58 protein-coding genes and 1 tRNA gene (2 of these 59 running past the window's edge) are annotated in these 55,252 nt (G+C 67.2%); 37 read left to right on the forward strand and 22 right to left on the reverse strand.

The features are described from left to right. The 5 genes from ACZLIF_RS08225 to ACZLIF_RS08245 all read right to left on the reverse strand — a co-directional run. Positions 1-634 carry the 5' portion of a YoaK family protein gene (locus ACZLIF_RS08225; protein ID WP_053517265.1) on the reverse strand. The gene continues 35 nt to the left of window position 1, outside the view, so the window shows 634 of its 669 coding nt (coding positions 1-634); it begins with the start codon at positions 632-634; its stop codon lies off the left edge, out of view. Positions 635-645: 11 nt separating this feature from the next. Further along, positions 646-1,152, reverse strand: coding sequence for a hypothetical protein (locus ACZLIF_RS08230; protein ID WP_128989051.1), 507 nt, complete (start codon positions 1,150-1,152; stop codon positions 646-648). Then, positions 1,149-2,549, reverse strand: a complete 1,401-nt coding sequence (locus ACZLIF_RS08235) for a PhoH family protein (protein ID WP_053517267.1) — start codon at positions 2,547-2,549, stop codon at positions 1,149-1,151. The genes ACZLIF_RS08230 and ACZLIF_RS08235 overlap by 4 nt, the downstream gene beginning before the upstream one ends. A gap of 81 nt (positions 2,550-2,630) precedes the next feature. Further along, the gene (locus ACZLIF_RS08240) at positions 2,631-3,110 is read right to left on the reverse strand and encodes a peroxiredoxin (protein ID WP_128989053.1); all 480 of its coding nucleotides are present in this window, start codon (positions 3,108-3,110) and stop codon (positions 2,631-2,633) included. Between the two features lie 81 nt (positions 3,111-3,191). Further along, positions 3,192-3,752 (reverse strand): glycine cleavage system transcriptional repressor, encoded by a 561-nt coding sequence (locus ACZLIF_RS08245; protein ID WP_025879444.1) that lies wholly within the window; start codon positions 3,750-3,752, stop codon positions 3,192-3,194. Positions 3,753-3,916: 164 nt separating this feature from the next. Here ACZLIF_RS08245 and dapA point away from each other — a divergent pair, with 164 nt between their 5' ends. Next, the gene (gene dapA, locus ACZLIF_RS08250; protein WP_053517270.1) at positions 3,917-4,810 is read left to right on the forward strand and encodes a 4-hydroxy-tetrahydrodipicolinate synthase; all 894 of its coding nucleotides are present in this window, start codon (positions 3,917-3,919) and stop codon (positions 4,808-4,810) included. 32 nt (positions 4,811-4,842) lie between these two features. Next, positions 4,843-5,361: a hypothetical protein gene (locus ACZLIF_RS08255; protein ID WP_065174942.1), complete on the forward strand. Its 519-nt coding sequence runs from the start codon at positions 4,843-4,845 to the stop codon at positions 5,359-5,361. Positions 5,362-5,483: 122 nt separating this feature from the next. Here the strand turns inward: ACZLIF_RS08255 and fdxA are convergent, their stop codons facing one another. Beyond that, on the reverse strand, positions 5,484-5,807 hold the full coding sequence (gene fdxA, locus ACZLIF_RS08260; protein WP_049411316.1) for a ferredoxin FdxA: 324 nt from the start codon (positions 5,805-5,807) through the stop codon (positions 5,484-5,486). 192 nt (positions 5,808-5,999) lie between these two features. On the opposite strand from fdxA, the gene ACZLIF_RS08265 reads away from it, so the two are divergent. Next, complete coding sequence (locus ACZLIF_RS08265) at positions 6,000-7,421, forward strand: sugar porter family MFS transporter (RefSeq protein WP_128989055.1); 1,422 nt, start codon at positions 6,000-6,002, stop codon at positions 7,419-7,421. Positions 7,422-7,594: 173 nt separating this feature from the next. Here the strand turns inward: ACZLIF_RS08265 and ACZLIF_RS08270 are convergent. Further along, a tRNA-Glu gene (locus tag ACZLIF_RS08270) sits at positions 7,595-7,669 on the reverse strand. Positions 7,670-7,721: 52 nt separating this feature from the next. On the opposite strand from ACZLIF_RS08270, the gene pcnB reads away from it, so the two are divergent. From pcnB to pgi, 6 genes are all read left to right on the forward strand, one after another. Continuing rightward, positions 7,722-9,101: a polynucleotide adenylyltransferase PcnB gene (gene pcnB, locus ACZLIF_RS08275; protein ID WP_065181273.1), complete on the forward strand. Its 1,380-nt coding sequence runs from the start codon at positions 7,722-7,724 to the stop codon at positions 9,099-9,101. 3 nt (positions 9,102-9,104) lie between these two features. After that, complete coding sequence (folK, locus tag ACZLIF_RS08280; RefSeq protein ID WP_128989056.1) at positions 9,105-9,590, forward strand: 2-amino-4-hydroxy-6-hydroxymethyldihydropteridine diphosphokinase; 486 nt, start codon at positions 9,105-9,107, stop codon at positions 9,588-9,590. Between the two features lie 34 nt (positions 9,591-9,624). After that, on the forward strand, positions 9,625-10,440 hold the full coding sequence (gene panB / locus ACZLIF_RS08285; RefSeq protein ID WP_053517276.1) for a 3-methyl-2-oxobutanoate hydroxymethyltransferase: 816 nt from the start codon (positions 9,625-9,627) through the stop codon (positions 10,438-10,440). Beyond that, positions 10,437-11,276, forward strand: a complete 840-nt coding sequence (gene panC, locus ACZLIF_RS08290) for a pantoate--beta-alanine ligase (RefSeq protein ID WP_128989058.1) — start codon at positions 10,437-10,439, stop codon at positions 11,274-11,276. Before panB ends, panC begins: the two co-directional genes overlap by 4 nt. 163 nt (positions 11,277-11,439) lie before the next feature. Next, positions 11,440-11,820, forward strand: a complete 381-nt coding sequence (panD, locus tag ACZLIF_RS08295; protein WP_053517331.1) for an aspartate 1-decarboxylase — start codon at positions 11,440-11,442, stop codon at positions 11,818-11,820. Continuing rightward, positions 11,817-13,328: a glucose-6-phosphate isomerase gene (pgi, locus tag ACZLIF_RS08300; RefSeq protein ID WP_065174946.1), complete on the forward strand. Its 1,512-nt coding sequence runs from the start codon at positions 11,817-11,819 to the stop codon at positions 13,326-13,328. Before panD ends, pgi begins: the two co-directional genes overlap by 4 nt. Positions 13,329-13,361: 33 nt before the next feature. Here the strand turns inward: pgi and ACZLIF_RS08305 are convergent, their stop codons facing one another. Both ACZLIF_RS08305 and ACZLIF_RS08310 read right to left on the reverse strand, forming a co-directional pair. Further along, complete coding sequence (locus ACZLIF_RS08305) at positions 13,362-13,931, reverse strand: response regulator transcription factor (protein ID WP_053517280.1); 570 nt, start codon at positions 13,929-13,931, stop codon at positions 13,362-13,364. Further along, positions 13,928-15,154, reverse strand: coding sequence for an ATP-binding protein (locus ACZLIF_RS08310; RefSeq protein WP_478462512.1), 1,227 nt, complete (start codon positions 15,152-15,154; stop codon positions 13,928-13,930). Before ACZLIF_RS08310 ends, ACZLIF_RS08305 begins: the two co-directional genes overlap by 4 nt. Positions 15,155-15,268: 114 nt before the next feature. Here ACZLIF_RS08310 and ispG point away from each other — a divergent pair, with 114 nt between their 5' ends. The 3 genes from ispG to ACZLIF_RS08325 all read left to right on the forward strand — a co-directional run bounded on the left by ispG (position 15,269) and on the right by ACZLIF_RS08325 (position 18,113). Then, complete coding sequence (ispG, locus tag ACZLIF_RS08315) at positions 15,269-16,534, forward strand: flavodoxin-dependent (E)-4-hydroxy-3-methylbut-2-enyl-diphosphate synthase (RefSeq protein WP_128989060.1); 1,266 nt, start codon at positions 15,269-15,271, stop codon at positions 16,532-16,534. Continuing rightward, positions 16,515-17,264: a phosphatase PAP2 family protein gene (locus tag ACZLIF_RS08320; RefSeq protein ID WP_053517284.1), complete on the forward strand. Its 750-nt coding sequence runs from the start codon at positions 16,515-16,517 to the stop codon at positions 17,262-17,264. The genes ispG and ACZLIF_RS08320 overlap by 20 nt, the downstream gene beginning before the upstream one ends. A 201-nt stretch (positions 17,265-17,465) precedes the next feature. Next, positions 17,466-18,113: a response regulator gene (locus ACZLIF_RS08325; RefSeq protein ID WP_065174949.1), complete on the forward strand. Its 648-nt coding sequence runs from the start codon at positions 17,466-17,468 to the stop codon at positions 18,111-18,113. 107 nt (positions 18,114-18,220) lie between these two features. On the opposite strand, the gene eda is transcribed toward ACZLIF_RS08325, so the two are convergent. From eda to zwf, 5 genes are all read right to left on the reverse strand, one after another. Further along, a complete protein-coding gene (gene eda / locus ACZLIF_RS08330; RefSeq protein ID WP_128989062.1) occupies positions 18,221-18,880 on the reverse strand; it encodes a bifunctional 4-hydroxy-2-oxoglutarate aldolase/2-dehydro-3-deoxy-phosphogluconate aldolase in 660 nt (219 codons plus the stop codon). A gap of 129 nt (positions 18,881-19,009) precedes the next feature. Next, positions 19,010-20,926 (reverse strand): phosphogluconate dehydratase, encoded by a 1,917-nt coding sequence (gene edd, locus ACZLIF_RS08335; protein ID WP_065174951.1) that lies wholly within the window; start codon positions 20,924-20,926, stop codon positions 19,010-19,012. A 58-nt stretch (positions 20,927-20,984) separates the two neighbouring features. Next, on the reverse strand, positions 20,985-21,707 hold the full coding sequence (pgl, locus tag ACZLIF_RS08340) for a 6-phosphogluconolactonase (protein WP_053517289.1): 723 nt from the start codon (positions 21,705-21,707) through the stop codon (positions 20,985-20,987). Next, on the reverse strand, positions 21,704-22,711 hold the full coding sequence (glk, locus tag ACZLIF_RS08345; protein WP_053517290.1) for a glucokinase: 1,008 nt from the start codon (positions 22,709-22,711) through the stop codon (positions 21,704-21,706). Before glk ends, pgl begins: the two co-directional genes overlap by 4 nt. Next, a complete protein-coding gene (gene zwf / locus ACZLIF_RS08350) occupies positions 22,708-24,144 on the reverse strand; it encodes a glucose-6-phosphate dehydrogenase (protein WP_065174952.1) in 1,437 nt (478 codons plus the stop codon). Before zwf ends, glk begins: the two co-directional genes overlap by 4 nt. Positions 24,145-24,498: 354 nt before the next feature. On the opposite strand from zwf, the gene ACZLIF_RS08355 reads away from it, so the two are divergent. Continuing rightward, positions 24,499-25,581 carry an ABC transporter ATP-binding protein gene (locus tag ACZLIF_RS08355; protein WP_065181281.1) on the forward strand — a complete coding sequence of 361 codons (1,083 nt, stop codon included), beginning with the start codon at positions 24,499-24,501 and terminating at the stop codon, positions 25,579-25,581. Positions 25,582-25,650: 69 nt separating this feature from the next. Here ACZLIF_RS08355 and ygfZ read toward each other — a convergent pair whose 3' ends face one another. Continuing rightward, positions 25,651-26,523, reverse strand: coding sequence for a CAF17-like 4Fe-4S cluster assembly/insertion protein YgfZ (ygfZ, locus tag ACZLIF_RS08360; RefSeq protein ID WP_128989064.1), 873 nt, complete (start codon positions 26,521-26,523; stop codon positions 25,651-25,653). Positions 26,524-26,562: 39 nt separating this feature from the next. Here ygfZ and ACZLIF_RS08365 point away from each other — a divergent pair, with 39 nt between their 5' ends. The 10 genes from ACZLIF_RS08365 to ACZLIF_RS08410 all read left to right on the forward strand — a co-directional run bounded on the left by ACZLIF_RS08365 (position 26,563) and on the right by ACZLIF_RS08410 (position 33,612). Then, positions 26,563-26,733: a DUF1674 domain-containing protein gene (locus ACZLIF_RS08365; RefSeq protein WP_074901279.1), complete on the forward strand. Its 171-nt coding sequence runs from the start codon at positions 26,563-26,565 to the stop codon at positions 26,731-26,733. 56 nt (positions 26,734-26,789) lie between these two features. Beyond that, complete coding sequence (sdhC, locus tag ACZLIF_RS08370) at positions 26,790-27,182, forward strand: succinate dehydrogenase, cytochrome b556 subunit (RefSeq protein ID WP_004153151.1); 393 nt, start codon at positions 26,790-26,792, stop codon at positions 27,180-27,182. After that, a complete protein-coding gene (gene sdhD, locus ACZLIF_RS08375) occupies positions 27,179-27,565 on the forward strand; it encodes a succinate dehydrogenase, hydrophobic membrane anchor protein (RefSeq protein ID WP_053517295.1) in 387 nt (128 codons plus the stop codon). Before sdhC ends, sdhD begins: the two co-directional genes overlap by 4 nt. Positions 27,566-27,596: 31 nt before the next feature. Further along, on the forward strand, positions 27,597-29,387 hold the full coding sequence (sdhA, locus tag ACZLIF_RS08380) for a succinate dehydrogenase flavoprotein subunit (RefSeq protein ID WP_053517296.1): 1,791 nt from the start codon (positions 27,597-27,599) through the stop codon (positions 29,385-29,387). Between the two features lie 67 nt (positions 29,388-29,454). Next, positions 29,455-30,240 (forward strand): succinate dehydrogenase iron-sulfur subunit, encoded by a 786-nt coding sequence (locus ACZLIF_RS08385; protein ID WP_053517298.1) that lies wholly within the window; start codon positions 29,455-29,457, stop codon positions 30,238-30,240. Positions 30,241-30,330: 90 nt separating this feature from the next. Continuing rightward, the gene (locus ACZLIF_RS08390) at positions 30,331-30,579 is read left to right on the forward strand and encodes an FAD assembly factor SdhE (protein ID WP_053517299.1); all 249 of its coding nucleotides are present in this window, start codon (positions 30,331-30,333) and stop codon (positions 30,577-30,579) included. Beyond that, complete coding sequence (locus ACZLIF_RS08395) at positions 30,530-30,979, forward strand: hypothetical protein (RefSeq protein WP_128989066.1); 450 nt, start codon at positions 30,530-30,532, stop codon at positions 30,977-30,979. The genes ACZLIF_RS08390 and ACZLIF_RS08395 overlap by 50 nt, the downstream gene beginning before the upstream one ends. Before the next feature lie 23 nt (positions 30,980-31,002). Then, positions 31,003-32,244, forward strand: coding sequence for a lipoprotein-releasing ABC transporter permease subunit (locus ACZLIF_RS08400; RefSeq protein ID WP_065174956.1), 1,242 nt, complete (start codon positions 31,003-31,005; stop codon positions 32,242-32,244). Further along, positions 32,237-33,055 carry an ATP-binding cassette domain-containing protein gene (locus tag ACZLIF_RS08405; protein ID WP_065174957.1) on the forward strand — a complete coding sequence of 273 codons (819 nt, stop codon included), beginning with the start codon at positions 32,237-32,239 and terminating at the stop codon, positions 33,053-33,055. The genes ACZLIF_RS08400 and ACZLIF_RS08405 overlap by 8 nt, the downstream gene beginning before the upstream one ends. A 107-nt stretch (positions 33,056-33,162) precedes the next feature. Continuing rightward, the gene (locus ACZLIF_RS08410) at positions 33,163-33,612 is read left to right on the forward strand and encodes a DUF6491 family protein (RefSeq protein ID WP_053517332.1); all 450 of its coding nucleotides are present in this window, start codon (positions 33,163-33,165) and stop codon (positions 33,610-33,612) included. Between the two features lie 18 nt (positions 33,613-33,630). Here ACZLIF_RS08410 and ACZLIF_RS08415 read toward each other — a convergent pair whose 3' ends face one another. From ACZLIF_RS08415 to ftsY, 3 genes are read right to left on the reverse strand one after another with little or no spacing between them, the layout of a single operon-like run. Next, a complete protein-coding gene (locus ACZLIF_RS08415) occupies positions 33,631-33,900 on the reverse strand; it encodes an oxidative damage protection protein (RefSeq protein ID WP_053517303.1) in 270 nt (89 codons plus the stop codon). Positions 33,901-33,905: 5 nt separating this feature from the next. Then, on the reverse strand, positions 33,906-35,018 hold the full coding sequence (gene mutY / locus ACZLIF_RS08420; protein ID WP_241685969.1) for an A/G-specific adenine glycosylase: 1,113 nt from the start codon (positions 35,016-35,018) through the stop codon (positions 33,906-33,908). Then, positions 35,011-36,312, reverse strand: a complete 1,302-nt coding sequence (ftsY, locus tag ACZLIF_RS08425) for a signal recognition particle-docking protein FtsY (RefSeq protein WP_065181286.1) — start codon at positions 36,310-36,312, stop codon at positions 35,011-35,013. Before ftsY ends, mutY begins: the two co-directional genes overlap by 8 nt. Positions 36,313-36,441: 129 nt before the next feature. On the opposite strand from ftsY, the gene ACZLIF_RS08430 reads away from it, so the two are divergent. Next, positions 36,442-36,741, forward strand: a complete 300-nt coding sequence (locus ACZLIF_RS08430) for a hypothetical protein (RefSeq protein ID WP_128989068.1) — start codon at positions 36,442-36,444, stop codon at positions 36,739-36,741. A 70-nt stretch (positions 36,742-36,811) separates the two neighbouring features. On the opposite strand, the gene htpG is transcribed toward ACZLIF_RS08430, so the two are convergent. Further along, entirely contained in the window at positions 36,812-38,704 is a 1,893-nt protein-coding gene (htpG, locus tag ACZLIF_RS08435; protein WP_128989070.1) for a molecular chaperone HtpG, read from the reverse strand. 651 nt (positions 38,705-39,355) lie between these two features. Between htpG and rsmD the strand changes: the two genes are divergently transcribed. The 6 genes from rsmD (at position 39,356) to ACZLIF_RS08465 (ending at position 44,169) form a co-directional block, all read left to right on the forward strand. After that, entirely contained in the window at positions 39,356-39,934 is a 579-nt protein-coding gene (rsmD, locus tag ACZLIF_RS08440; RefSeq protein WP_065181287.1) for a 16S rRNA (guanine(966)-N(2))-methyltransferase RsmD, read from the forward strand. Between the two features lie 26 nt (positions 39,935-39,960). Then, positions 39,961-40,470 carry a pantetheine-phosphate adenylyltransferase gene (gene coaD / locus ACZLIF_RS08445; RefSeq protein WP_053517312.1) on the forward strand — a complete coding sequence of 170 codons (510 nt, stop codon included), beginning with the start codon at positions 39,961-39,963 and terminating at the stop codon, positions 40,468-40,470. A 58-nt stretch (positions 40,471-40,528) separates the two neighbouring features. Continuing rightward, positions 40,529-41,020, forward strand: coding sequence for a hypothetical protein (locus ACZLIF_RS08450; protein ID WP_053517314.1), 492 nt, complete (start codon positions 40,529-40,531; stop codon positions 41,018-41,020). Between the two features lie 132 nt (positions 41,021-41,152). Next, positions 41,153-41,434, forward strand: a complete 282-nt coding sequence (locus ACZLIF_RS08455) for a YfhL family 4Fe-4S dicluster ferredoxin (RefSeq protein ID WP_053517316.1) — start codon at positions 41,153-41,155, stop codon at positions 41,432-41,434. After that, on the forward strand, positions 41,431-43,161 hold the full coding sequence (ggt, locus tag ACZLIF_RS08460; protein ID WP_128990677.1) for a gamma-glutamyltransferase: 1,731 nt from the start codon (positions 41,431-41,433) through the stop codon (positions 43,159-43,161). The genes ACZLIF_RS08455 and ggt overlap by 4 nt, the downstream gene beginning before the upstream one ends. 120 nt (positions 43,162-43,281) lie before the next feature. Continuing rightward, a complete protein-coding gene (locus ACZLIF_RS08465) occupies positions 43,282-44,169 on the forward strand; it encodes an MBL fold metallo-hydrolase (protein ID WP_074901296.1) in 888 nt (295 codons plus the stop codon). Between the two features lie 52 nt (positions 44,170-44,221). On the opposite strand, the gene upp is transcribed toward ACZLIF_RS08465, so the two are convergent. Next, positions 44,222-44,854 (reverse strand): uracil phosphoribosyltransferase, encoded by a 633-nt coding sequence (gene upp / locus ACZLIF_RS08470; protein ID WP_053517320.1) that lies wholly within the window; start codon positions 44,852-44,854, stop codon positions 44,222-44,224. A 211-nt stretch (positions 44,855-45,065) separates the two neighbouring features. On the opposite strand from upp, the gene ACZLIF_RS08475 reads away from it, so the two are divergent. From ACZLIF_RS08475 to ACZLIF_RS08500, 6 genes are all read left to right on the forward strand, one after another. Further along, complete coding sequence (locus ACZLIF_RS08475) at positions 45,066-47,579, forward strand: TonB-dependent receptor (RefSeq protein WP_478462624.1); 2,514 nt, start codon at positions 45,066-45,068, stop codon at positions 47,577-47,579. Beyond that, positions 47,579-48,691, forward strand: a complete 1,113-nt coding sequence (locus ACZLIF_RS08480) for an NHL repeat-containing protein (protein WP_128990673.1) — start codon at positions 47,579-47,581, stop codon at positions 48,689-48,691. The genes ACZLIF_RS08475 and ACZLIF_RS08480 overlap by 1 nt, the downstream gene beginning before the upstream one ends. Further along, positions 48,688-50,052, forward strand: coding sequence for a purple acid phosphatase family protein (locus ACZLIF_RS08485; RefSeq protein ID WP_128990671.1), 1,365 nt, complete (start codon positions 48,688-48,690; stop codon positions 50,050-50,052). The genes ACZLIF_RS08480 and ACZLIF_RS08485 overlap by 4 nt, the downstream gene beginning before the upstream one ends. 10 nt (positions 50,053-50,062) lie before the next feature. After that, entirely contained in the window at positions 50,063-50,683 is a 621-nt protein-coding gene (locus ACZLIF_RS08490; protein WP_065174967.1) for an inorganic diphosphatase, read from the forward strand. A gap of 85 nt (positions 50,684-50,768) precedes the next feature. Further along, on the forward strand, positions 50,769-52,184 hold the full coding sequence (locus ACZLIF_RS08495) for a cryptochrome/photolyase family protein (RefSeq protein ID WP_128990669.1): 1,416 nt from the start codon (positions 50,769-50,771) through the stop codon (positions 52,182-52,184). Positions 52,185-52,325: 141 nt separating this feature from the next. Next, positions 52,326-53,021, forward strand: coding sequence for a YiaD family glycine zipper/OmpA-like lipoprotein (locus tag ACZLIF_RS08500; RefSeq protein WP_053517326.1), 696 nt, complete (start codon positions 52,326-52,328; stop codon positions 53,019-53,021). Between the two features lie 112 nt (positions 53,022-53,133). Here the strand turns inward: ACZLIF_RS08500 and ACZLIF_RS08505 are convergent, their stop codons facing one another. Then, positions 53,134-53,859, reverse strand: a complete 726-nt coding sequence (locus tag ACZLIF_RS08505; RefSeq protein ID WP_053517327.1) for an SDR family oxidoreductase — start codon at positions 53,857-53,859, stop codon at positions 53,134-53,136. A 122-nt stretch (positions 53,860-53,981) separates the two neighbouring features. On the opposite strand from ACZLIF_RS08505, the gene ACZLIF_RS08510 reads away from it, so the two are divergent. Further along, complete coding sequence (locus tag ACZLIF_RS08510) at positions 53,982-54,878, forward strand: LysR family transcriptional regulator (RefSeq protein ID WP_053517329.1); 897 nt, start codon at positions 53,982-53,984, stop codon at positions 54,876-54,878. 18 nt (positions 54,879-54,896) lie between these two features. Here the strand turns inward: ACZLIF_RS08510 and ACZLIF_RS08515 are convergent, their stop codons facing one another. After that, a protein-coding gene (locus ACZLIF_RS08515) for a LysR family transcriptional regulator (RefSeq protein ID WP_065174970.1) crosses the window boundary here: on the reverse strand, positions 54,897-55,252 show its 3' end. 676 nt of this gene lie beyond the right edge of the window; only the last 356 of its 1,032 coding nucleotides appear in the window; its start codon lies beyond the right edge, outside the window; its stop codon occupies positions 54,897-54,899.

Below are 55,252 nucleotides of genomic sequence, written 5' to 3' on the forward strand. Positions count from 1 at the left end.
CATAGACCAGCCCGGTCGCGCCGGTCAGCAGCGCGGGGGCAAGCAGGGCATCGTACTGCCAGCGCAGGAACAGCCACGCACCCATCACGCCACCGGCCAGGAAGCCGCTGATGATCAGGCCGCTGAGCGTCAGCCGCCGCACCTGCAGCGGCAGCCCGCGCAACAGATGGCCCAGGCCGATGCCAAGATCGGTGAACATGCCGCTGAGGTGGGTGGTCCGTATCACCGCGCCGCTGAAGGTGGTGGCCATCGCGTTCTGCAACCCGCAGGCCATCGCTGCCGACAACGCGCCCCAGATCTGCTGCTGCTTGAACAAGGGAATGGCGGCCAGCAACAGCGCCGATTCCAGTGCCAGAGCGACGCCATAGCGCCGGCCGAGCTGCAGTGCGCTGTCCTGGATCAGCAGCCCGCTGAGCATCGCACCCAGCGAAAAAGCGATCAGCAGGCCCCACAGGTGCCCGACCGCGCGCCAGTCGCCCTGCGCCAGTGCCATGCCGAGCTGGCTGGTACTACCGGTCATGTGGCTGACGGCCTGATGCTCGAAGCCCAGAAAGCCGACCACGTTGACCATGCCGGCCACGCACGACAGCGCTACGGCACCGATCCAGACCCAGGTGGGAAGGCGTATGCCCATCGGCGCGGCCCTCAGGGACCGCCGAGGCCGCCGTTGAACTGCAGCTCGCTGAACGTACCGGTGGCCGGGTCGAACACTGCGCCCCAGAACTGCTTGCCACCATCGCAGACGCGGATGGCCTCGCGCGCCGGCTTGATGCCGCTGTCGTCAGGCAGGCGGAACGCATTGATGTAGATCAGGCGCTTGCCGGCGCTTTCGATGCCGACGTACTGGCGGTCGAAGTCCAGTACGTCGGGCACCTGCGCCTGCAGCGAAGGCAGTGCGGCTTCCAGCTGGTCCACCTGTTGCCGGCTGGGGGCCCAGTAGCCGGTGACGCGGCCGGCATCCCGGCCCGGGCTGTGCCGCGAGCAGGTGTCGAGCACCTGCGCGGCGACGATCGGCCGGGTGACCACCCACGACTGGCCGGTGCGTTCGGCGGTCGGCACGCTGGCCGGCCCGCGGGTGGTGGTGCAGGCACCAAGGACGGCTGCAAGGGTGATCGCCGCCGTCGGCAGCAGCAGGCGGGCAGAACGGTTCACAGCACCTCCGAAGCGTAATCGGCCAGCCGCGAGCGTTCGCCACGGCGCAGGGTGATGTGCGCACTGTGCGGCCAGTTCTTGAAGCGGTCCACCGCGTAGGTCAGGCCGGATGTCGTCTCGGTCAGGTACGGGGTGTCGATCTGCTCGACGTTGCCCAGGCAGACGATCTTGGTGCCGGGACCGGCACGGGTGATCAGCGTCTTCATCTGCTTCGGGGTGAGGTTCTGCGCCTCGTCCAGGATCAGATAGCGCGACAGGAAGGTGCGGCCGCGCATGAAGTTCATCGAGCGGATCTTGATGCGGCTGGCCAGCAGATCGTTGGTTGCCTGGCGTCCCCAGGTGCCGCCTTCCTGGTTGTGCGTGAGCACTTCCAGGTTGTCGGTCAGCGCGCCCATCCACGGTGTCATCTTCTCTTCCTCGGTGCCCGGCAGGAAGCCGATGTCCTCGCCGACGCTGACGGTGGCCCGGGTCATGATGATCTCGCGGTAGCGCTGCTGGTCCATCGTCTGTGCCAGCCCCGCGGCCAGTGCCAGCAGGGTCTTGCCGGTGCCGGCGGTGCCGAGCAGGGTGACGAAGTCGATCTCCGGGTCCATCAGCGCATTGAGCGCGAAGTTCTGCTCGCGGTTGCGCGCGCTGATGCCCCACACGGCATGGCTGCCGTGGCGGAAATCATCAACCAGCGACAGCACCACCTTGCCATCGCCGACCACGCGGCTGACGCGAAGCTCCACCTCGTCCTCGCCCGGCAGGTAGACGTACTGGTTCGGGTACCACTCCTCGTCGTCCCTGGCCAGGATCTCGTAATGGGTGCGGCCCTTGTCGCTCCAGCTGCGCAGGTCGTCGCCATGGAGCTTCCAGAAATCCTCCGGCAGCTCGGTGGCGCCGGTGTAGAGCAGGCTGAAATCGTCCAGTGCGCGGTCGTTTTCGTAATCTTCCGAAACGATGCCGGCGATGGCCGCCTTGATCCGCAGGTTGATGTCCTTGGAGACGAACACCACCGGGATCTCCGGGGTCTGCTCCTTCAGCGCCAGGATGGCACCGAGGATGGCATTGTCCGGGATGACCTTGCCGAAGCTCTTGCCGGCGTCGAAATGACTGGTCTGGAAACGCAGCTTGCCGGCGCTGTGCTTGCCACGCAGCTGCAGGCCCTGTGGGCGCTGCAGCGGAATGCCGTCGGCCAGATTGTCCAGGCCGGAGGCCTGCACCAGCTCGTTGAGGAAGCGGCTGACCTGGCGGGCGTTGCGGCTTGCCTCGGACGTGCCCTTCTTGCCGTTGTCCAGCTCCTCGATCACCTGCATCGGCAGGTAGACGTCATGCTCCTCGAATTTGAACAGCGCGGTCGGATCGTGCATCAGCACGTTGGTATCCAGCACGTAGATGCGCTTGCCTCGGGTCATCGTCGATTCCTGGTTACGGACAGGGAAAAACCACCACGACCTGCGGGGCAGGGTGATGGCGGACAAAGTGGGCGATGGGAATCACTTGGATTGGGCGGCCTTCAGTTCGGCAAGCACGGCGTCGGCATGGCCGGCGACCTTGACCTTGCGCCAGGACTGCGCGATGCGGCTGGCGGGAGAAATCAGGAAGGTGCTGCGCTCGATGCCACGTACCTGCTTGCCGTACATGTTCTTCATCCGGATCACATCGAAGGCGTTGCACAGCGCTTCGTCGCCATCGCTGACCAGCGGGAACGCGAAGCCCTGTTTGGCACAGAAGTTGTCGTGTGATTTCACCGAGTCACGGGAGACGCCGAGTACGGTGGCGCCGGCCTTGCGGAACTCCGGCAGCAGCGCGTTGAAGTCGATGCCTTCGGTGGTGCACCCCGGGGTGCTGTCCTTGGGGTAGAAGTACAGCACCAGCCATTGGCCCGCGAGGTCGCCGAGGGTGGTGTGTTCGCCGCCTGACAGGGCCAGCGGGAGCGAGAGGGTGGTGCGGTCCAGGGTATCGCCGTTGTTCATGAGGTCCTTGGTTCCGGAGCCTGGGGTATTTCTACGACAGTTGCATGAAACGCCGCGCGCCCGTGACGAACGCGCGAAAAATCAGAACTTCATCGGATCCATGATCGCGTCCAGGTTCAGGTGGTCGCAGAATTCGAGGAAATCATCGCGCAGGGCGGCGATGTGCATGTTGGCCGGCACGCCGATGGTGACCTGCGCGCTGAACATTTCCGCACCGGTCTGCATGGCGCGATAGCGCGTGCTCTGCAGGGTCTCGATGGTGATGCCCTGGCGGTCGAAGAAGTCGGCCAGCTGGAACAGGATGCCCGGCTTGTCAGCGGCGATCACTTCAACGATGTACGGCAGCAGATTGGACTGCGCCTGCTTGGCCTCGGTGCGGTACCAGACCAGTTTCAGGCCTTCCTCGCGCTCGAGCCGGGTCAGCATCGCTTCCAGCTTGGCGACCGAGTCCCACGACCCGGTGGCCAGCGCGGTGACCGATACGTCGCGGCCAACCGTGGCCAGGCGCGCGTCCACCAGATTGCAGCCGCTGTCGGCAATGCGTCGGGTGACGGACAGCAGTGGGGACTCCGGATGCGTCGTATAGGCGTTGATCAGGAGGTGGTTTTCGCTCGGCGCGGGGCGCGGGGTGGTGTCGGTCAAGGCGATTCCGGGTAATGCATGCGTGAGTCTGAATGCCCGCCAGAGGCGGGGATCCACCGGAGTGCAGCATACTTGCCCGTGCTTTCGCGCCGCAAGTAACATTCAAGTCGCCCCCGCCCTTTCGTGGCGGGCGTTTTCCCTTCCCAGCCAAGAGCAGCACGTCCTTGTCCCTTTCCGGCCTCATCACCGCGCTGGCGACCCCGTTCCGGGCCGACGGTGCCCTCGATCCCGACGGTTGGCAGCGCCTGCTGCATCTGCAACTGGAAGGTGGCGTCCATGGCGTTGTCGTCGCCGGCTCGACCGGCGAAGCGGCGACGCTGTCCGATGCCGAGTACGACCAGCTGCTCGCCAGTGCGGTCGAACGCATCGGCGGACGCATCCCGGTCCTGGCCGGTACCGGCCTGTCCGGCACCGCCAAGACCATCGAACAGACCCGTCGCGCTGCCGCGCAGGGTGCCAGTCACGCTCTGGTGGTGACACCGCCTTACGTGCGTCCGACGCAGGCCGGGCTGATCGCGCACTACCGGGCCGTGGCCGACCACGGCGGGTTGCCCGTGGTGCTGTACAACGTACCCGGGCGCACCGGATGCGACATGCTGCCGGAGACCGTGGCCGAGCTGGCGGATCATCCGAACATTGTCGGCATCAAGGAGGCCGTCGGCGACATCGGGCGCGTGAAGGCCCTGCTGGCGCTGCGCAGTTCCAGGTTCGCCGTGCTCAGTGGCGACGACGGCACGGCTGCGCGCTCGATCCAGGCCGGCATCGACGGGCTGATCTCGGTCGGCTCCAACGCGCTGCCTGGTGCGTACCGCCGGATGTGTGAGCTGGCTGCCGCCCACGACCATGACGCCACCGCATCCTGGGACGCGCGCCTGCAGCCGTACCACGATTTCTGCGGTATCGAATCCAACCCGATTCCGGTCAAGGCGCTGCTGCGCCGCATCGGCATCGGCCACGACCTGCGCCTGCCGCTGCTGCCACTGTCGGCAGCGCATCATCCGGCAGCCGATCATCTGGCCGGCGACATCGCCGCGCTTGAAGCCCTTTCCAGCCACTGACCTTCCGTCTTGGTCTGATCCAGGAGATCCACATGCGTCAATCCGTTTCCGCCGTCCGCGTGCTGTCCTTCGCGCTCATCGCCCTCACCACGGTCGTGACCACCACCGGCTGCTTCAAGCGCGGTGCCAAGGGCGACTACGCCCTGGCCCCGGAGATGCGTCCGCTGGAAGTGCCGCCGGACCTGAACCTGCCGTCCGCGTCGGGCGAGAACCAGGTGCCGAGGCTGGCCTCGACCACCGCCCCGGCTGCTGTGGCCGCTCCGGCTGCCCCGGCCGTGGGCAATACCGGTTTCACCATTCCGGGCAGCAAGGACGAGGCGTTCGCCAAGGTCGGCACCGCGCTGGAAGGCGTGCAGGGCGTGACCATCGCCAGCCGTGCCCAGCTGCTGGGCTCCTACGACGTGGCCTATGAAGGCAGTAACTTCCTGGTGCGCGTGGTGGCCGTCGATGCCGGCGCTTATGTCTCTGCGGTCGATCCGCGTGGTCTGCCGGCGACCGCCGAGGCCCCGGTGAAGCTGATTGCCGCACTGAAGGCCGCGCTGGCGAAGTAAGGAACCGCCGGCAGCTGCGGACCGGGCCACGCGCCCGGGTTCGGCCGGGCAGGGTCTGGCATTGCCGGAACAGGAAAAGGGCGCCCATGGCGCCCTTTTTCATGGCGGCGGGTGCTGGCGCCTCAGCGCTCGAGCAGCTTCAGTTTGTCCGGTTTGCCATCCCACTCACCGGCGTCCGCCGGCGGGTCCTTGCGCACGGTCAGTACCGGCCAGGCCTTGGCCAGTTCGGCATTGAGGGCGACGAAGCCCTCCTGTCCGGCGGGGACATCGTCCTCGGGGAAGATCGCGTTGACCGGGCACTCCGGCTCGCAGAGGGTGCAGTCGATGCACTCATCCGGGTCGATCACCAGGAAGTTCGGGCCTTCGTGGAAGCAGTCCACGGGGCACACTTCCACGCAATCGGTGTGCTTGCACTTGATGCAGTTTTCGGTGACGACAAAGGGCATGGGCTTGGGGGTGGATCGATTCCTGAACCCGCCAATTCTAGAACAGGTTGCCCCCCGGTGTCGGCGCGGGCCTGAAAAGGGGGATCTGCCGGGCTCGAGGGCACGGCCCATTGGCGATGGGGCGGCGCCTGTGCGAGGCTGCGCGCTGCTGGCTGCCGTGGCAGCCGGACTGTCCTCCCTCCTGGAATGCCCATGTCCCCAGCTCAGCCTGCCGCCGCCGATGGTGGAGAGAACACCGCGTTCATCGTCCTGATCAGCTGCGTGGCCACCTTGGGAGGCTTCCTGTTCGGATTCGACAGTGGCGTAATCAACGGCACGGTTGATGGCCTGCGGCAGGCCTTCAACTCCAGCGAGGCGGCCCTGGGCTTCGAGGTTGCCTCGATGCTGCTGGGCTGCGCGATCGGCGCGTTTCTCGCCGGCTGGCTGGGCGACCGCCTGGGCCGACGCGGCGTGCTGATCGTGGCGGCGGTGCTGTTCCTGCTGTCGGCGCTGGGTGCGGGCGCCGCGCACGCCTCCTGGCTGTTCGTGACCGCTCGCGTGCTGGGCGGCTTCGCCGTCGGTGCGGCCAGCGTGATGTCGCCGGCCTACATCGCCGAGGTCGCTTCCGCACGCTACCGGGGCCGCCTGGCGACGGTGCAGCAGATGGCGATCATCTGCGGCCTGTTCGCCGCTTTCCTCAGCAACTACCTGCTGGCCCGTGCGGCAGGCACCTCCACCGAGCCCCTGTGGTTCGGGCAGGAGGCCTGGCGCTGGATGTTCTGGATGCAGGCGCTGCCGTCGGCGCTGTTCCTGTTGCTGCTGCTGGTGATTCCGGAAAGCCCGCGCTTCCTGGTGGTGAAGGGGCGCCAGGCGCAGGCCAGGGCGGTTCTGTCGCGGCTGTATGGCGACGCCGCGGCGGCCGCCAAACAGGCGGAGATCGAGGCCAGCCTGGACCAGGACCAGCACAAGCCACGCTTCGGCGACCTGCTGGACAAGGGCACCGGCAGGCTTCGCCCGATCATCTGGGTGGGCATCGGCCTGGCGATGTTCCAGCAGCTGGTCGGCATCAACGTGGTGTTCTACTACGGCGCGGTCCTGTGGCAGGCCGTCGGCTTCTCGGAAAGCGATGCGCTGCTGATCAACGTTCTTTCCGGTGCGCTGAGCATCGGCGCCTGCCTGTTGACGGTGATGCTGATCGATCGGATCGGGCGCAAGCCGCTGTTGTGGGTCGGTTCGGTCGGCATGTCGGTTGCCCTGGTGCTGATGGTGGTGGCATTCGCCAGCGGCAGCCTGGTCGAAGGGCGCCTGCAGCTGTCCGATGGCATGGGCCGGCTGGCGCTGGTGGCGGCCAACGTCTATGTGGTGTTCTTCAACATGTCCTGGGGCCCGGTGATGTGGGTCATGCTGGGCGAGATGTTCCCGAACCAGATCCGCGGCCCGGCGCTCGCGGTGGCCGGTGCGGCGCAGTGGACGTCGAACTTCGCCATCACCGTGACCTTCCCGCTGCTGCTGGCGGGTATCGGCCTGGCCGGTGCCTATGGCATCTACACGGTTGCAGCGATCCTCTCGATCTTCTTCGTCGTCCGCTACGTCCGCGAGACCAAGGGCAAGGAGCTGGAGCAGATGGAAGGCTGATGGCGCCGCCCTGGTTTCCAGCGCCTTCCTGTTCCGTGGCGGCGGCAGGCCAGCCGCTCCAGGACAGGCAGGGGCGGCTCGCCCCCGAGGCGACCCGCTCGACGCAACAGGCAAACCCCGGGAAACAGAAAAGCCCGCACGAGGCGGGCTTTTTCGGTTCCTGCTGTGGCGACTGGCGCTCCCTAGGGGACTCGAACCCCTGTTTTAGCCTTGAGAGGGCCACGTCCTAACCACTAGACGAAGGGAGCGTATATGTGTCGCTGCCGAGGCAGGAGCGCTAGTATATGCACCTCGATGCCATTGGGCAATCCCGAAACTTCAACCGGAAGCGCCAACATCATTTCTCCTGCTCCATCACCGTTCAGCCTGCGCGTCATCCCGCGCGACCAGCACACCATTTCCCGCAAGGACATCAGCCCGAACGCCCTGCGCGTGCTTTATCGCCTGCGCGATGCCGGCTTCGGCGCCTACCTTGTCGGCGGCGCGGTGCGCGACCTGCTGGTCAATGGCCAACCCAAGGATTTCGACGTGGCCACCGATGCCACGCCCGAACAGGTCAAACAGCTGTTCCGCAACTGCCGCCTGATCGGCCGCCGATTCCGCCTCGCCCATGTGGTGTTCGGCCGCGAGATCATCGAAGTCGCCACCTTCCGCGCCAACGTCGATGACGGCAGCGGCGACCGCGAAATGGAAAACGGCATGCTCGTGCGCGACAACGTGTACGGCAGCATCGAAGACGACGCGGTGCGCCGCGACTTCACCTGCAATGCCCTGTACTACGCGATCGAGGATTTCTCGGTGCGCGACTACGTCGGAGGTTTTGAAGACGTCCAGGCGCGCCTGATGAAGCTGATCGGCGACCCCGAACAGCGCTATCGCGAGGACCCGGTGCGCATGCTGCGCGCGGTGCGCCTGGCGGCCAAGCTCGGCTTCCAGATCGAAGAGGGCACCGCCGCGCCGATCCCGCACCTGGCAGGACTGCTGAACGAAGCCGCGCCCGCGCGGCTGTTCGAGGAAGTGCTGAAGCTGTTCCTGTCCGGCCACGGTGTTGCCAGTTTCGAAGGCCTGGAGCGCTACGGCCTGCTCGACGTCCTGTTCCCTGAAAGTGGCAGGGCGCTGAAGGCGAACCGCACCGGTGCACTGCGCCGCATGCTGGTCGAGGGCCTGGCCAATACCGATGCACGCGTTGCCAACGATGAGCCTGTCTCGCCCGCGTTCCTGTTCGCGCTGCTGCTGTGGCCGGCGTTCTGCCGGGCGCAGGCCACCCTGCTCAAGCAGGGCGTGGCGCCGGAAGAAGCGCAGCGTCGTGCTGCCGACCGCGTGACGGTGCAGCAGCTGAGCACCATCGCGCTGCCGCGCCGTTTCTCGCTGCCGATGCAGGAGATCTGGCTGTTGCAGTCGCGTTTCGGCTCGCGCCAGCGCAAGCGCGTGTTCCGCACGCTCACCCACCCGCGCTTCCGTGCAGCGTTCGATTTCCTGACGCTGCGCCAGGTCGCGTCGGCCGAACACGAGGCAGATGTGGCGTTCTGGCGTGAGGCGCAGGTGCAACCGGGCCGCGAGCTGGAATCCGCGCTGGATGCGATGCATGCCGAACCGGGCGACGAGGAAGAGGGCGCACCGCGCAAGCGCCGGCGCCGCCGTCGGCGCTCCGGTGCCACGGCCGGCAGCGCTGGCGAGTAAGCCATGACGCTGGCCTGGATCGGCCTGGGCGCCAATCTTGGCGACGCGGCCGCGACCGTCCGTGCGGCGATTGCCGCACTGGACGCGCTTCCTGACACGCGGCGCTGCCAGGCGTCGCGCCTGTATGCCACGCCGGCCTGGGGCAACGAGGATCAGCCGCCGTTCGTCAACGCGGTGGCGTCGGTGGAAACGCGCCTGCCGGCCGCCGGATTGCTGCGGGCGATGCTGGAGCTGGAGCGGCATTTCGGTCGCGTGCGCGATCCAGCCGTGCACTGGGGACCGCGGGCACTGGATCTGGACCTGCTGCTGTATGGCGCGCAGGTACTGGATGAGCCGGGTCTGCAGGTGCCGCATCCCTACCTGCACGAGCGTGCCTTCGTGTTGGTGCCGCTGGCCGAGATCGCGCCGGATCTGGCCATTCCCGGCCATGGTCGCGTGCGGGATGCAGTGATGCGGGTGGATGCCTGCGGGATTGCGCCGATAGGGTGATAATGCCCGGGTTATCTCCCCCGGTTATCAGCACATGAGCACCCACGCAGACAGCAAGCCCTGGACCGTTCCCGCCTTGGCCGAGGCCAAGCGGAATGGCCAGAAGCTGGTCATGTTGACCGCCTACGACGCTGGCTTCGCCCGCACCTTCGACGCCAACGGCGTCGACCTGATCCTGATCGGTGATTCGCTGGGCATGGTCGTGCAGGGGCACGATTCCACCCTGCCGGTGACCGTGGCCGACATGGTCTATCACACCCGCGCCGTGGCCCGCGTGCTGCAGCGCGCGCTGCTGGTTGCCGATCTGCCGTTCGGTGCCGATGCAACCCCGGAACGCGCCCTCGATGCGTCGCTGCAGCTGCTGCAGGCAGGCGCGGAGATGGTCAAGATCGAGGGGGCCGGCTTCAAGGTCGATATCGTCCGTTACCTGGTCGAACGCGAGATTCCGGTCTGCTCGCATCTGGGCCTGACCCCGCAGTCGGTGCTGCGCCTGGGCGGGTTCAAGATCCAGGGCCGTGGCGATGCGGCCCGGCAGCTGGTGGAGGACGCCAGGGCCGTGGCCGACGCGGGCGCCAGCATCATCGTGCTGGAATGCGTGCCGACCCCGGTCGCGGCCGAGGTCACCGCTGCAGTGCCGGTGCCCACCATCGGCATCGGTGCCGGTCCGCAGTGCGATGGCCAGGTGCTGGTCCTGCATGACTTCCTGGGCCTGGACAGCGGCCATCGCCGACCGAAATTCGTCAAGGATTTCCTTGCCGAAGGGGGCTCGGTGGCTGGAGCCACCCGCGCCTACGCCGACGCCGTTCGTGACGGCAGCTTCCCCGACGAACAGCACGCTTACGCCCAATGATCCAGACCTTCAATGAGCTCGGCGCGTTGCGCGGGCAGATCGCCCAGTGGAAGCGCGAAGGCCTGCGCGTCGCGCTGGTGCCGACCATGGGCAACCTGCACGGTGGCCATCACGCGCTGGTGAGCCTGGCCCGCCAGTACGCCGACAGGGTGGTGGCCAGCATCTTCGTCAATCCGACCCAGTTCGGGCCCAACGAGGATTTCAGCCGGTATCCGCGCACGCCCGAGGCCGACGTCGCGGGGCTGGAGCAGGTCGGCTGCGATGCGGTGTGGCTGCCGAGCGTCGAGGCGATGTATCCGCTGGGCGTGGACAAGACCACGCGCATGCACGCGCCCGGCATCAGCGAGGTGCTGGAGGGTGCCAGCCGTCCGGGCCATTTCGATGGCGTCTGCACGGTGGTCGCCCGCCTGTTCCTGCAGGTGCAGCCGGACGTGGCTGTGTTCGGCCGCAAGGACTACCAGCAACTGGCGGTGATCCGCCAGATGGTGGCCGAGCTGTCGTTCCCGGTCCAGATCGTCGGTGCGGAGATCGTCCGTGATGACGATGGGCTGGCCAAGAGTTCGCGCAACCAGTATCTGAGCCCGGAACAGCGCCCCGTCGCGACGACCCTTCATCGGACCCTGCTGGCCATGCGCGAAGGCTATGTGGCTGGCCAGCCGCGCGAGCGCATCGAAGCCGATGCCGCCGCCGCACTGCAGGCGGCTGGTTTCCAGGTCGACTACGCCGTGCTGCGCACGCCCGAGCTGGCCGAGCCGGCATTCGAGGGCGGCGGCCGGGTGGCGCTGATCGCCGCGCGGCTGGGCACGACCCGGCTGATCGACAACCTGGAGTTCTGAGTTCCGCTGTGATGGTAGCGCCGGGCCATGACCGGCGGATGAGGGGCCGCTGCCGCTGCGCTCGCCGGGCATGGCCCGGCGCTACCTGAACGGTTTGCCGGTCGTGATGCCCCGCGTTGCGCGGGTGCTAGAATCCACGCTTTCCTCTGCGTTGTACCGTGCCATGCACCTGTCCCTGCTCAAGACCAAGATCCACCGCGCCACCGTCACCCACTCCGAGCTGAACTACGAAGGCTCGATCGCCATCGATGACAACCTGCTGGCTGCCACCGGCATCCGCGAGTTCGAGCAGGTCCACATCTGGGACGTGACCAACGGTGCGCGCTTCTCGACCTATGCGATCCGCGCCGAAGCCGGCAGCGGCATCGTCTCGCTCAATGGTGGCGCCGCGCGCCACGTGCAGGTCGGCGACATCATCATCATCGCCGCCTTCGCCAGCATGACCGAGCAGGAAGCGGACAGCTTCAAGCCGAAGCTGGTGTACGTGGATGGCAGCAACCAGATCACCCACACCAACGACACGATCCCGACCCAGGCCGCATGACAACGAACAACGGATTCGACTCGCTGCATTCCCACGCCCAGCGCCTGAAGGGCGCAAGCATCCCCAGCCTGCTCGCCGCCGAACCTGGCCGTGTGCAGGAGCTGGCGCTGCGGGTCGGTCCGTTGTACGTGAACTTTGCCCGGCAGAAGTACGACGCCGCGGCGCTGCAGGCGCTGCTGGCGCTGGCAGCAGAACGCGATGTCGGGGGCGCCATCAACCGCCTGATGCGCGGCGAGCAGGTCAACCTGACCGAAGGCCGCGCGGCGCTGCACACGGCGCTGCGTGGTGACGTGGTCGACGCGCCGGTGGCCGCCGATGCCCATGCCACTGCACGCGAAATCCGTCAGCGCATGGGAGTCCTCGTGCGTGCGCTGGAAGACAGCGGCGTGACCGACGTGGTGAGCGTCGGCATCGGGGGATCCGATCTTGGCCCGCGGCTGGTCGCCGATGCGCTGCGCCCGGTCAGCGGCGCGCGCCTGCGCGTGCATTTCGTATCGAACGTGGACGGCGCGGCCATGCAGCGCACGCTGGCCACGCTTGACCCGGCGCGCACCGCCGGCATCCTGATCTCCAAGACCTTCGGCACCCAGGAAACCCTGCTCAACGGCCAGATCCTGCACGACTGGCTGGGTGGCAGTGAACGCCTGTATGCCGTCAGCGCCAATCCGGAGCGCGCAGCGAAGGCCTTCGCCATCGCCGCAGAGCGCGTGCTGCCGATGTGGGACTGGGTCGGTGGCCGTTACTCGCTGTGGTCGGCGGTCGGCTTCCCGATTGCGCTGGCGATCGGCTTCGAGCGTTTCGAACAGCTGCTGGAGGGTGCGGCGCAGATGGACGCGCACGCACTGGATGCACCGCTGGAGCGCAATCTGCCGGTGCTGCATGGCCTGACCGACATCTGGAACCGCAACCTGCTGGGCTGCGCCACCCATGCGGTGATGACCTACGACCAGCGCCTGGCGTTGCTGCCGGCCTATCTGCAGCAGCTGGTGATGGAAAGCCTGGGCAAGCGCGTGCAGCGTGATGGCCAGCCGGTGACCACCGATACCGTGCCGGTGTGGTGGGGCGGTGCGGGCACCGATGTGCAGCACAGCTTCTTCCAGGCGCTGCACCAGGGCACCAGCATCGTCCCGGCCGACTTCATCGGCTGTGTGCACAACGATGATCCCTATACCGTCAATCATCAGGCGCTGCTGGCCAACCTGCTGGCGCAGACCGAAGCGCTGGCCAACGGTCAGGGCAGCGACGATCCGCACCGCGACTACCCGGGCGGTCGTCCGAGTACGCTGATCCTGCTCGATGCACTGACGCCGCAGGCGCTGGGTGCGCTGATCGCCATGTACGAGCACGCGGTGTACGTGCAGTCGGTGATCTGGAACATCAACGCCTTCGACCAGTTCGGGGTCGAGCTGGGCAAGCAGCTGGCCAACCAGCTGCTGCCGGCATTGCAGGGCGAGGGTGTGGCGATCGCCGACCCGATGACCCGCGAGATCCTGGCGCAAATCCGGTAGCGCCGGGCCATGCCCGGCGGACGCGACCCAGGCTCAACGGCTCGGGTCGCGTTCCGGGCTTGGCCGCTTGGCCAGTTTGCGCTGCAGCGACCGTCGGTGCATGCCGAGCAGGCGGGCGGCAGCGGACACGTTGCCGCCCGTCTCGTGCATCGCCTGCTGGATGTGTTCCCACTGCAGGCGACTGATCGGCGTCATCGCGTCGGGGACTTCCATCTCGCCGTCGTCGGCCGGGCCGTCGTCCTCTTCGCCCAGCGCGCGCAGGATCATCGGTACCGTTGCCGGCTTGGGCAGATAATCGTCTGCGCCCAGCTTGATGGCTTCCACGGCTGTGGCGATGCTGGCATAACCGGTGACCAGCAGGATCCGCATGTCCGCACGCAGGGCACGCAGGGGCTGGATCAGGGCCAGGCCGGAATCACTGCCGAGCTTGAGGTCGATCAGCGCGAAAGCCGGTGGATGCTGGCGGGCCAGCATCAGCGCAGTGGCCGCGTCCTGCGCGGTCTGCGTTTCGAGTCCCTTGCGCGCCAGGCTGCGCTGCAGGGTACGCAGGTACAGCTCGTCGTCGTCGACCAGCAGGCCCTGGGTGGAGTGGTGCAGGCTCATGGGGTGTCCTCGCGTGGGGCCAGCGGCAGGCGGAAGCCGACGCGACTGCCGGCCCCCTGGGCCGGGCGCATCCACATCTCGCCGTCGAGGCGTTCGATGGTGGCATGGGACAGGGCCAGGCCGACGCCCATGCCCTCGCTCTTGCTGCTGCCGAACAGCGTGCCCGGCAGCACGGCGGCACGGGCATCGAAGCCGTGGCCGTAGTCGCGGACTTCGCCGATCAGGTCGTCGCCGTCGATGCGCAGGCTCAGGTCCACGCGCGGGCGCCCGGCCTGCTCTCCGGCATCGGCCGCGTTGTTGAGCAGGACCATCAGCAGGTGGCCCACGCCGGGGTCCAGCGGCAGCCGCAGCGGCGCATCGTCGTTGCGGTGCAGGTCGATGGTCGGCCGCACCAGCCGCCATTGTTCCAGCACCTGCTGGGCGCTGGAGCGGCTGCGTCCGGGCATGTCGGCCGATGCCGGCGCGGCCAGTGCCAGCACCCGTTCGCGGCACTGCACGAGCAGTTCGCGCAGGGTTTCCATGTCCTCGCGTACTTCCGGCTCCTCGCTGCGCTCGGCAACGTCGTCGGCCAGCAGGGTCATGGTCGCCAGCGGCGTGTTCAGTTCATGCGCCACCGAGGCGGCGTGGGTGGCCAGGGCGACAATGCCCTCGTTGCGGGCGAAGCGTTCACGCAGTGCCGAGAGCTCCAGTTCTCGTTGCCGCAGGGCCAGGGCCAGGCGCGTGGAGAACGTCAGCACGACGGTGGCGGAGATCAGGAAATTGGCGACCACGCCCCAGCGGTTCAGGTCCTGCGCACGGAAGTAGCCGTCCGGCAGCGGCTGGCCGAACAGTCCGCTGGCGGCGTAGCCGAGCAGGCAGGCCAGGGCCACCGCCAACGCCCAGCGCAGGGGCAGGGCGAAGGCGGCCAACGCAATCAGGATCAGGAACAGGGAGCTGAACGGATTGGCCATGCCGCCGCTCCAGCTGATCATCCAGGTCAGGATGATCACGTCCACTAGGATGTGGCCGAAGGCTGTCAGTGGCGCGGTATCGGCCCCTTCCGGCCGCAGCTGGGTGTAGACATTGAACAGCGCGAGCACGGCGACGCCGGCCCACAGCGGCAGTGGCGGCAGCGGCAGGCCCAGCACCCAGGTGGCGACCAGGATGGTGGTGGCCTGGCCGGCCACGGCCAGCCATCGCAGGCTGCACAGGGTGCGGAGAAACGGGGCGTCGGGACCGGTCATTCGCGCCCATCGTATGCGTTCGCGGGCGGGTGTGCCTGCGACAATCGGCCGCAGCCGTGCCAGCGGCTGAATGCGAGTCACCCGGAAACCGGAGGCGGGCGCTAGAATGCCCGCATGCACGACGCCGTTACCCGCCCGACCCCGCCTTCCGAGCCCACCGCCTGGTCCCGTCGCCAGACCCACGCCGTCCAGATCGGCGGAGTCACCGTCGGCGGCGGCAGGCCGGTGGTGGTGCAGTCGATGACGAATACCGACACCTCCGACGTGGCCTCCAGCGTGAAGCAGGTCGCCGAGCTCTGGCGCGCCGGTTCGGAAATGGTGCGCTTGACCGTCAACACCGTCGAGGCCGCGGCCGCGATCCCGCGCATCGTCGACAAGCTGGCGATGATGGGCATCGACGTGCCGCTGATCGGTGATTTCCACTACAACGGCCATCAGTTGCTGACCGCCGAACCGGCGTGTGCCGAAGCACTGGCCAAGTACCGCATCAATCCGGGCAATGTGGGCTTCGGCAAGAAGAAGGACCTGCAGTTCGCGCAGTTGATCGAGTTCGCCATCCGCTACAACAAGCCGGTGCGCATCGGCGCCAACTGGGGCTCGCTGGACCAGGCGCTGGCGGCCAGGCTGATGGATGAGAACAACGAGCGCGAGCAGCCCTGGGACGCCGGACGTGTCCTGCGCGAGGCACTGATCCGGTCAGCGCTGGATTCGGCCGAACAGGCCGTGGAGCTGGGCCTGCCGCGCGACCGCATCGTGCTGTCGGCCAAGGTCAGTGGCGTGCAGGAGCTGATCGCGGTCTACCGTGACCTGGCACAGCGTTCGGAGTTCGCGCTGCATCTGGGCCTGACCGAAGCCGGCATCGGCAGCAAGGGCATCGTTGCGTCGGCAGCGGCGCTGAGCGTGCTGCTGCAGGAAGGTATCGGCGACACCATCCGCATCTCGCTGACGCCCGAGCCGGGCCAGTCGCGGACGCAGGAAGTGATCGTCGCCCAGGAGCTGCTGCAGACCACGGGCCAGCGCGCGTTCACGCCGCTGGTGACGGCCTGCCCGGGATGCGGCCGCACCACCTCCGAGTTCTTCCAGGAGCTGGCCAAGGTGGTGCAGAACCACGTGCGCGCGAAGATGCCGCTGTGGAAAGTGCAGCACCCGGGGGCGGAAAACATGACCCTGGCGGTGATGGGCTGCGTGGTCAACGGCCCGGGAGAATCGCGGCACGCCAACATCGGCATCTCGCTGCCGGGAACCGGGGAGGCGCCGTCGGCGCCGGTGTTCGTCGATGGCGAGAAGAAGGTGACCCTGCGTGGCGAGAACATCGCCCAGGAATTCGTCGCCCTGATCGACGACTACGTCGAACGAACCTATGTCCGAAGCGCAGGATAAGCCCGCGATCCTTGCCGCGCCGGAGCCGGCCTCCGGCTTCCGTCACTGGATGGCGCGCAATGCGTGGCGCCTGGTCCTGCTGTTCGCCGGCGTGCTGTTGCCGCTGGCCGGCTTCGTCGCGCTGGCCGACGAGGTGCATGAGTTTGAATCGTTCCATTTCGACGCGCCGCTGCTGTGGCAGATGCACGGCCTGCATTCGCCGTGGCTGGACCGGTTCTTCGTGCTGCTGTCCCGGCTGGGTTACGAGTGGTTCCTGATTCCCGCCGATGTGCTGATCGTCGCGGCACTGCTGGGCTACCGCCGCTGGCGCGAGGCCACCTTCGTGGCCGTCAGTTTCCTCGGATCGGCACTGTTGAACATGGGCAGCAAGCGGTTCTTCCAGCGGGACCGCCCCAGCCTGTGGGAGTCCATCGCACCGGAATCGACGTTCAGTTTCCCCAGCGGCCACGCCATGGGGTCGATGACCCTGGCGGCAACCCTGGTACTTCTGGCCTGGAATACCCGCTGGCGCTGGCCGGTGCTGGTGCTGGCCCCTGCGTTCAGCTTGCTGGTCAGCGTGTCCCGGGTCTATCTCGGGGTCCATTACCCGTCGGATATCCTGGCCGGATGGTGTGCAGCACTGGTTTGGGTGGTAGGGTGCTACCTGGTCATGTTCAGTCGTCGGCATCCCTGGCGACGCCGCGATTCGCCGCCATCGACGGCCAGCGAAGCATCAACACAGGGGGAGTGACGTGGATGGCTCTTCGCGGGCGTCTACGTGATAGATGAGCTGTTTCGTTGCAGTGGGTTCTGCAAGACAGGGGGTAAGCACAATGCGTGAGACTGTGATCAACCCGGCACTCTTGCCCGGTATGCACTTCGACCGCGCTTGCGAGGGTTCGGCACCCTGCCTAGCTTGACGCGCAATGGCCGCATTCGAAGAGGTACGTGAATGACGATTCGAGTCTACCTGGTGGACGACCACGCACTGGTCCGCACCGGGATGAAGATGATCCTGTCGGGTGAGACCGACATCGAGGTGGTGGGCGAGGCCGAGACCGGCGAGGACGCGCTGCGCGAAATACGCCAGCTGCAGCCGGACGTGGTGCTGTGCGACCTGCACCTGCCGGGTGTCAGCGGCATGGAAGTGACCGAGCGCATCGTGCGCGGCCATCGCAGCACGCGCGTGGTGATCGTGTCCGTCCTGGAGGATGGCCCGCTGCCGAAGCGGCTGCTGGAAGCCGGTGCGGCCGGGTACATCGGCAAGGGCTGCGACGCCCAGGAACTGCTGCGCGCGGTGCGCGACGTGGCAGGCGGGCGCCGCTACCTGGGCACCAGCATCGCGCAGAATCTGGCGCTGTCGACGGTGGAGGGGAATGGTTCGCCGTTCGACACCCTGTCTCCGCGCGAGCTGGAAGTGGCGCTGTTGCTGACCCAGGGATTGCGCCAGGAAGACATCGCGCGCCGCCTCAGCCTCAGCGCCAAGACCGTCAACACGCACAAGGCGCGCCTGTTCGAGAAGATGGGTATCCATGACAACATCGCGCTGGCGCGTATGGCCAGCCAGTACGGGCTGGTGGATCCGGCACGGCCGCTGTGAGGGTTTCAGCCAACGGCTGAGGTGCGTCGCGCGCCCGGAATCTGTCTTCCAGTTCCGGCCCGCGGTCGCGGGGCCAAGCGTCGGCCCCGCGCTCACCCATCGGGCGCTCAGGTGCCGCGCACGCGCTTGACGATGGCCGCCGCCTGCATGGCGCTGGCGCGCACCTTGTCCCAGTCGCCGTCCGCAATCCAGTTGCCGGGCACCATCCATGAGCCACCGATGCAGACGACGTTCTTCTGCTCGAGGTACTCGGCGGCGGTGTTTTCCGTGATGCCGCCGGTCGGGCACAGCTTCAGATCGGCAATTGGACCGGCCACGCCCTTGATCATCGCCAGGCCGCCGACCGCCGTGGCCGGGAACAGCTTGCACACCCGGAATCCGCGCGCATGCAGCGACAGCAGCTCGGTCGGCGTCGCCGCACCGGGCACCACCGGCAGCGGCGCAGCGGCCAGCGCATCGGCCAGCGCGGGCGGCGTACCCGGGGTCACCAGGAAGTCCGCGCCGGCATCAATCGACTGCTGCATCTGCTCAACGGTCAGCACCGTACCGGCACCCACCACCACGTCCGGCAGTTCGCGCTTGAGCATGGCCAACGCCTCCATCGCCACCGGCGTGCGCAACGTCAGCTCGATCGCCGGCAGACCGCCTTCCAGCAGCGCCGCACTCACCGCACGGGCCTGGTCCAGCGTATGAATCGTCACCACCGGCAGGATGCCCGCCGCATGCAACAGCTCCGCCGCCTTCAGCTGATGTTGTTCGATACCCATAGCTCTGCTTCTGCCTTTGCTTCCGAATTTGATTTTCAGTGATCACTTCGCGGCGTTGATGCGCCGGAAAGTGTGACGCGGCCACCAGCACACTCACCGCCGCAACACACCCGCAGCGCTCTTCAACCCTCAGGCGTCCTTCGCCTCATGCGGCGCTGCCGCAGCCGCCGCATCGTGTCCCAGTTCGTACTCGGCGTCGTAATCCCACGGCCCGCCATCGGCCGCTGCCGGCCCGCACGAAATCGAAATGGCCCCCTGATCGGCCGGCCCGACCACACGACGGTTGATCGCGAACAGGTTGCGGCCCAGATCATTCGCCGCGGGTGCGGTGTTCGGGGCCTGAGTGCGTGCTGCCCATTCGGCAGCGTCCACCAGGACGTCCAGCGTGCCCGCCTCGCCATCCAGGCGGATGATGTCGCCTTCGCGGACTTTCGCCAGCGGACCACCACGCGCGGCTTCCGGCGTGACATGGATCGCCGCCGGGATCTTGCCCGACGCCCCGGACAGCCGGCCATCGGTGACCAGCGCAACGCGTCGGCCCTGGTTCTGCAGAAGGCCCAGCAGCGGCGCCAGCGAATGCAGCTCCGGCATGCCGTTCGCGCGCGGGCCCTGGTAGCGCACCACCGCCACGAAATCCTGGGGAAGCAGCCCGGCAGCATGCAGCTTGTTGAGCACCTGGGGCGCATCAACGACAACGGCCGGTGCTTCGATCGAACGGTATTGCGGCTTCACCGCCGACAGTTTGATCAACGACCGGCCCAGGTTGCCGCGCAGCAGGCGCAGGCCACCCTGGCTCTCGAACGGAGCGTCGACGCCGCGCACCACCTCCTCGTCGGCACTGCGCTCCAGCCCGGGCAGATAGACCAGGGTGCCGTCACGCAGCTGCGGTTCGCGGGCGTAATCGGCCATGCCGCCGCGCGCCACACTGACCAGGTCGCCGTGCATCAGCCCGGCCCTGATCAATTCTCCGAACACGAAAGCCGGGCCGCCGGCCGCCGCGAAGCGGTTCACGTCGGCGTCGCCATTCGGATAGACGCGGGCCAGCAGGGGAATCAGCTGCGACAGCTCGTCGAAGTCGTCCCAGGTCAGCACGATGCCGGCGGCACGCGCGACCGCGATCCAGTGGATGGTGTGGTTGGTCGAGCCGCCGGTGGCCATCAGGGCGATGACGGCGTTGATGATCGCGCGCTCGTCGATGATCCGGCCGAGCGGACGGAAATCCTCGCCCAGCGCGGTGATCTCCAGCGCACGCTCGGTGGCCTCGCGGGTGAGCGCATCGCGCAGCGCAGTGCCCGGGTTGACGAAGGATGCGCCTGGCAACTGCACGCCCATCGCTTCCAGCAGTACCTGGTTGGAGTTGGCGGTACCGTAGAAGGTGCAGGTGCCTGCGCCATGGTAGGAGGCCGACTCGGCCTCCAGCAGTTCTTCGCGGGTGGCTTCGCCGGCCGCATAGCGTTCGCGCACCTCGGCCTTCTGCTTGTTCGGAATGCCCGGTGTCATCGGGCCGGCCGGAATGAACACCGCCGGCAGGTGGCCGAACGCGAGCGCGCCGATCAGCAGGCCGGGCACGATCTTGTCGCACACGCCAAGGTAGACCGTGGTATCGAACATGTCATGGCTGAGGCCGATCGCGGTGGCCTGCGCGATCACATCGCGCGAGAACAGCGACAGTTCCATGCCGCCGCGGCCCTGGGTGACGCCGTCGCACATCGCCGGCACACCGCCGGCCACCTGCGCGGTGGCGCCCAGTTCACGGGCGATCCCGCGGATCTGCTCCGGATAGGTCTCGAACGGCTGGTGGGCCGACAACATGTCGTTATAGGCTGTGATGATGCCCAGGTTCGGCGTCACGCCGCCGCGCAGGCGGCTCTTGTCGGTGCCGCCGCAGGCAGCGAAACCATGGGCGAGATTGCCGCAGCTCAGGCGGCTGCGGAAGGGGCCTTCGCGCAGGGCGGCGTCGACAGCGGCCAGGTAGGCCGCGCGCGAGGCAGCGCTGCGACGGATGACGCGGTCGGTGATGGCTTGCAGTTGCGGATGGAGGCTCATTGGCTACCGGCGTTCGAGGTGGCGAGAGGTGGGCGGCGGCGATATGCCGCCACCGACATCAATCTGCCCAGTGGACGCGCAGGCGCGCGCCTTCCAGGTGGATTGCGTTGAGGATCGGGTACTGCTGGGCATTGTTGCTGTCCAGCGCCTGCCGCAGCACCTGCAGCTTCTGCTTGCCGCGCAGCAGCAGCAGGCGCTGGCGGCACTGGCGCAGGCCGTGCGGGGTCAGCGTGATCCGCAGCGGCCACTGGTTGGCGCCCGGGCAGCCGGTCGCATCCAGTGCGGCATAGGGCAGGGGGCTTTCCAGCGCGCGGGCCAGGTCCTTCGAGCCGGGGAACAACGAGGCCGTGTGGCCATCATTGCCCATGCCGAGCGCGACCAGGCTGGGCGGCTGGCTGTGCTGTGCCTGCAGATTGGCGGTGTACACGCATTCCGGAAGCGGCTTGCCGATGCGCACCAGCGGGTCGAAATGTGCACCTTCGGCGCGCTTGAGCAGGTGCTCGCGTACCAGCCAGGCATTGCTGTCGCGATCCTGCGGCGACAGCCAGCGCTCATCGGCCAGGCTCACTTCCACGCGGTCCCAGTGCACTTCCATTTCTGCCAGCGCCTGGTACACCGGCGCCGGCGTGGTGCCACCGGACAGCAGGATGCGTGCGCGGCCGACTTCGTTGATGTCACGGTTGATGGTCTGTGCCATTTCGGTGGCCACCGCTTCGATCCAGCCATCGGCATCGCCGTGACTGACAAAATCGATGCGGTCGTCCTGGAAGACAGGGCTCATGCGGCAACTCCCGGAGCGTCACGTTCGGCATCGGCTGCATAGGCGGCAGCGCCCAGCAGGCCGGGGCAGGGGTGCATGATCGCCAGCGAAGGCACCCGCGCCATGATCGAGGAAAACCGGCCCTTGTGCTCGAAGCGCTGGCGGAAGCCGGAGTGCTGCAGCGAATCCAGCATTTTGGGCACCAGGCCGCCGGTCAGGAACACGCCATCCCAGGCACCCTGGATCAGCACCAGGTCGCCGGCGATGGCGCCGAACACTGCGCAGAACACATCCACGGTGCGCATCGCCTGCGGATCGCCGAGCGCGGCACGGGCGGTGACGTCGGCCGGCTGCAGATGGCCCGGGTCGACACCGGCCATCTCACAGACCGCACGATGGATGTTGACCAGGCCGGGACCGCAGATGAGACGCTCGTTGGACACGCGGCCGAACTGCTCGGACAGGATCTCCAGGATCCGCACTTCTTCCGGCGTGCCCGGCGGGAAGCTGACGTGACCGCCTTCGGTTTCCAGCGGGTAGCTGCGGCCGTGGCGCACCACCAGGCCACCGACGCCGAGGCCCGTGCCAGGGCCGATCACTCCGTAGTTGCGTGGCTGGCCCGGTGCGGCCGGCGTCCAGTGCGCACCGCCGATCTGCACCACATCCTGCGGTTGCAGCAGGGCGACGGCCATCGCCTGTGCGGCGAAGTCGTTGATCAGGTGCAGCTCGTCGAAGCCGAGCATCGCTGCGGTGCGGCTGCGCGAGATCACCCACGGATGGTTGGTGATGCGTGCCTCGTCGCCATCGACGCGGCCGGCCACGGCAAACACGCCGCGGCGCGCGCTGGCCCCGGCCTGCTCAAGGTAGTGGCGGGCGGCATCGCCCAGCGACGGGAACTCGGCGACTGCGAACTCGCGGATGCTGTCCTTCTGCAGGGGCGCATCCAGCGAAGTGTCGGCCAGTGCGAAGCGGGCATTGGTGCCGCCGATGTCGGCGACCAGAACCGGCTGCGAGCTGCCACTCATGCCGAAGCTCCGGTGTCCGGCGCATCCACGCCCTGTGGCAGGAAGTCGCTGGCATCCGCCGGACCCCACTGGCCAGCAGGGTAAGGCTGGAGCGGCAGGCCGGCTGCCTTCCAGGCATCGGCGACGCTGTCGATCCACGCCCAGGCGGCGCGCACTTCGTCGTCGCGCACGAACAGCGCATGGTTGCCGTTGAAGGCGTCCAGGAAAAGGCGCTCGTAAGCGATGCGGCGGTGCAGTCCCGTCGGCACCGACAGCTCCAGTTCCAGCGGATGCAGTTCCAGCGCGCCCCATTCCGGACCGGCCAGGCTGCTCATCAGGCCCAGCTCGATGTTTTCCTGCGGCTGCAGCTGGAACACCAGGCGATTGGGTGCGGCCTGCGCGCGCTGCGGGCGCTCGAACAGCCAATGGGTAACCGGCTTGAGGGTCACCACCACGCGGGTGGTGCGCTCGGGCAGGCGCTTGCCGGTGACCAGATGGAAGGGAACGCCGGACCAGCGCCAGTTGTCGATGTGCGCGGTGACGCCGGCGAAGGTTTCCACGTCGCTGCCTTCCGGCGGCTGATAGGCCTGTGCCGGCTGGCCGTTGATGGTGCCGGCGGTATAGCGGCCGCGCACGCTGTCGCGGGCGGCATGCTGGGCGTCGAGGGGGCGCAGGGCGCGCAGCACCTTGACCTTCTCGTCGCGGATGCGGTCGGCTTCGAGCGACGCCGGCGGTTCCATCGCCACCAGGCACAGCAGCTGCAGGATATGGCTCTGCACCATGTCACGCAGGGCGCCGGAGCGTGCGTAGTACGCGTCGCGGCCGTCCACGCCTTCGCTCTCTGCGACCAGGATGTGCACCGACTCGATGTAGTTGCGGTTCCACACCGCCTCCAGCAGGGTGTTGCCGAAGCGCAGGGCGATCAGGTTCTGCACCGCAGCCTTGCCCAGATAGTGATCCAGGCGGAACACGCGGTCTTCGTCGATCCACTGGCCGATGGTGCTGATGATTTCCTCGGCACTTTCGCTGTCGCTGCCGATCGGCTTCTCCAGCATCAGCCGGGCCGGTGCGGCGAGGGCGCCCCCCTTGGCCAGGCCTTCGCAGGTGGAGATGTACAGGCCCGGCGGAATGGCCAGGTAGCTCACGCACCGGCGGTCCACCAGGTCTGAGACGGCGGCGGCGACCGAGTCGACATCGCGCAGGTCCACCGAGCGGTAGTCGATGCGGCGCAGCAGCGCGGCGATGTCGTCCTGCGAGGCCATCGGCATGGCCTGCTGCAGGCGCGGGCGCAGGATGTCATGGAAGGCCTCGGTGTCATGGCCGGACAGGGCCAGCGCACGGATGCGGAAATCCTCCGGCAGCAGACCATCGCCAAGCAGGCGCAGCAGCGAAGGGAACAGATAGCGCTGGGCCAGATCACCTGTGGCACCGAACAGGAAGAGGGTGTCGTGCATCGCTCGAGTTTCAGATCCGGGTGACATCGTTGTCAATCGCTTCATGGCTGGGTTCGGGGGACATCCGCGCAACTGCCTGTCCGAGGTTCGCGGAACGCGATCTGCAGGGGATACCGGCAGGCCGTTCCATTCGAAACCACCGCACCGGCGAACGTTCCATTGTCCGCCGACGCAGGTCGGTGCGCACCGACCATCGGATAGTGCCACGTGAAAACGTTTACATGGCAGAATGGGCAACTGTATTCGATTGCAGTGCTCGCCGTCATGCGGCAGTCGCGCAATCATTGCTGCCATCGGGAGGGCCGAGGCAGTCCCAAAAGACAGCCCGGCGTCGGGCAGACCGGATCAGGTGATATGGCAAAAGTGCAGTTGCAGGGTGTGCGCAAGGTCTACGACAACGGCCAGGTTGCGGTGAAGGACGCCACTTTCGAGGTCGCCGATGGCGAACTGATGGTGCTGGTCGGTCCTTCCGGCTGTGGCAAATCGACCCTGCTGAGGATGGTGGCGGGCCTGGAGGAGATCAGCGGTGGCACGCTGAGCATCGGTGACCGCGTGGTCAACGATGTGGCACCGAAGGATCGCGACATCGCCATGGTGTTCCAGAGTTATGCGCTTTACCCGCACATGACCGTGGCCGAGAACCTGGCGTTCGGCCTGAAGCTGCGTGGCCACGACAAGGCCACCATCGACAGGCGGATTGCCGAAGCGGCGCAGACGCTTGGCTTGACCGAGATGATGGACAAGCTGCCCAAGGCGATGTCAGGTGGCCAGCGCCAGCGTGTTGCGCTGGGGCGCGCGCTGGTGCGCGAACCTGCGGTGTTCCTGCTCGACGAGCCGCTGTCCAATCTCGATGCCAAGCTGCGCCACAGCGTGCGTACCGAGATCGCGCAGCTGCACCGCAAGCTGGGTACGACCATGATCTATGTCACGCACGACCAGGTCGAAGCGATGACGCTGGGCCAGCGCATCGTGGTGCTCAAGGACGGCATCATCCAGCAGATCGATACGCCGATGGCGCTGTATGACCGCCCGGCCAACCTGTTCGTGGCCGGTTTCCTCGGCAGCCCGGCGATGAACGTGCTGCGCGGGACATTGCAGGGCGATGCGGGCGGCGTGACGGTGGTCGAGGGTGAGTGGCGCGCGCCGCTGGGCCAGGCCACGATCGACCCCGCGTGGCTGCAGAAGCCGATCAACGTCGGCGTGCGCCCGGAGCACCTGCAGCCGGCGACGGGAGATGACGCGCATGCGTTCACTGCGCGCATCGAGGGCATCGAGCCGGTCGGCAACGAGATCTTCGTCAACCTCAGCAGCGGCCAGCATGCACTGACCATGCGGGTGGCGCCGCAGGCGCTGCCGGCCGTGGGCGAGGACATCCGCGTGGCGATCCATCCGCAGGGCCTGCACTTCTTCAACGCGGAAACCGGCGAGCGCCTGTAAGACTTGGTGGCGCCGGGCCATGCCCGGCGTCATCGGCAGATCCCCGCCCTGCGTGGATGGGGCGCAGCCTCAGCGCGCCAGGCCATCCAGCAGTGGAATCCGCTGCGCGGGCGCATCGCCGACCTGCAGCGCAGCGTCGCTCGTTTCAAGCGGCAGCACCGCCAGCGCGAGATCGCCGGCCACGCTGGCGATCGTGCCCAGTGCCGCGCCGTCCTGCTGCACGCCGTCACCGGCCTGCGCCGGCGCATGGGTGTGCAGCAGCTGCACCGCGCGCTTGGCCTTGCCGAGGAAGTGGGTGCGGGCGACGATTTCCTGGCCCGGGTAGCAGCCTTTCTTCACGCTGTAGCCGTTCAGACGGTCCAGCCCCAACTGCTGCGGCGTCCACACCTCGCGCTGGCTCTGCTCCAGCCGGGGCAGGCCATACCGCAGGTCAGCCTGGCGCCAGGCCAATGCAAAGGCCGCGTCGTCGTCCGGCCCACCGGCCGGGAAGGTGTCAGCGGCACCGATGCGCAGCGCGCGCGGCAGCGCGTCGCTGCCCAGGTCCAGCTCCCAACCGCCTGCATTGGCGGCGATCGCCGCGCCGGTAGCCGCTTCCGGTGCGGTGAACGCGCCGGCCACGGCCAGATCGTCGCGCAGCTGCACCTTGACCTTTCGGCGGAACACGAAACGCTGCAGTTGCGACGCAGTCGCATCCGCGTCGCCATCGGCGAACACCAGCATCACGTGATCCTCAGCCAGCCGGAGCAGCTGGAACACCGCCAGGGTGCGGCCCTTGGCACTCAGCCAGGCGCTCCACTGCCAGTGCTGCTGGGGCAGAGCGAGGACATCGCTGCTGAACTGGGCGTGGGCGAAGGCAGCTGCGTCCACGCCCTGCAGGCTCACCAGCTGGTGGCCCGGAAGGCGTGGATATCCGACGAAAGCAGGGGGCAGGTTGTCAGGCACGTGAACGAGGTCTAAAATTTGTGCGTTGCGAGACCGACCATGATAGGCCAAACAACCCCCACTCCCGACGACGAAACTGAAGCCCCGCTGGTCCCTGCGGCACCCGTGCCCGTGGAACAGGAAAAGGCAGAGGAATTCGGCGGCCGCGGCGGACTCGATCCGGTGCGGTATGGCGATTGGGAGAAAAACGGACGCTGCATCGATTTCTGATCAGCATTGAGCCAACGCGGCCGCGTGCCGCCCAGCCGAGACAACGAGCCCAGCGAATGGCGACCAGACAACGCCCACTTTCCCCGCACCTTCAGGTGTATCGCTGGCAGATTCAGATGGCCACCTCGATCCTGCATCGAGCCACTGGCGTCTTTCTGTCTGTTGGTGCCCTCATCATCGCTGCGGGCCTGCTGGCCCTGATGATGGGGCCCGATTCGTGGAACTGCTTCACCGGCCATGCCGGGGCCTGGTATGGCCGCGTGTTCCTGTTCGCGTGGACATGGTCGTTCGCCTATCACCTGTGCAATGGCATCCGCCATGTGGTGCAGGACTTCGCCATCGGCTTCAGCATCCCCGCCTTCATCCGCAGCAGCTGGCTGTCGGTCATCGGCAGCCTGGTGATCACCCTGCTGGTGTGGGCCTACGTGATGTTTGGAGGTGCCGCGTGAGCAAGTTCCGTACTCCGCTGAAGAACGTGCGTGGCCTGGGTTCGGCCAAGACCGGCACCGAGCACTTCGTGCACCAGCGCCTGACCGCCGCCGCCCTGGTGGTGCTGGGGATCTGGTTCCTGGTCTTCGTGCTGGGCCTGCTGGGTTCCGACTACGCGACCGCCACTGCTGCCATCGCCAAGCCGTGGAACGCGGTGCCGCTGATCGGCCTGCTGATCGCCATGTTCTGGCACGCACAGCTCGGCATGCAGGTCGTGCTGGAAGATTACATCCACGAATCGCTGCTGGCCCTGGTGCTGCAGACCGCGGTGAAGTTCGTCGCCGTGCTCGGCATGATCGTCAGTGTGTTCGCGGTGGGCCGCATCGCCCTCGGCGTTGCCTGAGCCCAGGCACCTACACAGGAATCCAGACTAGATGTCCGCTTACAAGATCACCGAACACAAGTACGACATGGTCGTGGTGGGCGCCGGCGGCGCCGGCCTGCGTGCCACGTTCGGCCTGGCCGCCAAGGGCCTGCAGACCGTGTGCCTGACCAAGGTCTTCCCGACCCGTTCGCACACCGTCGCCGCCCAGGGCGGTATCTCCGCCGCGCTCGGCAACATGGGTGAGGACGACTGGCGTTACCACTTCTTCGACACCATCAAGGGGTCGGACTGGCTGGGCGACCAGGACGCCATCGAATACATGTGCCGTGAGGCCATTCCGGCCATCATCGAGCTCGAGCACTACGGCGTGCCGTTCTCGCGTACCGCCGAAGGCAAGATCTACCAGCGCCCGTTCGGTGGCATGACCACCAAGTACGGCGAAGGCCCGGCGGCGCAGCGCACCTGCGCGGCGGCCGACCGTACCGGCCACGCGATGCTGCATACGCTGTACCAGCAGTCGCTGAAGCACGACGCGCGCTTCATGATCGAGTACTTCGCGCTCGACCTGATCTTCGACGACGAAGGCGTCTGCCGCGGCGTGCTGGCCCTGGACATGTCCGACGGCACGCTGCACCTGTTCCGCGCCCAGGGCGTGGTACTGGCCACCGGCGGCTACGGCCGAGCCTATTTCAGCGCAACTTCCGCGCATACCTGCACCGGCGACGGTGGCGGCCTGGCCATGCGTGCCGGCATCGCCATGCAGGACATGGAGTTCGTGCAGTTCCACCCGACCGGCATCTACGGCGCCGGCTGCCTGATCACCGAGGGTGTCCGCGGTGAAGGTGGCATCCTGCGCAACAGCAGCGGCGAGCGCTTCATGGAGCGCTATGCACCGCATTACAAGGATCTGGCATCGCGCGACGTGGTCAGCCGTTCGATGACCATCGAGATCCGCGAAGGCCGCGGTGTCGGCGAGCACAAGGATCACATCCTGCTCGACCTGACCCACCTGGGCCCGGGCGTGATCGATGACAAGCTGCCGGGCATCGCCGAGAGCGCCCGCATCTTCGCCGGCGTCGACGTGCACAAGCAGCCGATCCCGGTCATCCCGACCGTGCACTACAACATGGGTGGCATCCCGACCAACTACCACGGTGAAGTGGTGCGCAAGGTCGGCGACAACCCCGATGCCGTGGTGCCGGGCCTGTACGCCATCGGCGAAGCCGCCTGCGTGTCCGTGCACGGCGCCAACCGCCTGGGCTCCAACTCGCTGCTGGATCTGGTGGTGTTCGGCCGCGCGGTGGCCAACCGCTGTGCCGAGACCATCAAGCCGGGCGCGGCGCACAAGCCGCTGCCGGCCGATGCCTGCGACAAGGCGCTGGGCCTGCTGGACAAGCTGCGCCACGCCAACGGCGATACCCCGACCTCGGTCATCCGCGACCGCATGCAGCGCACCATGCAGGCCGACGCGGCCGTCTTCCGCACCAGCCAGACGCTGAAGGAAGGCTGCGAGAAGATGGACAAGATCTTCGATTCGTTCCAGGACGTGAAGGTCTCGGACCGTTCGCTGGTGTGGAACTCGGACCTGATCGAGACCTACGAGCTGAACAACCTGCTGCTCAACGCGGTGGCGACGATCAACTCGGCCGAACAGCGCAAGGAAAGCCGCGGCGCGCATGCGCACGAGGACTTCCCGGACCGCGACGACGTCAACTGGCAGAAGCACACCCTGGTCAGCGTCGACGAGAAGGGCAAGTGCAGCTTCGACTACCGTCCGGTGCACATGTACACGTTGACCGATGACGTGTCCGTGGTGCCGCCGAAGCCGCGCGTGTACTGATCCGACCCCGCCTACCATGCAATCCGCGCCTTGAGGGCGCGGGCCGCCTGAGCCAACGAGAGCAGCCATGGCCGAGTTTTCACTCCCCAAGAATTCCAAGATCACGAAGGGCCAGCACTTCCCCGTCAAGAACGGCGGCAAGAACGTGCGTACCTTCAAGATCTACCGCTGGAGTCCGGACGACGACAGCAATCCGCGCACCGATACCTATGAGGTCGATCTGGACGCCTGCGGTCCGATGGTCCTGGACGCGCTGATCAAGATCAAGAACGAGATCGACCCGACCCTGACCTTCCGTCGCTCCTGCCGCGAAGGCATCTGCGGTTCGTGCGCGATGAACATCGACGGCACCAACACGCTGGCCTGCACCCGCGCCATCGCGGACTGCGGCAAGAAGGAAGTGCCGATCTACCCGCTGCCGCACATGAACGTGGTCAAGGATCTGGTGCCGGACCTGACCCACTTCTACGCGCAGTACGCCTCGATCAAGCCGTGGATCCGCACGCAGACCCCGGCGCCGCCGGATCGCGAGCGCCTGCAGTCGCCGGAAGACCGCAAGAAGCTCGATGGCCTGTACGAGTGCATCCTGTGTGCCTGCTGCTCGACCAGCTGCCCGAGCTACTGGTGGAACGGCGAGCGTTACCTGGGGCCGGCGATCCTGCTGCAGGCCTACCGCTGGATCATCGACTCGCGCGATGAGGACACCGGTGCGCGCCTGGACGATCTGGAAGATCCGTTCAAGCTGTACCGCTGCCACACCATCATGAACTGCGCCCGCACCTGCCCGAAGGGCCTGAACCCGGCGTTGGCGATTGCCGAGATCAAGAAGCTCATGATGGAGCGTCGCGCCTGATCCATCCCGCATGCGGCCGCATCGACGGCGGCCGCACGCACCCCAGCCGAGCCACGCCATGCGTGGCTTCGCTGTATCTGGAGGCCTGCAATGGATGAAGAAACCCTGCTGAAGAAGCTGCGCTGGCGCTGCCGGCGTGGCATGCGCGAACTGGACCAGCTGTTCGAACGTTACCTCGACCGCGAATGGAGCGCTGCGCCGACCGAAGAGCGCGAGGTTTTCCTGTTCCTGCTCGACTGTGAGGACGATAAATTGTGGCGCTGGTTCATGGGCTACGAGGTCTGCCCGCATGCGCACGCCATCCCGCTCATGGACAGGATCCGCGCCCTCAAGCCTTGAGTGGCGTCCTTCACGGCTGCAGGCGGGTGCCCAGCTGGCGGTACTGCTCGCCGCCCCCTGGCTGCTGCGCGCTTCGGATCTGCCCCGAGACGCCCTGGTTCCCGTCGTACTGCTGGTCTGGGCGCTGGGCCTGGCCGAGCTCTTCTGGCGCCTGCGCCGGCCGAAGGTGAGTGTGTGCCTGCCGGCGTTGCCCGCTCCGCTGCAGGTGGCGGGGCAGGCGCTGGACGCTCCACAGCTGGTGATCCGCGGCCCGTGGCTGTTGCTGCACGGGCGCCAGGGGCGGCGGCGGCGGCGCCTGCTGTTCTGGCCGGATGTGCTCGATGCCCGGCAGCGACGTGAACTGCGACTGGCCGTCGCCGCACGCGCCGTTTCCCGTCGAGCCCGGTCGATGGCACCATAGGCCGAATCGTCCGGCGTGCCTGCATGTTCAAACCCATTCCCGTGGCCATCGGCCTGCGCTACCTGCGCGCCAAGCGCCGCAACGGCTTCATCTCCTTCATTTCGATGGCATCGATCCTGGGCATCGCGCTCGGCGTTACGGTGCTGATCACCACCCTGGCGGTGATGAGCGGCTTCCAGAAGGAAATCCGCAGCCGCCTGCTGCAGATGACGGCGCATACCACCATCAGTCGCGACGGCGAGCCCATGCCGGACTGGATGCGCGTGGTGGACGTGGCCAACAAGGACCCGCGCGTGGCGGGCGCCGCACCCTATATCGAGATCCAGTCGATGATCAGCGGCCCGCGCGTGCAGGGTGCGATCATCCAGGGCATCGACCCGGCACTGGAGCCGAAGGTGTCGGTGATCGACCAGAAGGTGGTCAAGGGCAGCTACGACAGCCTGAAACCCGGCAGCTTCAATCTGCTGCTGGGCAAGGAACTTGCGATCTGGCTGGGCGTCGATGTCGGCGACCAGGTGCTGGTGACCTTCGCCGAAGTGCAGGGCACACCTGCAGGCGCCGTTCCGCGGATGAAACGCTTCACCGTCAGCGGTATTTTCGAGGCCGGCTACAACGAGGTCGACCGCGGCGTCGGCTTCGCCAACATGAAGGATCTCGAGCGCGTACTGCGCGCCGATGGCGCGACCGGCGTGCGCCTGAAGCTGCACGACATGGACCGCTCGCTGGAAGTCGGCGTGGACCTTGCGCAGAATCTCGGCGGCGCCTATCGCGTGAGTGACTGGACCCAGCAGAACGCCAATCTCTACCACTCGCTGCGCATGGAGAAAGTGGTGATGGGCATCCTGCTGTCGCTGATCATCGCCATGGGCGCGTTCAATCTGGTGTCCTCGCAGGTGATGCTGGTCACCGACAAGCAGGCGGACATCGCCATCCTGCGCACGCTTGGCCTGACCCCGGCCGGGGTGATGCAGGTGTTCATGGTGCAGGGCTCGTTGATCGGCATCTTCGGCACGCTGGCCGGACTGATCGGCGGCATCACCCTGACCTTCAACCTGGAACGCATCCTCGGTGCCATCGAGCGCGTGTTCAATGTCAAGCTGCTGCCGGAAGACGTGTACTACATCACCGGCCTGCCGACGGACATGCAGACCGGCGACGTGGTGGTGATCACCGTGGTCGCACTGCTGATGAGCTTCCTGGCCACCCTGTATCCCGCCTGGCGGGCGGCACGCACCCAGCCGGCGGAGGCCCTGCGCTATGAATGAAGCCTTTGACCGCGGCCAGGAAGTGATCCGCGCCGAGCACCTCGGCAAGATCTATGCCGAAGGGCGCATGCAGACCCCGGTATTCGACGGCCTGAACCTGACCGTCACCGCGGGTGAAACCGTGGCCATCATCGGCGCGTCCGGTGCAGGCAAGAGCACGCTGCTGCACCTGCTGGGGGGACTGGACGTACCCAGTGCCGGCGAGGTGTACGTGGCCGGTCAACGCATGTCGGCGCTGTCGGATACCGCACGTGGCCTGCTGCGCAACCAGGCGCTGGGCTTTGTCTACCAGTTCCATCACCTGCTGCCGGAATTCACCGCGCTGGAAAACGTGATGATGCCGCTGCTGCTGTCCCGCTCGCATTCGCCGATGTCACAGCGGGCGATGTTCGCCGGCCTGGGCGTGGTGGGGACGGCGCTGGCCAGCATCGTCAACGGGGCCACCGCCTTCGTCCGTGGTCGTCCTGAAGTGGAGGAGGCGGCCGCGCGCGCAACCTTGCTGCTGGAGTCGGTCGGGCTGGGCCATCGCCTGGACCACAAACCGGGCGAGCTTTCCGGTGGCGAGCGCCAGCGTGCGGCGGTGGCGCGCGCGCTGGTGAATCATCCGGCCTGTGTGCTGGGCGACGAGCCGACCGGAAACCTGGACGATCGCACGGCCGGCACCGTGTTCGACCTGATGCTTGAACTCAATCGTGCCCGCCATACCAGCCTGGTGCTGGTCACCCACGACCGCGGCCTGGCGCGGCGCCTGGACCGGGTGCTGGAACTGCGCGAAGGGCGCCTGCACGAGCTGGCCCACGCCGACGTCTGAGCGGCCGGGAACGTGCACCTCCCGGCGCCTGAACGGTGGCGCCGGGATTCTCGCCGCCCATACCCGGGCAGGCGCATGATGGCCCCCGGTTCCCCGTGGAGATCGACATGAAGACCCCGCTTGTGATCGCAGGGCTCTGCCTTGCCCTGGCCGCGTGCGCGACCACCGGCCGCCTGAGCAGTGCCGAGCGGCTGGACCTGTACCGCGCGCACGCCGGCGCACCGCAGAATGACATGCAGTTCTTCGGCAGCCTCAACGGCTGGACCGAACTGGGCGACAGTGCACTGGCGGTATGGACCCGGCCCAGCGAGGCCTACCTGCTGGAATTGAACGGCCCCTGCCAGGATCTGTCGTTTGCGACCGCCATCGGCCTGACCAGCCGCATGAACCGCGTGTCGGCCCGCTTCGACAAGGTGCTGGTCCGTGACCCGACCGGAGGCCCACGCCTGCCTTGCTTCATCAGCAGCATCCGCAAGCTTGACGTGAAGGCGCTGCGTGCGTCGGAACAGGAGCTGCGGCAGGCGCAGGTGCAGGAGCGCGAGGAGCCGGCGAACTAGGCCGGCGCCATCTCCGGATCAGGCTTCCGGGACGAAGCCGGCGGGCTTCTCCGCGTCCTTCTCGAACAGGAACTTGACCAGTTCCCCTTCCAGGAACGCGCGGTGCTTCGGATCGCGGGGTGACAGGCGGTTCTCGTTGATCAGCATGGTCTGGTGCGCCAGCCATGCCGCCCAGGCCTGCTTGCCGATGTGGTTGAAGATGCGCTGGCCCAGTTCACCCGGATAGGGCACGAAGTCCAGGCCTTCGGCGTCGCGTTGTTCGTACTGGCAGAAGACGGTTCGGGGCATGGCACTCACTCGTGGTTGCGGGATTTCTTGGATGTGCGTCGTGGCGGCTTGATCGCGGTGCCATCGAGCAGCTTGCGGATGGGAGCCGGCAAGCCCAGCGCCGGCAGTTCGTCGGCGGTGACCCAGCGCAGCGAGGATTCTTCCACGCGCAGGCCGCGTACCTGTCGCGACAGGATCTGCAGGTGCAGCCTGTAGTGGCTGAAGGTGTGCTGCAGCACCGGCAGCTCGTCGGCATCTTCCAGCGAGCCATCCACGTGTGCATCGAACCAGTCCTGCAGCGCTTCACCGGCGTCGGCCTGCGGCAGGGTCCACAGTTGCGCCCAGATGCCGGTCGCCGGTCGCTTCTGCAGCAGCACGCGCTGCTGGGCATCGCGCAGCAGCAGGGCCACGGCCTCGCGTTCGGGCAGGGTCTTGCCGGGCTTCGGCGTGGGCAGCTCGGCGGTCCGGCCTTCGCGGCGCGCCACGCAGTCCTGCTGCTGCGGGCAGATCACGCAGGCGGGCCTGGCGCGGCTGCACACGGTGGCACCGAGGTCCATCTGCGCCTGCGTGTAGTCGGCCATCCGGCCGTCCGGCACCTGGGCCGCATGCGCTTCGGAGATGGCCCACAACTGCTTTTCGATGGCCGGCAGGCCGGGGAAGCCTTCGATGCCGTGATACCGGCTGAGCACGCGCTTGACGTTGCCGTCGAGGATCGGGAACCGGTCGTTCCAGGCCTGGCTGAGGATCGCGCCTGCGGTGCTGCGGCCGATGCCGGGCAGCGCATGCAGCGCGTCGAAATCACGCGGCAGTTGGCCGTCATGCAGTTCCACGCAGCGCTGGGCCGCCGCATGCAGGTTGCGCGCACGGGCGTAGTAGCCCAGCCCGGCCCACTGCGCCATCACTGCATCGTTGCTGGCCGCGGCCAGCGCGGGCAGGGTCGGGAAATGCTGCAGGAACCGCTGGAAGTAGGGGACGACCGTGGCCACCTGGGTCTGCTGCAGCATGATCTCCGACAACCAGACCCGATAGGGGCTGCGCGGATGCTGCCAGGGCAGGTCGTGGCGGCCGTGGTCGTCGAACCAGTGCAGCAGGCGGGCGACGAACGGGTCGCCCGCAGGCACGACGGTGGCCTCAGGCACTGCCAAGCGCTTCGGGCAGCAGCGCGTCGACGAAGGCTTCCGGATCGAATTCACGCAGATCTTCAGGGCGTTCACCGATGCCGGCGAAACGGATCGGAATGCCGAACTCGCGGGCCAGTGCGAACACCACGCCGCCCTTTGCGGTGCCGTCCAGCTTGGTCACCACCAGGCCGGTCACGTTCACCGCGGCGTTGAACTGGCGCAGCTGCGACAGCGCGTTCTGGCCGGTGGTGCCGTCGATCACCATCAGCACCTCGTGCGGCGCAGCGGGATCGATCTTGCCGAGCACACGACGGATCTTGCCCAGCTCGTTCATCAGGCCGGACTGGGTATGCAGGCGGCCGGCGGTATCGGCAATCAGCACCGACGTGCCGCGCGCCTTGCCGGCCTGCAGCGCGTCGTAGGCCACCGAGGCGGCGTCGGCGTTCTGGCCCTGGGCCACTACGGCCACGCCGTTGCGCTCGCCCCAGGCCTGCAGCTGGGCCACGGCAGCGGCACGGAAGGTATCGCCGGCGGCCAGCATCAGGCTGTGCCCGTCGTCCTTGAAGCGCTTGGCCAGCTTGCCGATGGTGGTGGTCTTGCCGACACCGTTGACGCCAACGGTCAGCACCACGAAGGGCCTGGCGTTGCGATCGATCACCAGTGGCCTGGCGACCGGCTGCAGGATCGCGATCAGGTCGGCACGCAGTGCGCCCAGCAGTGCGTTGGCATCGGCGAACTCACGTGCCTTCATGCGTCTGCGCAGGCCTTCGACCAGCTCGGTGGTCGCACCGACGCCGACATCGGCGGTGATCAGCGCGGTTTCCAGTTCGTCCAGCAGGTCATCGTCGAGCTTGGGATTGCGCGAGAACAGGCCGCCAAAGCTGCGCGCGATGACGCTGTTGCGCAGGCGTTCGCGCCAGCCGGACTTGCCGGCGGGGGCCGGGGCGGCATCCACCAGCACCGGCAGGTCGGCGGCCGGTGCGGAGGGCTGCTGTGCGGGGATCACCGGAGCCAGCGGGGCGAGCACGGCTGCGGCGGCACGTGCCTCGGCCTCGAAGTCTTCCGGTGCCAGGACGCGTTCGGTCGCTGCCGGCGCCGGCGGGGACGCCGGGGCAGCGGCGGGCGGCGCCGGGACGGGCACCGCCTCAGCCGGAGCCACGGCTGGCGGGGCGTCGGCTACAACCGTGGTGTCCTCGACGGGCGCGGCCGACGGGAATGCCGCCGCCAGCTCTTCAGCCGAGTAGTGCTGGGTCTTGGGCGCGTCCGGTGTGGCGGCGTCCTGGGGCTTCTTGCGGCGGAAAAAACTGAGCATTGGCAAAAGGCGCTGAAATCAGAGGGATATGCTACCACCCGGGCCCGTCTGCCCGATGTGGACTCAAGGTCGCGGCCGGGCAGCCGCTAATGGCTTCGGAGGGCTGCACCGAGTGGCCTGGAGACCGCCATGGACAACGTGATGGCAACGGCCTGGAGCGGCATGCGGGCAGCAGGGCAAGGCGTGCAGGTGGCCGCGCACAACGTGGCCAACCTGGCGACAGCCGATGCACCGCGCCTGCAGTTGCAGCGCGCGGCGGTGGAGCAGGGTGGGGTGCAGACCCGGGTGACCGCTGCCGGCGCCGATCCCGCCGCGCCGCTGGCTGATCTGCTGGCGGCAAACGCGGAGGTGGTGGCCTTCGCCGCCAACGCTTCGCTGGTCCGCCGCCAGGACCAGATGCTGGGGTCGCTGCTGGATCGCCGGGCCTGAGCAGCCCGGCCTGGCAGATGACAGCCAGCGCCTGGCAGCGCCGGGCCATGCCCGGCGACCACCCAGCGTGTCAGGCCGACAGTTCCAGCAGCAGCTTGTTCAGGCGCGCAACGTAGGCGCCCGGGTCCTTCAGGCTGTCGCCGGCCGCGAGCGCGGCCTGGTCGAACAGCACGCGGCCGAGATCATCGAAACGATCACCATCGGCCTCGCCATCGAGCTTGGTGATCAACGGGTGCCCTGGATTGATCTCCAGCACCGGCTTGCTGTCAGGCACCTTCTGGCCGCTGGCTTCCAGGATCTGGCGCATCTGCAGCCCCAGATCCTGTTCGCCGATGGCCAGCACCGCTGGCGAATCGGTCAGCCGGTGCGACACGCGGACTTCGGCCACGTCGTCGCCAAGCACCGCCTTCAGCCGCTCGATCAGGGCCTGCTTGTCCTTGGCCGCCGCTTCCTGTTCCTGCTTGTCCGACTCGGTCTCCAGCGCGCCGAGGTCGAGGTCGCCACGGGCGATGTCGACAAAGCCCTTGCCGTCGAAGTCGGTCAGGTAACCCATCAGCCATTCGTCGATGCGGTCGGTCAGCAGCAGCACTTCCACGCCCTTCTTGCGGAACACTTCCAGGTGCGGGCTGTTGCGGACCTGGCTGTAGCTCTCGCCGGTCAGGTAGTAGATCTTGTCCTGGCCTTCGGCCATGCGACCGATGTAGTCGGCCAGCGAGACGGTCTGGGCATCGCCCTCGCCACGGGTGGAGGCGAAGCGCAGCAGGCCGGCCACCTTCTCGCGGTTGTTGTAGTCCTCGGCCGGTCCTTCCTTCAGCACCTGGCCGAATTCCTTCCAGAACGTGGCGTACTGCTCGGGCTTGTCGGTTGCCAGCTTCTCCAGCATGTCCAGCGAGCGCTTGGTCAGCGCGGCCTTCATCGAATCGATGACCGGGCCGGACTGCAGGATCTCGCGCGAGACGTTCAGCGACAGGTCGTTGGAATCGACCACGCCCTTGATGAAGCGCAGGTACAGCGGCAGGAACTGCTCGGCCTGGTCCATCACGAACACGCGCTGGACATACAGCTTCAGGCCCTTGGGCGCATCGCGGTGATACAGATCGAACGGTGCACGGCCCGGCACGTACAGCAGCGAGGTGTACTCCAGCTTGCCTTCGACCTTGTTGTGGCTCCACGCCAGCGGATCGCTGTGGTCGTGTGCCACGTGCTTGTAGAACTCGCTGTACTCGGCGTCGCTGATCTCGGTGCGCGGACGGGTCCACAGCGCGCTGGCACGGTTGACGGTTTCCCATTCGACCGCCGCGCCCTCTTCACCCCCTTCCTTCGGCATCTGGATCGGCAGGCCGATGTGGTCGGAGTACTTCTTGAGGATGCTGCGCAGGCGCCAGCCATCGGCAAAGTCGTGTTCGCCGTCCTTCAGGTGCAGCACGATGCGGGTGCCGCGCTCGGGCTTGTCGAGGGTCGCGACATCGAAGTCGCCTTCGCCGCGCGAGGTCCAGCGCACGCCTTCGCTGCTGGCCAGGCCGGCCCGCCGCGAGGTGACTTCGACTTTGTCGGCGACGATGAACGCGCTGTAGAAGCCGACACCGAACTGGCCGATCAGCTGCGAGTCCTTCTTCTGGTCGCCGGACAGCTGGCGCAGGAAGTCGCCGGTGCCGGACTTGGCAATGGTGCCGAGGTGGGCGATGGCCTCGGCGCGGCTCATGCCGATGCCGTTGTCCTCGATGGTGATGGTGTGGGCGGCCGGGTCGAAACTGACGCGCACGCGCAGGTCGCTGTCGTCTTCCAGCAGGGACGGCTGGGTCAGCGCCTCGAAGCGCAGCTTGTCGGCCGCGTCGGCGGCATTGGACACCAGCTCGCGCAGGAAGATCTCCTTGTTGGAGTACAGCGAGTGGATCATCAACTGCAGCAGCTGCTTGACTTCGGTCTGGAAGCCAAGGGTTTCGGTCTGGGTCGTCTCGGTCATCGATAGGGCTCCGTGTGCAATGCCGCGCCAGCGCGTGCGGCCTCGCCAAGGGGTAGGGGTGATTGTCCCGAAATCAAGGGGGTTGGTCGGGCAGGGCGGCGCCCTGCACCCGCAGAGGCCAGAGCCAAAGCAAGAGCGGGCACTCCGTGGGATGGCGGGGCACTGTGGGTTCGCGGGGGCGCCGTGAATCCGTCCATGGAGGCTTGGTCGCCGCATCCATGCGGCTCACACCCCGCGAACCCACAGTGCCCCGCCTTCGACAGTTGGCCGGTGGCCAGTAGATCCACGCCGTGCGTGGATGAAATCTCTCAGATCTCGAGATCCAAGCCAGGGTCAGATCCGTTTTCCACAGGAAAACGGATCTGACCCCAAGAGCCGTTCCGACAGATCGCAGGAAACGGTCGAAGGCGGGGTGGATCAGGTTGTGGGGGTGTCCGCGGCATGGATGCCGCGGCCAAGCCCCCAGGGATGGGTTCACGGCGTCCCCCACAACCTGACCCACCCCGCCAACCCCCAGGAAACCAGCCTTTGCCGTTGCTCCAGCCGTTGCTCCAGCCGTTGCTCTGGCTTCTGCGGGTGCCGGGCGCCGCCCGGCCGAACTACAATCCCGCTCATGCTGAAATTCTCGAACACCCTTCGCCGGTGGCCCCGATGAGCGGCCGTGGAGGCAATGACGGCCAGGTCCGCATCATCGGCGGGCGCTGGCGCAATACCCGCCTGCCGGTGCCGACCCTGCCGGGCCTGCGGCCCAGCAGTGACCGTGTGCGCGAGACCCTGTTCAACTGGCTGATGCCCCGACTGGCCGGGGCCCGCGTGCTGGACCTGTTTGCCGGCAGCGGCGCGCTGGGCCTGGAAGCCGTCTCGCGCGGTGCCGCTCACGCCACCCTGGTCGAGCGCGATGCCCAGCTCGGCCGCAATCTGTCGGCCGCCGTCGCCAAGCTGCAGGCCAGCGCGCAGATCACCGTGGTCCAGGCCGATGCCCTGCGCTGGTTGCAGGGCGCTCCCGCGCAGCAGGCGGATCTGGTGTTCATCGACCCGCCGTTCGCCGATGGCCTCTGGCAGGACGTGCTGGCCCAGCTGCCGCGGCATCTGGCAGCCGACGCCTGGCTCTACCTGGAGTCGCCGGCCGGTCACGTCCCGGTGCTGCCGCCGGACTGGCTGCTGCACCGCGAGGGCGGCACCCGTGAGGTGCGCTTTGCCCTGTACCGCCGCGCCGCTGCTACACTTTGACTTCATCTGAACATCTGCAACCGCCCATGACCGTGGCCAACCGCCGCATTGCCGTCTACCCCGGCACGTTCGATCCGATCACCAACGGTCATATCGACCTGGTGAACCGGGCCGCACCGCTGTTTGAAAAGGTCGTGGTCGGCGTGGCGCAGAGCCCGTCCAAGGGGCCGACCCTGCCGCTGGAACTGCGCGTGCAGCTGGCCCGGGATGCCCTGGGCCACCATGGCAACGTCGAGGTCTGCGGGTTCGATACCCTGCTGGCCCATTTCGTACGCTCCGTCCAGGGCGGGGTCCTGCTGCGCGGCCTGCGCGCGGTGTCGGACTTTGAATACGAGTTCCAGATGGCGAGCATGAACCGCCACCTGATCCCGGAAGTCGAGACCCTGTTCCTGACGCCGGCCGAGCAGCACAGCTTCATTTCGTCTTCGCTGGTCCGCGAGATCGCGCGCCTGGGCGGCGACGTGTCCGGCTTCGTGCCGGCCGCGGTGCTTGAAGCCCTGCGCAGGGTCCGCGAGGCGAAATCGACCCAGTCATAAGCCCCGCCGTACCCGCACCCCTTACGTACAACACCACGCACCATTCCGGGAGGAAACCATGAACACCACCATGCGCGCGATGCTGATCGCCTCGTTGGCCCTGGCCTTCACCGCCTGCAAGAAGGAAGAGGCCGCTCCGGTCGACGAAGCCAAGCAGGCGCTGGTCGCCCCGTCCAAGGACGACGACGCAGGCTGGAAGAAGTACCTGCAGGAAGTCGCCATCCAGAACATGGGCAATATCTCCAACAGCCCGTTCCTGTACTACCTCTCGCCGGAATCGGACCCGGACTTCCAGGCCAAGTACGAGCGCCAGACCGAGAGCGCGACCCAGGCCGTGGCCCGTGGCGTGCAGCCGGGCAACATGCTGGCCTTCGGTTCGTCGGCCTCGGGCAAGATGGCGGACATGATCCAGGCCGTGTTCAAGGACGTGTCGCCGGATTCGATGAAGGGCGTGCGCGTCGTCTTCATCGGCCAGTCGGCCGACAACGCCCGCGTGCAGGCGGCCGTGCAGCCGACCGGTGCCGAGTACATTTTCGTCGAAGCCAAGTAAGACCGAGCCGTGGCGGCCACGTTGCAACGTGGCCCGGGTGGCGCCTGTAGCGGGCGCCACCGATGACCTGACCGGCCCGCGCGCCCGCGCTGGCCGGTCCTTTGTCCCAAGGCGCGGGCGAGGAGTATCGCCATGTCGCTGAAAATCAATGAGCTCTGCGTCAACTGCGACGTCTGCGAGCCGGCCTGCCCGAACCAGGCCATTGCGATGGGTGAAACCATCTACGTGATCGACCCCGCCCGTTGTACCGAGTGCGTGGGCCATTTCGACGAGCCACAGTGCGTGGTCGTCTGCCCGGTCGAATGCATCGATCCGGACCCGGAGATCGTGGAAACGGAAGACCAGCTGCTGGCCAAACTGCGCCGGCTGCAGCACGATCATCCCGAACTCTACGCGGAGCCCCCATCCGAATGAAGACGCTGCTCGTCCGTCCCGTGTTGCTGCTCGGCCTGTTGCTGAGCCCGCTTGCCTGGGCCGATGCGCCGGCCCGTGCCGAACGTCCCGATGGCGCTGCCATTGCCAGCGGCCACGCGCTGGCCACCCAGGCCGGCGTGGACATCCTTGCGCAGGGAGGCAACGCGTTCGACGCCGCGGTGGCGGTGTCCTCGACGCTGGCGGTGGTCGAGCCGATCAGTTCCGGCCTGGGCGGTGGCGGCTTCTTCCTGCTGCATGACGCGGCCACCGGCAAGGACGTGATGCTGGATGCGCGCGAGACCGCGCCGGCTGCTGCCACGCCGCAGGCCTTCCTCGACGGGAAGGGCAACCTGGACCGCGACCGTTCGGTCAACGGCGCCTGGTCGGCGGGTATCCCTGGCCTGCCTGCGGCGCTGGTGGAGCTTTCGGCCCGGCACGGCAGGCTGCCCCTGGCGGTTTCGCTGCAACCGGCCATCCGCATCGCCCGCGACGGCTTCCCGGTGTACGAGCGGATGGCCAAGGGCTATGCCTCGCGCCGCGAGGTGATGGAGCGTTACCCCGGGACCCGCGAGGTGTACCTGCGCAACGGCAGGCCGATCGCCACCGGTGATGTGTTCCGGCAGCCGGAACTGGCGCAGACGCTGGAGCGGCTGGCGGCGGGTGGCTTCGATGGCTTCTACAAGGGCCAGACCGGCAAGCTGCTGCTGGCCGGGGTGAAGCAGGCCGGTGGCCGCTGGACCGCCGAGGAGCTGGCCGGCTACCGGGTGAAGCAGCGCGAGCCGATCGTCTTCGACTACAACGGCTGGAAGGTCACCACGGCGCCGCCGCCGTCGTCCGGTGGCATCGCCCTGGCCAGCATGCTGCAGATCCTCGAAGGCTGGGACATCAAGCAGATGGATCCGGCGCACCGCGCCCATCTGGTAGTCGAATCGATGCGGCGCGCCTACCGCGACCGCACGTTCTTCCTGGGCGATCCGGACTTCGTGCAGATCCCGCAGAAAGTGCTGACCAGCAAGGATTACGCGCAGGGCCTGCGTGCCACCATCCATCCGGAGAAGGCCACGCCCAGCGACCTGCTGTCGGGCAATCCGACGCCGCTGGAGGACGACGAGACCACCCATTTCTCGATCATCGACCGTGATGGCAACCGCGTCGGCGCCACCCAGACCGTCAACCTGCTGTATGGCTCGGGCCTGATACCCAAGGGCACCGGTGTGTTGCTGAACAACGAGATGGACGATTTCGCGCTGAAGCCGGGCACGCCCAATGCGTTCGGCGTGATGGGCTACGAGGCCAACGCACCGAAGCCGGGCAAGCGCATGCTCAGCTCGATGACGCCGACCTTCATGGAGAACGCCGACAAGGTCGTGGTGCTGGGCACCCCCGGCGGCAGCCGCATCATCACCATGGTGCTGCTGGGCATCCTCGGTTACGACGCCGGCCTGGACGCGCAGCAGGTCGCCGCGCTGCCACGCTACCACCACCAGTGGCTGCCGGACCTGATCGAGGCCGAAGACAACGCGTTCGACGCGGCCACCGTGAAGCAGCTGCAGGCGATGGGCCACAAGATCGATCTGCCGGGGAATGTCGCCGCCGGTGGCCGCGGCTCCAGCCACGTCTGGGGCAATCTGCAGACGGTGGAATGGGATCGCAGGAGCAACCGGTTGTTCGGCGGCAGCGATCCGCGCAACCCGGTCGGCAGCGCCCAGGTGGTGCCCGGCAGGTAACGGCCGGGCTCGCCGGGTCCCATCCGGCCGACGGTGAGCCGCAGCGCCCTGCCCGCAACGGCAGGGCGCTGCAGTTTCGTTCTAGCGATTATTTAACGGCCTGCCGACGATAATCGGCGCATGAAACTCTGGTCGATTCGTGGTAACTCGCAGCGCCTCGACGGCGGTGCGATGTTCGGCAACGCACCCCGTGCGTTGTGGGAAAAATGGGCGGCACCGGATGAGCTGAACCGTATCGAGCTGGCATGCCGCGCGCTGTTGGCCAGCCCGCTGGAAGGCAAGACGGTCCTGTTTGAAACCGGCATCGGCGCGTTCTTCGATCCGCGCATGCGCGAGCGCTATGGCGTGCAGGAAAGCCAGCACGTGCTGATCGATTCGCTGCGTGAGGCGGGCTTCGAACACGAGGACATCGACGTGGTGGTCCTCAGCCACCTGCACTTCGACCACGCCGGCGGCCTGCTGGCAGCATGGAGCGAGGGGCGCGAGCCCGAACTGCTGTTTCCCAATGCCACCTATGTGGTCGGTGCACAGCACTGGCAGCGCGCACTTCAGCCGCACCCGCGCGACCGCGCCAGTTTCATCCCGGAGCTGCCCGGGCTGCTGCAGGCCAGTGGGCGCCTGGAAGTGGTCGACGGCGAGTTCTCCCGGGCGCTGGGGCGCAGCGTGCGTTTCAGCTACAGCGATGGTCATACGCCGGGGCTGATGCTGGCCGAGATCGTCGGCCATGGGCATGCAGGCGAGGTCGCGCGCGGCGGCGTGGTGTTCTGCGCTGACCTGATTCCGGGGCGCTCGTGGGTGCATGTGCCGATCACCATGGGATATGACCGCAATGCGGAACTGCTGATCGACGAGAAGCGGCAGTTCCTGGAGGACAAGCTGGCGCGCAACGTGCATCTGTTCTTCACCCACGACCCGCAGGTCGCACTGGCCCAGCTGGGTCGCGACGACAAGGGGCGTTTCGTGACCCTGCACGAGCAGGGTGAACTGAAGGCGCGCGCGCTGGGGTAAGTGCCGGGGTCGGAGCCCTTTCTGCGAAAGGGATCTGACCCCGTCGCACCGGTCAGCCGACGCGGGTGCCGAAGATGCGGTCGCCCGCGTCGCCGAGGCCCGGCAGGATGTAGCCCTTTTCGTTGAGCTGGGCGTCGATTGCCGCCGTGTAGATCTCCACATCCGGATGCGCCGCCTTGACCGCGTCGATGCCCTCCGGAGCGGCGACCAGGAAAATGCCCTTGATGCGTCGCGCACCGGCCCGCTTGAGCATGTCGATGGTGGCGATCAGAGTGCCGCCTGTAGCCAGCATCGGGTCCAGGATCAGCGCATCGCGCTCTTCCAGGCGTCCGGTGAGGCGCTCGAAATAGGGCACCGGCTGCAGGGTTTCCTCATCGCGCTGCAGGCCGACCACGCTCACGCGGGCGGCAGGGATCAGCGACAGTACGCCGCTGAGCATGCCCAGGCCGGCGCGCAGGATCGGCACCACGGTGATCTTGGCGCCAGCGATGCGCTGCACGGTCACCGGACCGGCCCAGCCGGGCAGGGTGTGCGGCTCGGTGTCCAGGTCAGCGGTGGCCTCATAGGCCAGCAGCGTGCCCAGCTCGTTGGCCAGTTCGCGGAAATCCTTGGTGCTGAGCGCAGCGTTGCGCATCAGGCCGATCTTGTGTTGCACCAGCGGGTGGCGCACTTCGACGATCTTCATGGTCGGGAAGGGGGGAAGGGAGAGGCGATCATTCTGCCGGATCGGGGTGCGGAACCCCAAACGGAGCGCAGCCAGCGGGCGCGGATCGAGGGCGTCTGTCATGGCCATGCAACCTTGCGGACATACCGTCCAGACCCATTCTTAACAGGAATGGGGATTCCCAGTGCATATCAAGACTCCGTTGGCCGTTGCCATCACGCTGACCCTGGCGATGGGGGCCAGCGCTCCGCTGCAGGCCGCCGCGCAGCAGACGGTCGCCGCCACGGGGGCAGCGGCGGTCGATGCGATCGACCTGGACCGCGTCGAGGTGCGTGCGCAGCTCGAATCGCAGATCCGCGCGGTCGATCTGAAGCGCAGCAGCGACGCGATCGAAGATGCCGTGTCTTCCGACGCCCTTGGCCAGTATCCAGACAAGAACGTGGCCGAATCGCTGCAGCGCCTGCCCGGCATCAGCGTCACCCGCGACCAGGGCGAAGGCCGTTTCGTGGTCATCCGGGGCCTGGACGCCAACCTCAACAGCGTCAGCGTCGATGGAATCGCCGTGGGTACGCCGGAGGACTCCAGCCGCGCTGCACCGCTGGATGTCATTCCCTCCGACTCCACCGAACGCCTGCGCGTGGTCAAGTCGCCGACGCCGGACATGCCCGGCGATGCGATCGGCGGTGCGGTCCTGGTCGAATCGGCCTCGGCGTTCGATCGCGACGGGCGCAGCCTGCGTGCCAAGATCGAAGGCAGCCACCAGCAGCTCTCGGGCGAAACCAGCCCGAAGGCCGCCTTCAACTACAGCGAAGTGTTCGCCGATACGTTCGGCATCGCGCTGGGCGTGAACTACCAGAAGCGCAGGTTTGAATCGGACAACACCGAAGTGGAGTACGACGGCGAGGATGATGCTGCACCGGGGGATGTCACCGCGATCAACCTGCAGCACCGCAAGTACGAGATCGAGCGCAAGCGCATCGGCGCCAACCTCAACCTGGACTGGCGCCCGAATGAAGACAGCAAGTACTACCTGCGCACGTTGTACAGCCAGTTCGACGATGCCGAGACCCGCCAGCGGGTGATCTTCAATTTCGACGATGCCGACATGGTGCGCACCGGCACCGACCAGTACCGGCTGGATGACATGCCGGGCGATGCGATCGACAAGCGCATGCGTTACCGCACCAAGAAGGAGAACACCTTCGCAGCCAGCCTCGGTGGCGAGAACCGGCTGACCAGCGCGGTGGTCGATTACCGTATCGGCTACACCCGCACCGAGGAGCGGGTGAACGACGAGATGGAGGCGCGCTTCACGCTGGACGGTGATGACTTCAACGGCACCCTGGACCAGCGCAGCCGGCTGCCGACCTACAGTTTCGACAACCCGCAGTGGCTGGACAACGGCAACTACGCCTTCGACCGCTTCGTGCTTTCGCCCAAGCAGGTCAACGACAAGGAGCACAGCGCGCAGGTCAACGTACGCTTCGACGGCGACAGCAGCAGCCTGAAGTTCGGCCTGCTGGGCCGCTGGCGCGACCGCGATGTCAATACCGACGAGCGTGAGCTGCGGGTGGGCCCGAAGGTGGCACTGTCGAGCTGGACCACGTCGGCCCCCGAGCATCGCCATGGCAACCTGGGCGATGGCATGGATTCGGCGGCGATGCGGGCGTACTGGGCGGCCAATGGCAGCCAGTACAGCGCCCGGCCGCAGGATGCCGGCGCCAATGCCCTGGCATCGCTGGAAGAGGACTATGTGGCCAGCGAAGACATCTTCGCCAGCTATGCGATGGGGACCTGGGATATCGGCGCGCTGCGCATCATCGGCGGCGCACGCGTGGAGAACACCCGTTTCAGGGCGGTGGGCAACCAGGTCGAGGTGGCGGCCAACGGGCGCAGCTTCACCGTCACCCCGCGCGTGGCCAACAACAGCTACACCAATGTGCTGCCGGGCCTGCATCTGCGCTACGACGCAGCCGATGACTGGGTGCTGCGCGCTTCGGCCAACAAGACCGTCTCGCGCCCGTCCTTCGGCGACGTTTCGCCCCGTGTGGGCTACAGCCGCGGCGACGAGGAAGTGCGGCTGGGCAATCCCGAGCTGGATCCGTACGAGTCGAAGAACATCGACCTGTCGGTGGAAAAGTACATCGGCAGCACCGGCATCGTTTCGCTTGGCCTGTTCCACAAGTCCATCGACGGCTATATCGTGGAAACCGTGCGTACCAATGATCCGGACTACGACGGCTTCGACGTGACCCAGCCGATCAATGGCCGCAAGGCCACGGTACGCGGCGCCGAGTTCAACTGGCAGCAGCAGCTGGCCTTCCTGCCGGCAGGCTTCGACGGTCTTCTGGTCGGGGCCAGCGGCACCTGGCTGGATACCGAATTCGATGCCGGCATCGCGGACCGTGCCGGCGAGGACTTCACGCTGCCGCGTGCCTCCAAGCATGTGTACAGCGCGCATGTCGGCTACGAGAAATATGGCCTGAGCACCCGCCTGGCTGCGGTATACCGCAGCGAATATCTGGACAGCATCGGCAAGGGCCGTGCATTCGACATCTACGTGGCACCCAACACGCAGCTCGACTTCTCGCTGGATTATCGGTTCAGCCCGCGCGTCAGCCTGTACTTCGAGGCGCAGAACCTGCTGGACAAGCCGTTGGAGCTGTACCAGGGCACGCGCTCGCGCACGCTGCAGATGGAAGAATATGGCCGCACCTACGCGCTGGGCCTGAAGGTGACGCTGTGATGGGGCGGCACGTTCCGATGCTCGTGGCAGCGATTGCAACCGCATTGGTGGCGGGCTGCACGCCAGCGGCCGACCGCGCGCCGGCGGCACATGCGGCGTCGCCGACGCCTCCGGCGCGCACGGTGGCCACCGTTGCCGAGGCGTTCGTCTCGCCACTCACGCCCGCCGACAACATCGATTCGCCCGCAACCTGGCGGACGCCGGACGGGCAGATCTGGCTGATCGCCACCGCCAAGGCCACCGACAAACTGGTGGTGTACGACGGCAGCACCGGCCGTCACCTGCGCGACGTCGGTGCCACCGGTACCGGCCTGGGACAGTTTGATCGCCCCAATGGCATCGCCGTGACCGACGACCTGCTGTGGATCGTGGAACGCGACAATCACCGGGTCCAGGTCCTGTCCCTGCCGGACTTCACACCGCTGGCGACGTTCGCTGCCGAAGATCTGCGCAAACCCTACGGGCTGTGGGTCGATCGCAGGGCGGACGGCTACAGCGTCTACGTCACGGACTCTTGGGACAACGGCGAGGACGCACAGGGCCGCGACATCCTGCCGCCGCTGGCGGAACTGGACAAGCGCGTGCGCCAGTACCACGTTTCCCGCGACGGGGCGAAGATCGACGCGAAGCGCATCGCCGACATCGGCGACACCAGTGAGGCCGGTGCGCTGCGCGTGGTCGAATCGATCTGGGGCGATCCGGACAACGACCGTCTGCTGATTGCCGAAGAGGATGAGAGCTACGCCAGCGAGTTCAAGGTCTATACGCTGGCAGGCCGCTTCACCGGCACCACCTTCGGCCGTGACGTGTTCAAGGCGCAGGCCGAAGGGGTGACCCTGCGGACCTGCGGCAAGGACGGCTGGTGGATCACCACCGAGCAGGGCAAGCAGCGCAGCGTGTTCCATCTGTTCGATCGGCACACGCTGAAGCCGGTCGGTGCCTTCCAGGGCAATACCGTGGCCAACACCGATGGCATCTGGTTGATGCAGCAGCCCAGCACGCGGTTCCCGCACGGTGCGCTGTATGCGGTGCATGACGATCAGGGCGTGGTCGCCTTTGACTGGGAAAGCATTGCCAGGCAGCTGGCGCTGCCGCTGGAGTGTGGCGCATGAGGCGGCACAGCACGCGCGCGTTCGTCGCCAGCCTGCTGCTGGCCCTGCCTCTGCTGGTCACCGCGGCGGTCGAACCCAACACGCAGGTGCCTGCGGGTAGCCGCCACTATGCGGCATCGCCACTGCCGGATCGCATCGTTGCCTCGCCCTCGGCCGACCCCAGCCACGGATTCGCCGTGGCCTGGCGCACGGATGGCAGCGTACAGGCGCCACTGCTGGAGATCGCGCGTGCCGGCGATTCGCCGGCCATCGAAGGCATTCGCGCGCTGCGCGCGACCACGCAGGCGCTGCAGACCGAGAACGGCCTGTCGCACCATCACCGCGTTGACATCGATGGCCTGCAGCCGGATACCGCATATATCTACCGTGTGCAGGGCAGGGCGGGCTGGAGTGCATGGAACCAGCTGCGTACGCTGGCGGCCGCCGGGCAGCCGCTGACGCTGCTGTACTTCGGCGATACCCAGAACAAGAATCTCAGTCACGTCAGCCGAGTGATCCGGGCCGCGCAGAAGGCGGCACCGGACGCTCGCCTGAGCCTGTTCGCGGGTGACCTGGTCAGCGGCGGCGACGGTGTGGACGACAGTGAATGGGGCGAATGGTTCGCTGCCACCGCCTGGCTGGCGCAGGAAACACTGGTGGCGCCTGCCATCGGCAATCACGAGTATTTCGAGGAGTTCGAGGACACTCCGCAGGAACGCCGTGTGCTGGGCCGGCACTGGCCGGTGACCTTCGCACTGCCGGGCAATGGCGCCCCTGCCGCGCAGCAGACCAGCTACTGGTTCGATGCGCAGGGCGTGCGCGTGGCCGTGCTTGATGGAACCTCGGCACTCGATCTCGGCACCGCCCAGGCCCAGGCACACTGGCTGGACAAGGTGCTGTCCGGCAATCCGCAGCCGTGGACCATCGTAATGCTGCACCAGCCCTTCTACTCGCCGCGCGAAGGCCGCGAGAACGCCGCATTGCGTGACGTGCTGCTGCCGGTGGCGCGTCGTCACCAGGTGGATCTGGTGCTGCAGGGGCACGACCACACTTATGGCCGCCGTGGCGAAGGACAGGCCGCCACACCGCAGTACGTGGTGACCGTGGCGGGACCGAAGCAGTACCGTCTTTCCGATGAAGCCCGAAGGACGATGGCCCCTGTGGCCGAGGACACCCAGCTGTTCCAGGTGCTGCGCATCGATCCGCAGCACCTGCGCTATGAGGCGCGCACGGTGACCGGGCAGCTGTACGATGCTTTCGAGCTGCACCGTGACGCCAGCGGGGGCAAGCAGCGCACGGAGCTGACCGAAGGCCGCATCACGCCACGCGACTGCCCGCGCGCGCAGACTGCCAAGGGTCGCGCCGACCGTTGCTGGGAATAAGGAGACGCCGATGACCATGCCCCGACGCATCGTTCCTCTTGCTGCTATCGGTGCCGCCCTGCTGTTGCTGGCCGGTGCGGTGGCCGCCGCTGATGCGGTGCTGCATCCGTTCCTGGCGGCCCAGCCGCAGCAGGCACCGCAGGAGGTGAACCTGGCCGTGGAAATTCCCGCTGGCAGCTTCACCAAGTATGAGATCAAGGACGACGGGCTGGTCCACGTCGACCGCTTCCAGTCGATGCCGGTGGCCTATCCGGCCAACTATGGTTCGATGCCGCGCACGCTGGCGGGCGACAACGATCCGCTGGACGCGCTGGTGCTGACCCGTGAGCCCCTGCATCCTGGCGTGATCATCCGCTTCCGCCCGATCGGCTATCTGAAGATGATCGATGGCGGAGAACATGACGAGAAGGTCATCGGCGTGCCGACCGACAAGGTTGATCCGAGCTATGCAGGCGTCCGCGATCTGGCCGATCTGCCGGAGATCGAGCGGCAGCGCATCGAGGCGTTCTTCCGCGTGTACAAGGATCTGCCAGCCGGACGCAACCCGGTGCAGCTGCAGGGCTGGGGCAACGCGGCCGAGGCACGTACGCTGATCCGCGAAGCCATGCAGCGTTTCGACGCCGGGAAGTAGTCCGGCTGCGGACGGCGTTGCACCCCTGCGCGGTCTTCACCTGTGCTGGCTATCATGGCCGCCTTCCACAGCAAAGGCGGTGCACGTGTCGGTAGCGTTGGTCTGGTTCCGTCGCGACCTGCGGCTGCAGGACAATCCGGCCCTGCAGGCCGCACTGGATGCGGGGCACGATGTGGTCCCGGTGTACATCCACGCGCCGCACGAAGAAGGCGAGTGGGCGCCGGGAGCGGCATCCAACGCCTGGCGTCATCGCTCGCTTGCCGCGCTGGATGCGGATCTGCGTGGCCGCGGTTCTTCCCTGGTGCTGCAGATCGGCGACAGCCTGCCGGTGCTGCAGGCACTGATCGCACGGACCGGTGCCACGGCGGTGTACTGGAACCGCAAGTACGAGCCCGCCACCCAGCCACGTGATGCCTCCATCAAGCGCACGCTACGCGAGCAGGGCATCGATGCGCAGAGCTGCAACGGCAGTCTGCTGTTCGAGCCGTGGGATATCGCCACCCAGCAGGGGCAGCCGTACAAGGTGTTCACCCCCTACTGGCGCAACGTGCTCAGTCACTGGCGCCTGCCCGGGCTGCAGGCGGCGCCCGCGGCACTGGCAACGCATGCCGTCGAAGGCGAGTCGCTGCAGGCGCTCGGGCTGGCACCGGCGCTCGGCTGGGACGAGGGCTTCTGGGAGCACTGGCAGCCGGGAGAGGCCGGCGCGCTGGAGGCGCTTTCGGTGTTCGAGGACGGCGCGCTGCGAGGCTATCGCGCGCAGCGCGACCTGCCGGACCGGGTCGGCACCTCGCGGCTGTCACCGCACCTGCACTTCGGCGAGATCGCGCCCTGGCGCATCGCCCATGCGCTGGAAGGGCTGCGCAGCGCCGGTACCGACGCCGACATCGACGGCTACCTGCGGCAACTGGGCTGGCGTGACTTCGCCTACCACCTGCTGCATCACTTTCCGGAAACCCCCACCGGCAACCTCAACCCGCGCTTCGACCGCTTTCCGTGGGCCACGCCCAGCGCCGGCCAGCTGCATGACTGGCAGCGCGGCAACACCGGCGTACCGATCGTGGATGCCGGCCTGCGCGAGCTGTGGCATACCGGCTACATGCACAACCGGGTGCGGATGATCGTCGCCAGCTACCTGTGCAAGCACCTGCGCGCGCACTGGCTGCATGGCGCACGCTGGTTCTGGGACACACTGGTCGATGCCGACCTGGCCAACAACACGATGGGCTGGCAGTGGGTGGCCGGTACCGGTGCGGATGCAGCGCCTTACTTCCGCGTGTTCAATCCGGTCACCCAGGCCGAAAAGTTCGATCCTCAGGCGCGCTACATCACCCGCTGGGTACCGGAACTGGCGGCGCTGCCGGTGAAGGCGCGCTTCGCGCCGTGGCAGCATCCGCAGTGGCTGGCCGAGCACGCGCCGGAGTATCCGCGCAGCCCTCTGGTGGATCTGGCCGCCGGCCGGGATGCAGCGCTCGCCGCCTACCGCCAATCGGGAGCGGGGTAAAGCGCCGTCGCGGGGTTCCAGACAGCTAGCTGAACAAGGCCCTGTCGAGCGGCGTGTTCATCATCCCGGCATCGCGTCCTGCTGTTTATTCTCTGGGCGGCCCGCAAGCCGCCGGCCCGACCGGAAACCAAGGAGACCATCATGATCCGCAACACCACCCGCAATGTCGCACTGGCCCTGATGAGCGCGGCCGTCCTGTCGGCCTGCGCCACCGGCGGTTCCTACGTGCAGAGCGATCAGTACGGCAACCCGACCGAGCAGCAGAACCGGACCGGTCGCAACGCGCTGATCGGTACCGCCATTGGCGTGGCCGCCGGCCTGCTCAGCGGCGACAGTGCGACCGAGCGCCGCCAGCACGCGCTGATCGGTGCAGGCATCGGCGCGCTCAGTGGCGCGGCCGTGGGCCAGTACCAGGATCGCCAGGAACGCGCGCTGCGCGAGCGCACTGCCAACACCGGCATCGATGTGCAGCGCCAGGGCGACAACATCATGCTGAACCTGCCCGACGGCATCACCTTCGATTTCGGCAAGTCGGCACTGAAGCCGCAGTTCTACGGCGCGCTCAACGGCGTGGCCGGTACCCTGCGTGATTACAACCAGACCATGATCGAAGTGGTCGGCCATACCGACAGCATCGGCAGCGATGCGGTCAACAACCGCCTGTCCAAGGAGCGCGCCGATTCGGTCGCCCAGTACCTGATCGGGCAGGGCGTGCAGAGCGTGCGTATCGAAACGCTGGGCGCCGGCAAGGCGTACCCGATTGCCGACAACAGCACCGATGCCGGCCGTGCCAAGAACCGCCGTGTTGAAATCCGCGTGATTCCGCTGCAGCAGTAACGCGCGGCGCGTGCGTGCAGGTCCGGCGCAGCCGGAACGGGAATGCCGCCCTTGCAGGCGGCATTTTCGTTGGCGGCGATGCGCGGCGCCTAGCGCAGGAACGGCGGCCGGGTCATGCTGCGGCCGTCGGCCGCACCACGATCTCGTTCACGTCCACGTCGTCGGGCTGCTCGATGGCGAACCGCACCGCGCGCCCGATCGCATCCGGCTGCAGGGCGATGGCGCGATAGCCGACCATCATTTCGGCGGCGACCGGGTCGGTGATGCTGTCCGCAAGCTCGCTTTCCACCACGCCGGGGTGGATGCAGGTGACCCGCAGCTCGCGGTGTTCCTGGCGCAGGCCCTCCGAGATGGCGCGTACCGCGTGCTTGGTGGCGCAGTAGACCGCAGCGGTCGGTACGACCGACAGCGCGCCGATGGACGCGATGTTGATGATCTGTCCGCGGCCGCGTGCGCGCATATGGGGCAACACGGCTGCGATCCCGTGCAGTACACCGCGGATGTTGACGTCGATCATCCGGTCCCATTCGTCCACCTTCAGCGATGCCATCGGCGACAGGGGCATCACACCGGCATTGTTGACGATCACATCGAGGGCGCCGAATTCCTCCAGGGCTGACGCGGCGAACGCCTCGACCTGCGCGCGCTGCGTCACGTCCAGCGCATGCACGCGTACGTCGGCGCCGTGCTGGCGCAGTTCATCCGCCAGTGCCTGCAACCGTTCGAGGCGGCGCGCGCCCAGCACCAGGCGCGCGCCGGGCTGCGCCAGCGAGCGGGCGATGCCGGCGCCGATGCCGCTGGAGGCACCGGTGATCAGGATGGTTCGGGAATGGCTCATGGCAGGTCTCCGGAAGGGCTAGGGGGAAATGCCGGGTCGTGCCCGGTGCAGTCACGGTAGACGGCCTGCCTCGTCGCGATAAGATGGCGACTGCTGACTACCTTGTACAGATCCGCTAACCAATGTCCGTCGATCTCAATGCCCTCGCGGTGTTCCAGCGGGTAGCCGACTGCAGCAGCTTCACCGCGGCGGCCCAGCAACTGGGCGTGACCCGGTCGGCCGTCAGCCAGACCATCGCCCGGCTGGAACAGTCGCTCGGTGTCGCTCTGGTGCTGCGCACCACCCGCAGCGTCAACCTCACCGATGCCGGCCAGGCGCTGCTTGCGGCGGTCAGACCCGCCCTGGCTGAGCTGGGCAGCGCCGTGGAGTCCACGCTACGTCGCGGCAGCACCCTCAAGGGCCAGCTGCGCTTGGCCGTGTCCTCCATTGCCGAGCATTTCCTGGCCGGTCCCCTGCTGGCCAGCTTCGCCGCCCGGCACCCGGAGCTGCAGCTGGACATCACGGTGACCGATGAGGAGTTCGACATTGTCGAGGCGGGTTTCGACGCGGGCGTGCGTCTGGGCGAGGTGATCGCCCAGGACATGGTGGCGATTCCGGTGTCCGGCCGGCAGCGGCAGGTGGTGGTGTGCACTCCGCGGTATGGGCAGCAGCACGGCATGCCCAGGCACCCGCGCGAGCTGCCCGGGCACCGTTGCATCGGCTGGCGCGCCGCACCACGCAAGGCGCCCTATCGCTGGGAATTCGAAGAGCGCGGACGCGAGTTCAGCGTCGATGTGCAGCCGGAGATCACCAGCAATGACATGGCCACGATGACCCGCCTGGCATTGGCGGGCGCCGGGCTGGCCTTCGGCATGGAGGACACATGGCGCCCGTGGCTGCAGCGTGGGGAACTGGTCAGCGTGCTGGAGCCGTACTGTCCGTGGTTCGCAGGGTTCTTCCTGTATTACCCCAGCCGGCGCCAGGCCGAGCCGAAGCTGCGTGCACTGATCGAGCATCTGCTGGAACAGCGCGCCGCATGACGCCGGGCAGGCCCCGCTTCACGCCGCCGGCGCGGCCACCTTCTCCAGGATCCGCTTGCCGCTGATCTCAAGCGCGGCATCTTCCTGCTCCTGCTGCTGCCGCGCCAGCTTCGCGCCAGGGCACTGCGCCAGCATGTAATTGGCGTCGAAGTTGAGCTTCTCCACCAGGAAGTCGACGAATGCGCGCACCTTCGGCGAGACCAGGCGGCCGCCGGCAAAGACCGCGTTGAAATCCACCTCCGGACCTGTCCACCCGGCAAGCACGCGACGGACCATGCCTGACTCGACGAACGGCTTGGCCATCACATCGCCGGTCAGCAGCAGGCCTTCACCGCACACCAGCGCGCCGTTGAGCGCGGACATGTCGTTGGCCG

This window comes from Stenotrophomonas sp. 2201_Sma (assembly GCF_056486685.1).

Coding starts and splice junctions, on each gene's coding strand:
- ACZLIF_RS08235 (WP_053517267.1), bottom strand. CDS start 2,549: ATGACCCGAGGCAAGCGCATCTACGTGCTGGATACCAACGTGCTGATG.
- ACZLIF_RS08240 (WP_128989053.1), bottom strand. CDS start 3,110: ATGAACAACGGCGATACCCTGGACCGCACCACCCTCTCGCTCCCGCTG.
- ACZLIF_RS08255 (WP_065174942.1), top strand. CDS start 4,843: ATGCGTCAATCCGTTTCCGCCGTCCGCGTGCTGTCCTTCGCGCTCATC.
- fdxA (WP_049411316.1), bottom strand. CDS start 5,807: ATGCCCTTTGTCGTCACCGAAAACTGCATCAAGTGCAAGCACACCGAT.
- ACZLIF_RS08265 (WP_128989055.1), top strand. CDS start 6,000: ATGTCCCCAGCTCAGCCTGCCGCCGCCGATGGTGGAGAGAACACCGCG.
- folK (WP_128989056.1), top strand. CDS start 9,105: ATGACGCTGGCCTGGATCGGCCTGGGCGCCAATCTTGGCGACGCGGCC.
- panB (WP_053517276.1), top strand. CDS start 9,625: ATGAGCACCCACGCAGACAGCAAGCCCTGGACCGTTCCCGCCTTGGCC.
- panC (WP_128989058.1), top strand. CDS start 10,437: ATGATCCAGACCTTCAATGAGCTCGGCGCGTTGCGCGGGCAGATCGCC.
- panD (WP_053517331.1), top strand. CDS start 11,440: ATGCACCTGTCCCTGCTCAAGACCAAGATCCACCGCGCCACCGTCACC.
- pgi (WP_065174946.1), top strand. CDS start 11,817: ATGACAACGAACAACGGATTCGACTCGCTGCATTCCCACGCCCAGCGC.
- ACZLIF_RS08305 (WP_053517280.1), bottom strand. CDS start 13,931: ATGAGCCTGCACCACTCCACCCAGGGCCTGCTGGTCGACGACGACGAG.
- ACZLIF_RS08310 (WP_478462512.1), bottom strand. CDS start 15,154: ATGACCGGTCCCGACGCCCCGTTTCTCCGCACCCTGTGCAGCCTGCGA.
- ispG (WP_128989060.1), top strand. CDS start 15,269: ATGCACGACGCCGTTACCCGCCCGACCCCGCCTTCCGAGCCCACCGCC.
- ACZLIF_RS08320 (WP_053517284.1), top strand. CDS start 16,515: ATGTCCGAAGCGCAGGATAAGCCCGCGATCCTTGCCGCGCCGGAGCCG.
- ACZLIF_RS08325 (WP_065174949.1), top strand. CDS start 17,466: ATGACGATTCGAGTCTACCTGGTGGACGACCACGCACTGGTCCGCACC.
- eda (WP_128989062.1), bottom strand. CDS start 18,880: ATGGGTATCGAACAACATCAGCTGAAGGCGGCGGAGCTGTTGCATGCG.
- edd (WP_065174951.1), bottom strand. CDS start 20,926: ATGAGCCTCCATCCGCAACTGCAAGCCATCACCGACCGCGTCATCCGT.
- pgl (WP_053517289.1), bottom strand. CDS start 21,707: ATGAGCCCTGTCTTCCAGGACGACCGCATCGATTTTGTCAGTCACGGC.
- glk (WP_053517290.1), bottom strand. CDS start 22,711: ATGAGTGGCAGCTCGCAGCCGGTTCTGGTCGCCGACATCGGCGGCACC.
- zwf (WP_065174952.1), bottom strand. CDS start 24,144: ATGCACGACACCCTCTTCCTGTTCGGTGCCACAGGTGATCTGGCCCAG.
- ACZLIF_RS08355 (WP_065181281.1), top strand. CDS start 24,499: ATGGCAAAAGTGCAGTTGCAGGGTGTGCGCAAGGTCTACGACAACGGC.
- ACZLIF_RS08365 (WP_074901279.1), top strand. CDS start 26,563: ATGATAGGCCAAACAACCCCCACTCCCGACGACGAAACTGAAGCCCCG.
- sdhC (WP_004153151.1), top strand. CDS start 26,790: ATGGCGACCAGACAACGCCCACTTTCCCCGCACCTTCAGGTGTATCGC.
- sdhA (WP_053517296.1), top strand. CDS start 27,597: ATGTCCGCTTACAAGATCACCGAACACAAGTACGACATGGTCGTGGTG.
- ACZLIF_RS08385 (WP_053517298.1), top strand. CDS start 29,455: ATGGCCGAGTTTTCACTCCCCAAGAATTCCAAGATCACGAAGGGCCAG.
- ACZLIF_RS08390 (WP_053517299.1), top strand. CDS start 30,331: ATGGATGAAGAAACCCTGCTGAAGAAGCTGCGCTGGCGCTGCCGGCGT.
- ACZLIF_RS08395 (WP_128989066.1), top strand. CDS start 30,530: ATGCGCACGCCATCCCGCTCATGGACAGGATCCGCGCCCTCAAGCCTT.
- ACZLIF_RS08400 (WP_065174956.1), top strand. CDS start 31,003: ATGTTCAAACCCATTCCCGTGGCCATCGGCCTGCGCTACCTGCGCGCC.
- ACZLIF_RS08405 (WP_065174957.1), top strand. CDS start 32,237: ATGAATGAAGCCTTTGACCGCGGCCAGGAAGTGATCCGCGCCGAGCAC.
- ACZLIF_RS08410 (WP_053517332.1), top strand. CDS start 33,163: ATGAAGACCCCGCTTGTGATCGCAGGGCTCTGCCTTGCCCTGGCCGCG.
- ACZLIF_RS08415 (WP_053517303.1), bottom strand. CDS start 33,900: ATGCCCCGAACCGTCTTCTGCCAGTACGAACAACGCGACGCCGAAGGC.
- ftsY (WP_065181286.1), bottom strand. CDS start 36,312: ATGCTCAGTTTTTTCCGCCGCAAGAAGCCCCAGGACGCCGCCACACCG.
- ACZLIF_RS08430 (WP_128989068.1), top strand. CDS start 36,442: ATGGACAACGTGATGGCAACGGCCTGGAGCGGCATGCGGGCAGCAGGG.
- htpG (WP_128989070.1), bottom strand. CDS start 38,704: ATGACCGAGACGACCCAGACCGAAACCCTTGGCTTCCAGACCGAAGTC.
- rsmD (WP_065181287.1), top strand. CDS start 39,356: ATGAGCGGCCGTGGAGGCAATGACGGCCAGGTCCGCATCATCGGCGGG.
- coaD (WP_053517312.1), top strand. CDS start 39,961: ATGACCGTGGCCAACCGCCGCATTGCCGTCTACCCCGGCACGTTCGAT.
- ACZLIF_RS08450 (WP_053517314.1), top strand. CDS start 40,529: ATGAACACCACCATGCGCGCGATGCTGATCGCCTCGTTGGCCCTGGCC.
- ACZLIF_RS08455 (WP_053517316.1), top strand. CDS start 41,153: ATGTCGCTGAAAATCAATGAGCTCTGCGTCAACTGCGACGTCTGCGAG.
- ggt (WP_128990677.1), top strand. CDS start 41,431: ATGAAGACGCTGCTCGTCCGTCCCGTGTTGCTGCTCGGCCTGTTGCTG.
- ACZLIF_RS08465 (WP_074901296.1), top strand. CDS start 43,282: ATGAAACTCTGGTCGATTCGTGGTAACTCGCAGCGCCTCGACGGCGGT.
- upp (WP_053517320.1), bottom strand. CDS start 44,854: ATGAAGATCGTCGAAGTGCGCCACCCGCTGGTGCAACACAAGATCGGC.
- ACZLIF_RS08475 (WP_478462624.1), top strand. CDS start 45,066: ATGGGGGCCAGCGCTCCGCTGCAGGCCGCCGCGCAGCAGACGGTCGCC.
- ACZLIF_RS08480 (WP_128990673.1), top strand. CDS start 47,579: ATGGGGCGGCACGTTCCGATGCTCGTGGCAGCGATTGCAACCGCATTG.
- ACZLIF_RS08485 (WP_128990671.1), top strand. CDS start 48,688: ATGAGGCGGCACAGCACGCGCGCGTTCGTCGCCAGCCTGCTGCTGGCC.
- ACZLIF_RS08490 (WP_065174967.1), top strand. CDS start 50,063: ATGACCATGCCCCGACGCATCGTTCCTCTTGCTGCTATCGGTGCCGCC.
- ACZLIF_RS08500 (WP_053517326.1), top strand. CDS start 52,326: ATGATCCGCAACACCACCCGCAATGTCGCACTGGCCCTGATGAGCGCG.
- ACZLIF_RS08505 (WP_053517327.1), bottom strand. CDS start 53,859: ATGAGCCATTCCCGAACCATCCTGATCACCGGTGCCTCCAGCGGCATC.
- ACZLIF_RS08510 (WP_053517329.1), top strand. CDS start 53,982: ATGTCCGTCGATCTCAATGCCCTCGCGGTGTTCCAGCGGGTAGCCGAC.